Annotated in this window: 44 protein-coding genes, 1 tRNA gene and 2 pseudogenes; 28 read left to right on the top strand and 19 right to left on the bottom strand. The window is 66.9% G+C overall.

Annotation, left to right across the window (positions count from 1 at the left end):
• The 4 genes from BN4346_RS48260 to BN4346_RS42790 form a co-directional block, all read left to right on the top strand.
• Window positions 1–577 (top strand): alpha/beta hydrolase (locus BN4346_RS48260; protein WP_167666259.1); only part of this gene is annotated, 577 nt, incomplete at its 5' end.
• Window positions 568–1365: an SDR family NAD(P)-dependent oxidoreductase gene (locus BN4346_RS42800; protein ID WP_067976133.1), complete on the top strand. Its 798-nt coding sequence runs from the start codon at window positions 568–570 to the stop codon at window positions 1363–1365. The genes BN4346_RS48260 and BN4346_RS42800, both read left to right, overlap by 10 nt.
• Window positions 1365–2123, top strand: a complete 759-nt coding sequence (locus BN4346_RS42795) for a glucose 1-dehydrogenase (protein ID WP_067976131.1) — start codon at window positions 1365–1367, stop codon at window positions 2121–2123. Before BN4346_RS42800 ends, BN4346_RS42795 begins: the two co-directional genes overlap by 1 nt.
• Before the next feature lie 56 nt (window positions 2124–2179).
• Window positions 2180–3040, top strand: coding sequence for an alpha/beta fold hydrolase (locus tag BN4346_RS42790; RefSeq protein WP_067976128.1), 861 nt, complete (start codon window positions 2180–2182; stop codon window positions 3038–3040).
• A 63-nt stretch (window positions 3041–3103) separates the two neighbouring features.
• Here BN4346_RS42790 and BN4346_RS42785 read toward each other — a convergent pair whose 3' ends face one another.
• Window positions 3104–4360, bottom strand: a complete 1257-nt coding sequence (locus BN4346_RS42785; RefSeq protein ID WP_067976125.1) for a hypothetical protein — start codon at window positions 4358–4360, stop codon at window positions 3104–3106.
• Window positions 4361–4741: 381 nt separating this feature from the next.
• Here BN4346_RS42785 and BN4346_RS42780 point away from each other — a divergent pair.
• Both BN4346_RS42780 and BN4346_RS42775 read left to right on the top strand, forming a co-directional pair.
• A tRNA-Thr gene (locus BN4346_RS42780) sits at window positions 4742–4817 on the top strand.
• Window positions 4818–4857: 40 nt separating this feature from the next.
• Window positions 4858–4977, top strand: a pseudogene (locus BN4346_RS42775) (HNH endonuclease); the annotation flags it as partial.
• A 15-nt stretch (window positions 4978–4992) separates the two neighbouring features.
• Here the strand turns inward: BN4346_RS42775 and BN4346_RS42770 are convergent.
• Entirely contained in the window at window positions 4993–5736 is a 744-nt protein-coding gene (locus tag BN4346_RS42770; protein ID WP_067976122.1) for a hypothetical protein, read from the bottom strand.
• A gap of 108 nt (window positions 5737–5844) precedes the next feature.
• On the opposite strand from BN4346_RS42770, the gene BN4346_RS42765 reads away from it, so the two are divergent.
• Together BN4346_RS42765 and BN4346_RS42760 are read left to right on the top strand one after the other, a co-directional pair.
• Window positions 5845–6564, top strand: a complete 720-nt coding sequence (locus BN4346_RS42765; protein ID WP_067976118.1) for a response regulator transcription factor — start codon at window positions 5845–5847, stop codon at window positions 6562–6564.
• 63 nt (window positions 6565–6627) lie between these two features.
• Window positions 6628–8091: a sensor histidine kinase gene (locus BN4346_RS42760; protein ID WP_067976116.1), complete on the top strand. Its 1464-nt coding sequence runs from the start codon at window positions 6628–6630 to the stop codon at window positions 8089–8091.
• 3 nt (window positions 8092–8094) lie between these two features.
• Here the strand turns inward: BN4346_RS42760 and BN4346_RS42755 are convergent, their stop codons facing one another.
• On the bottom strand, window positions 8095–8499 hold the full coding sequence (locus BN4346_RS42755) for an HIT family protein (protein WP_067976113.1): 405 nt from the start codon (window positions 8497–8499) through the stop codon (window positions 8095–8097).
• A 111-nt stretch (window positions 8500–8610) separates the two neighbouring features.
• Between BN4346_RS42755 and BN4346_RS42750 the strand changes: the two genes are divergently transcribed.
• Entirely contained in the window at window positions 8611–9141 is a 531-nt protein-coding gene (locus BN4346_RS42750; RefSeq protein WP_067976105.1) for a YceI family protein, read from the top strand.
• A gap of 126 nt (window positions 9142–9267) precedes the next feature.
• Here BN4346_RS42750 and BN4346_RS42745 read toward each other — a convergent pair whose 3' ends face one another.
• The 10 genes from BN4346_RS42745 to BN4346_RS42700 all read right to left on the bottom strand — a co-directional run bounded on the left by BN4346_RS42745 (window position 9268) and on the right by BN4346_RS42700 (window position 18590).
• Entirely contained in the window at window positions 9268–10395 is a 1128-nt protein-coding gene (locus tag BN4346_RS42745) for an NDMA-dependent alcohol dehydrogenase (RefSeq protein ID WP_067976100.1), read from the bottom strand.
• 143 nt (window positions 10396–10538) lie between these two features.
• Window positions 10539–11780, bottom strand: a complete 1242-nt coding sequence (locus tag BN4346_RS42740; RefSeq protein WP_067976144.1) for a cytochrome P450 — start codon at window positions 11778–11780, stop codon at window positions 10539–10541.
• Between the two features lie 77 nt (window positions 11781–11857).
• A complete protein-coding gene (locus tag BN4346_RS42735) occupies window positions 11858–12598 on the bottom strand; it encodes a glucose 1-dehydrogenase (RefSeq protein ID WP_067976142.1) in 741 nt (246 codons plus the stop codon).
• 46 nt (window positions 12599–12644) lie between these two features.
• A complete protein-coding gene (locus BN4346_RS42730; RefSeq protein ID WP_067976097.1) occupies window positions 12645–13727 on the bottom strand; it encodes an NAD(P)H-dependent amine dehydrogenase family protein in 1083 nt (360 codons plus the stop codon).
• 26 nt (window positions 13728–13753) lie between these two features.
• The gene (locus tag BN4346_RS42725) at window positions 13754–14308 is read right to left on the bottom strand and encodes a Cif family virulence factor (protein ID WP_067976095.1); all 555 of its coding nucleotides are present in this window, start codon (window positions 14306–14308) and stop codon (window positions 13754–13756) included.
• Between the two features lie 2 nt (window positions 14309–14310).
• The gene (locus BN4346_RS42720) at window positions 14311–14520 is read right to left on the bottom strand and encodes a ferredoxin (RefSeq protein WP_067976092.1); all 210 of its coding nucleotides are present in this window, start codon (window positions 14518–14520) and stop codon (window positions 14311–14313) included.
• A gap of 19 nt (window positions 14521–14539) precedes the next feature.
• Entirely contained in the window at window positions 14540–15895 is a 1356-nt protein-coding gene (locus tag BN4346_RS42715; protein ID WP_067976089.1) for a cytochrome P450, read from the bottom strand.
• Window positions 15892–16719: an SDR family oxidoreductase gene (locus BN4346_RS42710; RefSeq protein ID WP_067976085.1), complete on the bottom strand. Its 828-nt coding sequence runs from the start codon at window positions 16717–16719 to the stop codon at window positions 15892–15894. The genes BN4346_RS42715 and BN4346_RS42710 overlap by 4 nt, the downstream gene beginning before the upstream one ends.
• On the bottom strand, window positions 16720–17955 hold the full coding sequence (locus tag BN4346_RS42705; RefSeq protein WP_067976082.1) for a cytochrome P450: 1236 nt from the start codon (window positions 17953–17955) through the stop codon (window positions 16720–16722). It abuts the gene before it with no gap.
• Complete coding sequence (locus tag BN4346_RS42700) at window positions 17952–18590, bottom strand: TetR family transcriptional regulator (protein ID WP_096867728.1); 639 nt, start codon at window positions 18588–18590, stop codon at window positions 17952–17954. Before BN4346_RS42700 ends, BN4346_RS42705 begins: the two co-directional genes overlap by 4 nt.
• A 183-nt stretch (window positions 18591–18773) precedes the next feature.
• Between BN4346_RS42700 and BN4346_RS42695 the strand changes: the two genes are divergently transcribed.
• The 7 genes from BN4346_RS42695 to BN4346_RS42665 all read left to right on the top strand — a co-directional run bounded on the left by BN4346_RS42695 (window position 18774) and on the right by BN4346_RS42665 (window position 25170).
• Window positions 18774–20243: an aldehyde dehydrogenase gene (locus BN4346_RS42695; protein ID WP_067976077.1), complete on the top strand. Its 1470-nt coding sequence runs from the start codon at window positions 18774–18776 to the stop codon at window positions 20241–20243.
• A 31-nt stretch (window positions 20244–20274) separates the two neighbouring features.
• Window positions 20275–21027, top strand: coding sequence for an SDR family oxidoreductase (locus tag BN4346_RS42690; RefSeq protein WP_067976140.1), 753 nt, complete (start codon window positions 20275–20277; stop codon window positions 21025–21027).
• Entirely contained in the window at window positions 21024–21887 is an 864-nt protein-coding gene (locus BN4346_RS42685) for an NAD(P)-dependent oxidoreductase (protein WP_067976075.1), read from the top strand. The genes BN4346_RS42690 and BN4346_RS42685 overlap by 4 nt, the downstream gene beginning before the upstream one ends.
• A 10-nt stretch (window positions 21888–21897) precedes the next feature.
• On the top strand, window positions 21898–22323 hold the full coding sequence (locus tag BN4346_RS42680) for a carboxymuconolactone decarboxylase family protein (protein ID WP_067976072.1): 426 nt from the start codon (window positions 21898–21900) through the stop codon (window positions 22321–22323).
• Window positions 22320–23195, top strand: a complete 876-nt coding sequence (locus BN4346_RS42675; RefSeq protein WP_067976069.1) for an SDR family NAD(P)-dependent oxidoreductase — start codon at window positions 22320–22322, stop codon at window positions 23193–23195. Before BN4346_RS42680 ends, BN4346_RS42675 begins: the two co-directional genes overlap by 4 nt.
• 76 nt (window positions 23196–23271) lie before the next feature.
• Window positions 23272–24540 carry a phosphoribosylamine--glycine ligase gene (gene purD / locus BN4346_RS42670; RefSeq protein ID WP_067976066.1) on the top strand — a complete coding sequence of 423 codons (1269 nt, stop codon included), beginning with the start codon at window positions 23272–23274 and terminating at the stop codon, window positions 24538–24540.
• A gap of 30 nt (window positions 24541–24570) precedes the next feature.
• Window positions 24571–25170: a hypothetical protein gene (locus BN4346_RS42665; protein WP_067976063.1), complete on the top strand. Its 600-nt coding sequence runs from the start codon at window positions 24571–24573 to the stop codon at window positions 25168–25170.
• Window positions 25171–25228: 58 nt separating this feature from the next.
• On the opposite strand, the gene BN4346_RS42660 is transcribed toward BN4346_RS42665, so the two are convergent.
• Entirely contained in the window at window positions 25229–26080 is an 852-nt protein-coding gene (locus tag BN4346_RS42660; protein ID WP_067976060.1) for an alpha/beta hydrolase-fold protein, read from the bottom strand.
• A gap of 80 nt (window positions 26081–26160) precedes the next feature.
• Here BN4346_RS42660 and BN4346_RS42655 point away from each other — a divergent pair, with 80 nt between their 5' ends.
• From BN4346_RS42655 to pntB, 3 genes are all read left to right on the top strand, one after another.
• On the top strand, window positions 26161–26790 hold the full coding sequence (locus BN4346_RS42655) for a TetR/AcrR family transcriptional regulator (protein WP_067976058.1): 630 nt from the start codon (window positions 26161–26163) through the stop codon (window positions 26788–26790).
• 128 nt (window positions 26791–26918) lie between these two features.
• Entirely contained in the window at window positions 26919–28442 is a 1524-nt protein-coding gene (locus BN4346_RS42650; protein ID WP_067976138.1) for a Re/Si-specific NAD(P)(+) transhydrogenase subunit alpha, read from the top strand.
• Between the two features lie 35 nt (window positions 28443–28477).
• Window positions 28478–29899, top strand: coding sequence for a Re/Si-specific NAD(P)(+) transhydrogenase subunit beta (gene pntB, locus BN4346_RS42645; protein WP_067976056.1), 1422 nt, complete (start codon window positions 28478–28480; stop codon window positions 29897–29899).
• A gap of 10 nt (window positions 29900–29909) precedes the next feature.
• On the opposite strand, the gene BN4346_RS42640 is transcribed toward pntB, so the two are convergent.
• Window positions 29910–30551, bottom strand: a complete 642-nt coding sequence (locus tag BN4346_RS42640; RefSeq protein WP_067976052.1) for a TetR/AcrR family transcriptional regulator — start codon at window positions 30549–30551, stop codon at window positions 29910–29912.
• Window positions 30552–30659: 108 nt separating this feature from the next.
• On the opposite strand from BN4346_RS42640, the gene BN4346_RS42635 reads away from it, so the two are divergent.
• Genes BN4346_RS42635 through BN4346_RS42625 form a run of 3 tightly spaced genes read left to right on the top strand, consistent with a single transcriptional unit; the run spans window position 30660 to window position 33862 of the window.
• A complete protein-coding gene (locus BN4346_RS42635; RefSeq protein ID WP_067976050.1) occupies window positions 30660–31241 on the top strand; it encodes a hypothetical protein in 582 nt (193 codons plus the stop codon).
• Window positions 31242–31247: 6 nt separating this feature from the next.
• A complete protein-coding gene (gene purB, locus BN4346_RS42630; protein ID WP_067976047.1) occupies window positions 31248–32633 on the top strand; it encodes an adenylosuccinate lyase in 1386 nt (461 codons plus the stop codon).
• A gap of 5 nt (window positions 32634–32638) precedes the next feature.
• Window positions 32639–33862 carry a cytochrome P450 gene (locus tag BN4346_RS42625; RefSeq protein ID WP_067976046.1) on the top strand — a complete coding sequence of 408 codons (1224 nt, stop codon included), beginning with the start codon at window positions 32639–32641 and terminating at the stop codon, window positions 33860–33862.
• 41 nt (window positions 33863–33903) lie between these two features.
• Here BN4346_RS42625 and BN4346_RS42620 read toward each other — a convergent pair whose 3' ends face one another.
• Window positions 33904–34761, bottom strand: a complete 858-nt coding sequence (locus tag BN4346_RS42620) for a type IV toxin-antitoxin system AbiEi family antitoxin domain-containing protein (RefSeq protein WP_067976042.1) — start codon at window positions 34759–34761, stop codon at window positions 33904–33906.
• A 62-nt stretch (window positions 34762–34823) separates the two neighbouring features.
• Entirely contained in the window at window positions 34824–35459 is a 636-nt protein-coding gene (locus BN4346_RS42615) for a hypothetical protein (protein WP_067976136.1), read from the bottom strand.
• A gap of 130 nt (window positions 35460–35589) precedes the next feature.
• Here BN4346_RS42615 and BN4346_RS42610 point away from each other — a divergent pair, with 130 nt between their 5' ends.
• Complete coding sequence (locus BN4346_RS42610) at window positions 35590–36486, top strand: phosphoribosylaminoimidazolesuccinocarboxamide synthase (RefSeq protein ID WP_067976037.1); 897 nt, start codon at window positions 35590–35592, stop codon at window positions 36484–36486.
• Window positions 36483–38612, top strand: coding sequence for a S9 family peptidase (locus BN4346_RS42605; RefSeq protein WP_067976034.1), 2130 nt, complete (start codon window positions 36483–36485; stop codon window positions 38610–38612). The genes BN4346_RS42610 and BN4346_RS42605 overlap by 4 nt, the downstream gene beginning before the upstream one ends.
• Here the strand turns inward: BN4346_RS42605 and BN4346_RS42600 are convergent.
• On the bottom strand, window positions 38609–39799 hold the full coding sequence (locus tag BN4346_RS42600) for a hypothetical protein (protein WP_067976031.1): 1191 nt from the start codon (window positions 39797–39799) through the stop codon (window positions 38609–38611). The genes BN4346_RS42605 and BN4346_RS42600 overlap by 4 nt on opposite strands.
• A 120-nt stretch (window positions 39800–39919) precedes the next feature.
• Between BN4346_RS42600 and BN4346_RS42595 the strand changes: the two genes are divergently transcribed.
• The 4 genes from BN4346_RS42595 to BN4346_RS42580 all read left to right on the top strand — a co-directional run bounded on the left by BN4346_RS42595 (window position 39920) and on the right by BN4346_RS42580 (window position 44181).
• Window positions 39920–40408 carry a glutathione peroxidase gene (locus BN4346_RS42595; protein ID WP_067976029.1) on the top strand — a complete coding sequence of 163 codons (489 nt, stop codon included), beginning with the start codon at window positions 39920–39922 and terminating at the stop codon, window positions 40406–40408.
• On the top strand, window positions 40408–41751 hold the full coding sequence (locus tag BN4346_RS42590) for a DUF2254 domain-containing protein (protein ID WP_067976026.1): 1344 nt from the start codon (window positions 40408–40410) through the stop codon (window positions 41749–41751). The genes BN4346_RS42595 and BN4346_RS42590 overlap by 1 nt, the downstream gene beginning before the upstream one ends.
• Before the next feature lie 62 nt (window positions 41752–41813).
• Window positions 41814–42527: a DUF2334 domain-containing protein gene (locus BN4346_RS42585; RefSeq protein ID WP_067976135.1), complete on the top strand. Its 714-nt coding sequence runs from the start codon at window positions 41814–41816 to the stop codon at window positions 42525–42527.
• Between the two features lie 19 nt (window positions 42528–42546).
• Window positions 42547–44181 (top strand): FAD-binding dehydrogenase, encoded by a 1635-nt coding sequence (locus BN4346_RS42580; protein WP_067976023.1) that lies wholly within the window; start codon window positions 42547–42549, stop codon window positions 44179–44181.
• 1 nt (window position 44182) lies between these two features.
• On the opposite strand, the pseudogene BN4346_RS42575 reads toward BN4346_RS42580, so the two are convergent.
• Window positions 44183–44330, bottom strand: a pseudogene (locus tag BN4346_RS42575) (MBL fold metallo-hydrolase); the annotation flags it as partial.

Genomic DNA, 44330 nt, shown 5'->3' with positions numbered 1-44330 from the left:
GAGTTCGGCCAGGTGGGCGGCCACCCAGTGGGTGGCCGCCCACCTGGCCGAACTCGGCGGCGATCCGGCGCGGTTGGTGATCGCCGGTGACAGTGCCGGCGGAAACCTCGCCGCGGTGGTGGCCATGCTCGCCCGCGACCGTGGCGGGCCGCCGATCGCGTTCCAGGTGCTCATCTATCCCGTCGTCGACCAGCGCCGCAAGCCGGCGCCGGCGTCCGGTGCCCGGCCCGCCCGCAGCGGGACCCTCACCGCGGCCCACATGCAATGGTTCACCGAGCAGTACCTGGGCCCCGACGGTGACCGGACCGATGTGTTGGCCTCACCGATCCTCGGCGACTTCACCGGCCTGCCGCCGGCCCACGTCGTCACCGGCGCGCTGGACCCGCTGTGCCCCGAGGGCGAGGAGTACGCCCAGCGGCTTCAGGACGCCGGTGTGGCGGCCAGCGTCACGCGGTACGAGCAGGGCTTCCACGGTTTCTTCAATTTGGCGGACCATCTGCCTTTCGCCGCCCAAGCCAGCGACGACGTCTGCGCGGTGCTCCGCGCGGCCCTATCGGAAGGATCGCCATGCAACTGAGGAACGCTCGGGTCTTGATCACCGGCGCCAGTCGTGGTCTGGGCCGCAGTATCGCCGCGGTGGTGGCCGAGCGCGGCGCCGACGTCGCGCTGGTGGCCCGCGATGGTGCGGCCCTGGAGATCCTGGCCAAGGAGCTCGACGGCAAGGCCTACCCGGCCGACCTGGGCGACCCGGCGGCCGTGGCGAGCTTGATCGAGCGGGTGGAAGCCGATGGCCCGGTGGACATCCTGGTCAACAACGCGGGTGTCGACCACGTCGGCAGGTTTCACGAGGTCGGCCCCGAGCAGATACGACACCTGCTGCAGGTCAACCTGGCGGCGCCGATGGAACTGTGCCGCCAGGTGATACCGGGCATGGTGCGGCGCGGGCGCGGCCACATCGTCAACGTGTCGTCGATGGGCGCTATCTCCCAGGGCCCCGGGCTGACCCTGTACGGGACGTCGAAGGCCGGGCTGAGCCACTTCACCGCGGGCATCCGCGGGGAGTTGCGGGGTAAGCCGGTGGGCACCACGCTGGTGCAGATCGGCGAGGTCAAGACGGACATGATCGACCACATCCGGGCATTCGGGCCGGCCCGGCGCACCATCGAGCGGTCCATTCGCTGGCGGATGATTCCCCGCGAATCGCTTGACCCGGTGGCGGTCTCGGCGGCCATCGCGGGGGCAATCGAACGCAACCGCCGGCACGTGATCATGCCGCGAAGCATCGTTCCGATGGCGAAGTTCACCGAGTTCCCGCGGCGCGTCTCCGAACTGATGCTGGCCGGTATCGATCAGGACCGCGACTGATGGCGGGCGTGGATCTGAAGGGCAAGGTCGCCATCATTACCGGAGCCGCACGCGGCCAGGGCGCCGCCGAGGCCCGGTTGTTCACCGAGCTCGGCGCGCAGGTGGTGCTGACCGATGTGCTGGCCGATGAGGGGGAGCGGGTCGCCACTGAACTCGGAGCGCGATTCGTGCGCCACGACGTCGGCGACGAGGCGGGGTGGGCGGCCGTGGTCGAGACTGCGGTCAGCGAATTCGGGCGGCTGGACGTACTGGTCAACAATGCCGCGATCTGCCAGTCGGTGCCGCTCGTCGAGCAGTCGGCCGCGGGTTTTGAGGCGATGCTGCGGGTCAACCTCATCGGGGCGTTTCTGGGCATCAAGGCGGTGGTGGAGCCGATGCGGGCCAGCGGCGGAGGGTCGGTGATCAATGTGTCATCCCAAGCCGGGTTGCAGGGCCTGGCCGGCTACAGCGCCTACGGGGCGTCCAAGTGGGGGCTGCGTGGGATGACCAAGGTTGCCGCAATTGAGCTGGGGCGGTTGGGAATTCGGGTGAATTCGGTGCATCCCGGCATGATCGACACCCCGATGGTGGCGCACCTGGGTGTCCAGCCCGGCCCGGGCCGGCATCCGGCGGCGCCGCTGACCCGGATCGGGCTGCCGAGCGAAGTCGCCGACGTCGTCGCCTTCCTGGCCTCGGATGCTTCGGCGTACATGACCGGCGCGGAACTGGCCGTCGACGGTGGGGCCAGCGCGGGCAAGATCCCGACCCCGACACCGTGACCGGCAGCGTTCGGCGTTAGCGTGTCTAAAGAGTTTCGGGACTTCTGAGGAGACACATGCCGGCCGACTTGAGCCACGACGAGACCCTGCGCGAGGTAACCACCGAGCAGGGGGTGCTGCGCTACCACGAAGCCGGTGACGGGCCCACGCTGCTGCTGCTGCACGGCTCTGGGCCGGGCGTGACCGGCTGGCGCAACTACCGTGGCGTGCTGCCCGCCTTCGCCGAGCACTTCCGCTGCCTGGCGCTGGAATTCCCCGGGTTCGGCGTCAGCGACGACTTCGGCGGGCATCCCATGGTGACCGCGTTTGGTGCGGTGCCGGCCTTCGTCGAAGCGCTGGGCCTGGACCAGTTCAGCATCGTGGGCAACTCGATGGGTGGTGGCGTCGGGATCGGCTACGCGATCGGCAACCCCGACAAGGTGAGCAAGCTGGTCACCATCGGTGGCATCGGCACCAACCTGCTCAGCCCGGGACCGGCCGAGGGCATCCGGCTGCTGCAGGACTTCGTCGACAACCCCAGCCGCGACGCGCTGGTGCGCTGGCTGCACTCGATGGTCTATGACCCGTCGGTGATCACCGACGAACTGATCGAGGAGCGGTGGGCCCTGGCCACCGACCCCGACACCCTGGCCAGCGCCCGGCGGATGTACGGCAAGGAAGCCTTCACCAACATGGTGAAGATGATGCAGGCATCCAAGGGGCCGCTGCCGTGGGCGATGATGCACCGGCTCAAGACGCCGACGCTGGTCACCTGGGGCCGCGACGACCGGGTCAGCCCGCTGGACATGGCGCTGATCCCGATGCGGACCATCCCCGACGCCGAGGTGCACGTGTTCCCCAACTGCGGGCACTGGACCATGATCGAGGCCAAGGACGCCTTTACCCGTGTGGTGCTGGAGTACCTGACCCGCGACTAGCGGTGGCACCAAGCACCGCGACGACGGCTGTCCGTCGCCGCGGTGCTCGGCATCACGGCGTCGTCAGAAGTTGAAGCTGAACAGGGCGTGGTCGTAGAGGCCCATGCCGTTCAGCAGGTCATCGATGGTGGCATCGCCGACACCGAGGTTGCCCAGCAGTTGGTCCAGGCTGTCGTTGAGCAGGCTCAGCCCGGAGTTGTTCAGGCCGGCGATCAGACTGTCCAAGCTGGTGCCGCTCAGGCCGATGGCATCGAGCAGGCCGCCCAGCGTCGCGCCGGAGGGGATCAGTCCCGAACCGAGCAGATCGCCCAGGGTGGTGTTGTTCAGGCCCAGCCCGCCGAGCAGGCTGTCGACGGACATGTTCAGCGGCAGGACGCCGAGCAGCTGGTTCAAGGTGGCGTCGTCCAGGCCCATGACATCGAGGGCGCTGCTGAGACTGATGTTGGCCAGCCCGGCGGCCGGGTCGCTGAGCAGCGTTGCCAAACCCGGGAAGACTGCGGCATCGCTGAGGCCGGCCAGAGTGACCAAACCGCCGACGGTGGTCGCTGCGTTGAGGCCGGGAACCAGGGCGATCAGGTCGAGCAATCCGGTGATGCTGGCGGGGTTGGCGCCAAGATCGGTGAGCAGGGTGCTGACCTGGACGTTGCTGAGACCGAGGCCGTTCACGACGTCGCCGAACGTGACGCTGTTCAGGCCTGGCACGGCGTTGCCCAGCTCGGTGAGGATCGGCGCCAGTGCGCCGAGCTTCATGGTGCCGAAGCCCAACCCGGTGAGCAGTTCGTTCAAGGTGGTGTCGCCCAGCCCCAGGCCGTTGACCAGGTTGCCCGCCAGGGTGCCGACGTTCTCGCCGCCCAGTCCGATGCCGTCGACCAGGCTGCCCAGCGTGACGTCGTCCAGGCCGAGACCGGTGACGAGACCGCCAAGCAGGACGGCGAGGTCCACGTCGGACAATCCCAGACCGTCAACGAGGGTGCCAAGCGTGGTGTTACCCAACCCGAGGCCGTCGACCAGTCCGGGTAGCAGGGTGCTCAGCTTGTCGTCGCCCAGCCCGAGGAAGTCGACGATCTGCTTGAGATCCACGCCGCCCAGGCCGAGTAGGTCAGCCATCGGACCCAGGGGGAACAGTCCGATGGTGCTGCCGTCGATGACGAGGAAGCCGAGGTTGATGACGTCGTCGCCAACTGCTGATGAGGCTGCCGTCAGCGCCACAGCCTGGTGCTGTACCTGGGGAAGTTGCGGGGCTACCGGCGCCACGCAGATCAACGCCGCGGTGGCTGCCGCGAAGGTGCCGGTCAGAACTGGCCGAAAGGTGTGCTGCATGAATCTCCCCCATCTAGATCGCTGACTGCGAATTAAGATTTACTTCGTTAGTGAATGAGCGTAAGCATATAAATGCGCATCAGTCAACGAATCGTCGAATGAAAACGATGATCGGAAGGGGGCTCGGCGGGGGCGCCCGCGCGACCGCCGGGGAAACCGGCAGGGCTTCGGGGGGCGTGTGCCATCAGCCGGCGGTGGAGCCCCCAGTCCGGATTGGATTGACGACGGCTCGCTTACCACGGCGCTTGTTCCGTGAGTTTCTGCCAACTAGGCGGCATCGACAGCGCCGGCTCGCGCCTCCGTCGGCTCGAGTCGGCGGGAGCGGGAGATTGGAGGGCATCGTCCCGTCGTACAATCGCCACGGCTCCTTGAGCCGGCCCGGCCGCGTTAGCTCAGTTGGTAGAGCGTCGCTCTTGTAAAGCGGATGTCGAGAGTTCGAGTCTCTCACGCGGCTCCATTTCTGTCGGCCCATAGGGATAGCGTCGCCTTGTGTCGGTGAGAATCTGCGGCTCGTTTGTCCCAACTGTGACAGTCAGCTGCCGACGTACAAAGCGAGGAATCGCGGCAACGGTCGCAACTACCGGCGACAGCGGTACGCCGATGGCCGGTCCTATTGAGGCACCGGTCTGCGTTCAGGGGCCGTCGGCACTTGGGACATCGGTGTCGATCACCCGTTGGGAGCGCACCGTCCGGGCCGACGTGCGCCGACTGGATCGCCGCGGCAGCAGCGGGATGCGCTCGGCGATATTGCTCAGTGGGTTCACCACCATCGTCAGCGCGATCACCGCTTCCTGCAGGGTCTCGATCGCCGGCTCCAGAGCTTCCATGCCGGGGGCCAGCCGGCTCAGGGTGTCGGCGACGCCCGCGAGCTGCTCCAGGGGCCCGTTGCGGGCGGTCAGCTTGTCGATCAGCCCGCCTTCGGACAGCAGCCGGTCGGCCAGGCCGTCTTCGGCCAGCAATCGTTCGATTAACCCGTCTTCGTCGGTCAGCTGATCCACCAGGCCACCGGGCTGCAGCGCCCGCTGTAGCCCGCCGCCCTCGGCGGTGAGCCGGTCGATCACCCCGCCCGGCCCGGTCAGCTGGTCCACCAGGCCGCCCGGTGCCAGCAGTCGGTCGGCCGGACCGCCCGGCGCCAGCGCACGTCCCAGCGGTGCGTCGTCGTCCATCAGCTTGGCCAGCCGATTGGCCCGGGCGATGGTGTCGTCCAGGCCCAGCATGTGCGCCATCGAGCTGTTCGTGCCCTGCTTTCCGGCGTCGCCGAGCGCCTGACGGGCCAGTCCGAGCGCCGTCGTGGCGACGCCGAGACTGGCGTCGGCGATCGACAGACCGATGCGCGCCGGGGCGGTGGACACGGCAATCAGCTGCTTGACCAACATTTGGCCAGTCTAGGGGCGACGGTGAGCCGCCATCAGCTAGTTTGATTGACAACGAACGTACAGCCAGCATCCAGGCTATTTTGATCGTGTTGCGAGGGAATTGACGTTATGGGAGCAATAGCTGCGCAAGACGCCGCACCGGAAGCCCGAGTTCTCGTCGTCGACGACGAAACCAACATCGTCGAGCTGCTCTCGGTCAGCCTCAAATTCCAGGGATTCGAGGTCTACACCGCCTCCAGCGGACCAGCCGCGCTCGATCGCGCGCGCGAGGTCCGGCCGGACGCGGTGATCCTCGACGTGATGATGCCGGGCATGGACGGATTCGGGGTGCTGCGCCGGCTTCGCGCCGACGGCATCGACGCCCCGGCGCTGTTCTTGACCGCGCGTGACTCGCTGCAGGACAAGATCACCGGGCTGACCCTCGGCGGCGACGACTACGTGACCAAGCCGTTCAGCCTGGAGGAGGTGGTGGCGCGGCTGCGGGTCATCCTGCGCCGGGCGGGTAAGGGCGCCCAGGAGCCGCGCAACTCCCGGCTGACGTTCGCCGACATCGAGCTTGACGAGGACACCCACGAAGTGTGGAAGGCCGGCCAGCCGGTGTCGTTGTCGCCCACCGAGTTCACGCTGTTGCGGTACTTCGTGATCAATGCCGGCACGGTGCTGAGCAAGCCGAAGATCCTCGACCACGTCTGGCGCTATGACTTCGGTGGCGACGTCAACGTGGTGGAGTCTTATGTCTCCTACCTACGACGCAAGATCGACACCGGCGACAAGCGCTTGTTGCACACGCTGCGCGGGGTCGGTTATGTGTTGCGCGAGCCGCGATGAATGCGAGCCGCGACGAACCACTGCGGCCGGTGAAGGCCGGAAACGGGTTATAGGTCGAAACATATGGGGACGGTCAAACCCCTTCGGGACATCTTGCCGCTGAAAGTCAGCCTGGTCGCTGCCACCCTGGCCATGGTGGCTATCGGGTTGCTCGCGCAGGGGTATGCCGTGACCACGATTTTGCGGCACCGTCTGATCGGCAGGATCGACGCCACGCTCATCGACGCCGCCCACGGCTGGGCCCTGGAACAGCGCGGCCGACTGCCGTCGCGGGAGGGGGAGGACCCCAATCCCGGCCGGCCGCCGACGAGCTTCTACGTCCGCGACGTCGACCCCGACGGCAGCATCTGGACCGTCGTCAATGACCAGAACGCCGAGCCGTTGCTGCCGCCGGACAACGACGTGGGATCGGAGCCGATCACGATCGGCTCCGTGGACGGGTCGGGCGTGCAGTGGCGGGCGTTGTCGGTGCACGGCGAGAACGGCAGGCTGATCACCGTGGCCAGGGACCTGTCCGATCCCCGGGCCACCCTGCGCTACCTGGCCTGGTGGCGGGTGACGATCGGCGTCGGGGTGCTGCTGGTGTTGGGCGCCGCCGGCTATGTGGTGGTCAACCGCAGCCTGCGACCGTTGGCCGAGGTCGAACGGACCGCGGCGGCAATCGCTGCCGGGCAGCTGGACAGTCGGGTTCCCGAACGTGATCCGCGTACCGAAGTCGGACGGCTCACGTTGGCGCTCAACGGCATGCTGGCGCAGATCCAGGAGGCGGTGGCCTCCTCGGCGGCGTCGGCGGACAGCGCGCGGATCTCCGAGGAGCGGATGCGGCGGTTCATCACCGATGCCAGCCACGAACTGCGCACCCCACTGACCACGATTCGCGGCTTCGCTGAGCTGTACCGGCAGGGTGCAGCCCGCGACGTGGAGTTGCTGATGTCGCGCATCGAAAGCGAAGCCCGCCGGATGGGCCTGCTCGTCGAGGACCTGCTGCTGCTGGCCAGAACCGATGCCCAGCGTCCGCTGGAGCGGCACTGGGTCGACCTGTTGGTGTTGGCCACCGACGCTGTGCACGACGCCCGGGCTATCGCACCGAATCGCACCGTCCAACTTGAAGTCTTCGACGGCCCCGGGACCCCGGAGGTGCTCGGCGACGAAGCGCGGCTGCGGCAGGTGCTGAGCAATCTGGTCTCCAATGCGCTGCAGCACACCCCGGAGGAGACTGCGGTCACCGTGCGGGTCGGCACCGAGGGTGACGACGCCATCCTTGAGGTCATCGACCAGGGGCCAGGAATGAGCGAGCAGGATGTGGAGCGGGTCTTCGAACGATTCTTCCGGACCGACTCATCGCGGGCGCGGGCCAGCGGCGGCACCGGATTGGGGTTGTCGATCGTCGACTCGCTGACCCGGGCGCACCACGGCTCGGTCACCGTCAGCTCTCCGCCGGGCCAGGGCTGCACGTTCCGGGTCTCGCTGCCGCGTCTTGCCGATACCTCGGCCCGCTCGGCCGAGTTGCCCGCTGAGATCGTTTGAGTCTCAGCCCAGTTCGGCCAGTGCGGCCTTGATCTTGGCCTGCGCCTCGTCCAGCGATTCCGCCGAGGGATTGCGGTCTACGCCGGCGAAGCCGAAATCGGACAGGCTGCGGGTCGGAAAGACGTGGACGTGCAGGTGGGGGACTTCTAGGCCGGCGATGATCATGCCGGCCCGCTCGGTGTCGAACGCTCGGCACACCGCTTTGCCGATCTTCTGCGCCACCGCCGTCACCCGGGCGAAGGCGGCGCCGTCGATGTCTTGCCACTGGTCGATCTCGGCGCGGGGTACCACCAGTGTGTGGCCCTGGGTCATCGGCTCGATGGTCAAGAAGGCGACGACATCGTCGTCCTCGTAAACGAACCGACCCGGCAGCTCCCGGTTGATGATTTTGGTGAACACGGTGGTCATGGGATCAGCATATGCGCCGAGTGCCAGATTAAACGGCTGCTGCTGCGTATTATCGAGGACGAGCTGATACCCATCGTGCGGGCTTGCCACGCCAGAGGCGGAGGAGATGAGATGTCATCTGTCGCAACATTTCTCAGCAGTCCTAAGGCAGTGGGAACTTGGAATCTGGATCCTGGGCAGTCAAGTATCCGATTCGAGAACGGAACCATGTGGGGCGCGCTGAAAGTCCGGGGCGCGTTCACCGAATTCAGCGGCAGTGGCGAGATCAAGGACGACAAGACGGTGTCGGGCAGGGTCGATATCAAGGCCGCCTCGATCAACACCGGACTGGGCACTCGTGACCACGACCTGCGCCGATCGAACTTCTTCAATACCGACCATTACCCCGACATCACCGTGGTGGTCACCGGTGGGGAGCCGGCCGGCGGCGATGTCGCCCGGTTGGACGCCGAACTGACCGTCAAGGGCATTACCGGACCGTTGCCGTTGAAGGTCGAGGTGTCCCCGCTCGAAGACGGCGGTGTCCGACTGACCACCGAAGCGACTGTGACCCGTAAGCAGTTCGCGGTGGAGGGGAACTTTCTGGGCATGGTCGGCAACCGGACCAAGCTCAAGGCCAGTCTGGTCTTTCGGCCTGCCTAGTTCGTCGTTGATTCTGCGCTGAGGGCGGGTGCTTCTCGCACTTCTTCGGCCTCAGCGCAGTGTCAACGGGTGGTCTAGCGATCGGCGGTGCCTTAACGCCGACCCGCTGCGCCCGGCTCCGCCGCGCTAGCGATCGGCGTCGGTGTAGCGGATGATGCCGCGAATGTTCTTGCCGTCCAGCATGTCCTGGTAGCCCTCGTTGATCTGCTCCAGCTTGTACTGGCGGGTCACCATGTCGTCCAGGTTCAGCTTGCCGACCTGGTACATCGACAGCAGCTGCGGGATGTCGTATTGCGGGTTTCCGCCGCCGAAGATGGTGCCCTGCAGGTTCTTCTGCAGCAGCGTCAGCATCGACAGGTTGAGCGTGACCTGGTTGTCGAGCATGGACCCCATTGCGGTCAGCACGCAGGTTCCGCCCTTGGCGGTCAAGATCATGTAGTTGTCGACGTCGGCGCCGTGCACCTCGCCGACGGTGACGATCACCTTGCGGGCCATCAGGCCGTGGGTGACCTCCATCATGCCGCCCATCGCGGCGAAGATGTCCGGGTAGACGTGGGTGGCGCCGAACTTCAGTGCCTGGTCGCGCTTCCAGTCCACCGGGTCGATGACGAAGATATTGCGGGCGCCGGCATTGACCGCGCCCTGCAGTGCCGACATTCCGACACCGCCGACACCGACGATCGCGACATCCTCACCCGGGCGGATGTCGGCGCTGCGGACGGCCGACCCGTAGCCGGTGGTGACGCCGCAGCCGACCAGGCAGGCCACCTCGAACGGAATCGACGGGTCGATCTTCACCACCGAGGACTTGTGCACCACCATCCACGGTGAGAACGTGCCGAGCAGTGTCATCGGGTAGACGCCTTCGCCGCGCGCGGTGACGCGGAAGGTGCCGTCGCTGACCGCCACGCCGTTGAGCAGCCCGGCGCCCAGGTCGCACAGGTTGCGCAGTCCGGACTGACAGGTCGGACAGCTGCCACAGGACGGGATGAAGGACAGCACCACGTGGTCGCCGGGGGCGATGTCTTCCACCCCGGGGCCGACCTCGGTGACGATGCCGGCGCCCTCGTGTCCGCCGAGGACCGGGAAGCCGGCCATGGGGATGCTGCCGGTCATCAGGTGGTGGTCGGAGTGGCACATGCCGGCCGCCTCCATCTGAATCTTGACCTCGTCTTTCTGGGGGTCACCGATCTCGATCTCCTCGACCGACCACGGCTTGTTGAACTCCCAGAGCAACGCACCCTTTGTCTTCACCGCGAACCTGCTTTCCTTTTGAATTTCCGGACGTCCGGCAGTCCCCTACTCGGAGCCTATAACCGACTACCGGGCGGCGGGAGGGTTCGTTCGAAGCCCGTCGAACCCCTATCGCCGCACCGCCGATTCGCGCTGCCGACGGCCTAACCGTGGTAGGCGACCTGCAGATCTTTGACGCCGTTGATCCAGCCGGAACGCAGTCGGCGGGGCTCGGCCAGCTTCGTGATATCGGGGAGCTGGTTGGCGATTTCGTCGAAGATCAGCCGGATCTCCATCCGGGCCAAGTTGGCGCCGATGCAGTAATGGGTGCCCTGCCCGCCGAACGCCAGGTGCGGGTTGGGATCGCGCAGGATGTCGAAACTGAACGGCCGGTCGAAGACCTCTTCGTCGTAGTTGGCCGAGCTGTAGAACAACCCGACCCGCTGCCCTTGGCCGATGGCCACCCCGCCGATCTCGGTGTCGACCTTGGCGGTGCGCTGGAAGCAGTGCACCGGGGTCGCCCAGCGGACGATCTCGTCGACGGCGGTCTCGGGCCGCTGCCGCTTGTAGAGCTCCCACTGGTCCGGGTGTTCGGCGAACGCGTTGATGCCGTGCGTCATGGCGTTGCGGGTGGTCTCGTTGCCCGCGACCGCCAGCAGGATGACGAAGAATGCGAATTCGGTCTCGCCGAGCGATTCGCCGTCGATGTCGGCCTGGACCAGTCGGGTGACGATGTCGTCGGCCGGACAGCGCCGCCGCTCCTCGGCCATGGTGTAGGCGTAGCCCATCAACTCGGCGTTGGCCATGGCCGGATCGGAGTCGAAGTCCGGGTCATCGGTGTTCATGATCGAGTTGGTCCAGTGAAACAGCTTCTCCCGATCGGCCTCGGGAACCCCGAGCAGATCGGCGATCGCCAACAGCGGCAGTCGCATCGCGATGTCGTCGACGAAATTGCCGCTGTCCTTCTCGGCCGCCGCGGCGACGATTTCGCGGGCCGACTGGGCCAGCGTCTCCTCCAGCGCAGCGACGGACCGCGGCGTGAACAGTCGTGACACCAGCTTGCGCAGCCGGGTGTGCTCGGGCGGATCGTGGTTGATCAACAACGCCTTGGTCAGGTCCAGCTGGTCGGCGGTGATGCCGTCGGGCAGTCGCATGACCGCGCCCTTGGCGTTGGTCGACCACACGTCGTTGTCGCGCGAGATCTCTTTGATGTGTTGGTGTTTGCTGATGACCCAGTAGCCGCCGTCATCGAAGATATTGCTGTGCGACGGCTGCTCGTTCCACCACACCGGCGCTGTCTTGCGCAGCTCGGCGAACTCGGTGATCGGCATGCCGTGAAGCAGAACATCCGGGTCGGTGAAGTCGAAACCCGAACCGAACGGACAAGCTGATTGCGTTGATGTCAAGACGAGCACCTTTGGTTGTCACGGGAGCATGAACCTTGCTCGGGCATACACATGATGGCTAGGTGTATGACCGGGTGTCAACCATTTTTGTGCGGAACATCGGTGACCAGACCGCCGTCCATGACGAACTCCGAACCCGTGGCATAGGAGGACTCGTCGCTGGCCAAGAACAGCACGAAGGTGGCGACTTCGTCGGAGGTGCCGGGCCGACCCAGTGGGATCGTCACCATGTCCTCGGGCAGATGCTCGGTCATCGGGGTGCGGATGAAACCGGGGTGCAGCGAGTTGACCCGAATGTTGTGGCGGGCCAATTCGAGAGCCGCGGATTTGGTCAGGCCGCGCACCGCCCATTTCGAGGCCACATAGGGATGCACCATCGGTGCCCCGCGCAGACCCTCGATCGAGGACACATTGATGATCGACCCGCCGCCGGCGGCGATCATCGAATCGATGGACGCGCGCATGCCCAGGAACGTGCCGTTGAGGTTGACGTCAATGACGTTGTGCCACTGGTCCAGATCGAACTTGCGCAGCGGCCCCAGCGCGACGGTCCCGGCGTTATTGACCAGCACGTTCAGCTTCCCGAACGTCTCGACCGCGACCGTCACCGCGGCAGTCCACTGCTCGGGGGCGCGGACATCGAGATGCACATACCGCGCCGAGTCACCCAGTTCTGCCGCGAGCGCTGCGCCTTCGTCATCCAGCAGGTCGCCGATGACCACTTTGGCGCCCTCGTCGACCAGCATCCGGGCATCGGCCGCGCCCATGCCGCGTGCGCCTCCGCTGATCAGCGCTACCTTGCCGTCTACCCGTCCCATGTGCATTCCGCCTTTCAGTCCAGTGGTGGTGGTTGTCTTCGGTGTCTCAGTTGCTGCTTGTCGCGATGACGGCAGGTGCGCCGACCAACGGCAGGTCGAGGGTGGTGACGATCCCGGCCGGTGCCGCGACCACTGCGGGAATCGCGTTGACCACCCGGCCGACACCGACGGCGATCGCGGAGTAGTTGTGGTCGCCGTGCCGGCTGGTCGGGCAGATATCGACGGCATAGGACGGTTCGCCGGTGATCTCCACCCGATAGGAGCCGCCCGGCTGTGCCGGCTGCGCCCAGTCCGGCCGCAGGTCGCTGCGCAGCCGGGTGACGTGCTCGACCACGATCAGCGGCTTGCCGTCGACGATGCCACTGATCTCGAACTTGAGTGCGGCGACACCGCCTTGGGGAATATGCCCGGCGGCGATATCGAAGGCCTCCGGCGCGGGTTCGCGTTCGCTGGCGTCGGTGATGGCGTCCAAGGTCACCCCCAATCCGGCGGCCAGCTCGCGGATTGTCGCGCCCCACGCGATGCTCAAAATGCCGGGCTGCAGCAGCATTGGCACGTTGTCGAGCGAATTGCCGAAGCCCATCACATCGAACATGACCTCGGCGCCATCGTAGGTCGCGTAGTCGGCGATCTCCAGGCAACGGATCTGCTCAATGTTCTGGCACGTGCTGGCGAAAGCCAGCGGCACCAGATCGGTGATGAATCCGGGATCGACGCCGTTGACGTAGACACTCGAATTGCCTTGTCGGGCCGCGTCTTCGATGGGAGCGATGAACTTGTCCGGGATGACGCCCCAGGGGTATTGCAGCACCCCCGGGGCGGTTCCGATGACGTTGATGCCGGCGGCCAGCAGCCGGCAGACGTCCTTGAGCGCGTCGGGTAGCCGGGTGTCGCCCATCGCGCAGTAGACCGCTGCCTCGGGCTTGGCGCCGACGATCGCCTCGAAGTCGTCGGTGGCGGGAATGCCGGTGTGGACGTCCAGACCGGCGAGCTCGCCGGCATCGGTGCCCACCTTGGCTGCTGTCGAGACCCACACTCCGGTGAGCTCGTAGGCGGGATTGGTGATCAGCCCGCGCAGGGCGATGCGCCCGGCATTGCCGGTGCCGATCAGGGCGACGCGTATGGCCACGAGTTCTCCTGGAGGTGAGTTGTGTTCTACCAGAGTGGAACCGGAGATGTGCCCAGCGGGTAGTAGCCGGGGAGCTTCTCGCCCGCCAGGCTGCGCTCGATGCGCTTCTGCATTCCGGGCGAGAGCTTGCCGGCGGTCATCAGATCCAGGTAGAGCTTCTGGACGTGACCGAAGTCGAAGAAGTCGCGCTGCCATTCGATGAGCGGCCGCCCGTCTTTTTCGGTGAGCCGAAACCAGCTGCCTCCGATTCCGTAGATCTCCGACTCGGCGCCGTCGGCGTCGGTGGCAACCTGCTTCCAGAATCCGACGATCTCGCCCTGCTTGTCGTCGATGAGCACCCGCTGATAGGGGTACTGCCAGTTGTCCAGCCCCTCCATCTCCAGACCCAGTGCGATGTAGCGGATCTCGTCGATCCCGACGCACATGACGTCCTCTTTCGGGCCGATATTCCAGCCGTAGGTGGCGTCATCGGCGTAGAAGTCGGCCAGGGGCCGCCAGTCGCCGGCCGCCTCGGCGTCGCGATTGGCCTGCAGCCAGCGCTCGACCCAGTCATCGAGCTGTTCGCGGGAAAAAGAGGGCATGTTCAATCCTGTTTCTCTTCAATGGACAACGCTCGGGTGGGGCAGGACCGTACGGCTGCCTGGATCTGGCGGCGGTCGGAGTCGGGTGGTTCGGAATCGAGTATCTCGACCTTGCCGTGCTTGGGCACCTGGAAGTAGTCGGGCGCCTCCAGCTCGCACATGGCGTGGCCCTGGCACAAGTCCGGGTCCACCTTCACTGTGTAGCTACCCATTTCAGCGCTCCTTTGACCTCTACTTGTTGCGCCGGCGGTAGCGCACCTTGGCGGGGCGAGCCAGTTGCACCACCATCTTGGAATGGTCGTTGCGGTAGCTCTCCGGAGGCTGCGACATCTCGAACTCATACTCGCGCAGCAGAACCGAGAAGATCGCCTTGATCTGCATGGTGGCGAACGCCGCCCCGACGCAGCGGTGCCGGCCGGCCCCGAACGGGATCCACGTCCAGCGGTGGATGACGTCCTCCTCGCGCGGTTCGTTGTAGCGTTCCGGTACGAAGTCGTTGGGGTCGGGGAAGTTCTCCGGAATTCGGTTGGAGACCGCTGGGGAAGCCGCCACCATGTCGCCTTCATGGATCGGGTAGCCGCAGACCTCGAATTCACCCTTGGCCACTCGCATCAAGATGATCAGCGGCGGATGCATGCGCAGGGTCTCCTTGAGCACGTTCTCCAGGTTTGGGATCTGGCGTAGCGCATGGAAACTCACCTCGCCACCATCTGCGTACAGCTCGTCGAGCTCGGCGATCACCGCCGCGTGGGCCTCCGGGTGGCGCAGCATCTCGATCAGCGTCCACGCGCTGGTTCCCGAACTGGTGTGATGCCCGGCGAACATCATCGAGATGATGATTCCGGTGATCTCGTCGGCGGAAAACCGCGGGTTGCCGCTCTCGTCCGGGATCGACACCATGACGTCGATCATGTCCCGGCGCTTCTTGTCCGACTCCGGGTTGGCCAGCCGGCCGTTCATGATGCCCTGTACCAGTTCGACCAACTTGACGCGGGCCTCGTCACGGCGTCGGAAGCTCTCGATCGGCAGGTACGGGTCGACGTAGCACAGCGGGTCGGTGCCGTTCTCCAGTTCGTAGTACAGCTGGGCGAACCGGCCGTCGAGTTCTTCGCGAAACTTCCGCCCGATCAGGCACGCCGTCGAGGTGTAGATGGTCAGCTCGGCGAAGAACTCCAGTAGATCAATTTCTCCGCTTTCACCCCAATTTTCGATCATCTGGCGCACTTCATGCTCGATGGTGCTGGCGTGCCGCTTCATGTGCTCGCCGCGAAGTGCGGTGTTATGCAACATCTCCGCGCGCCGCTCCGGCGGAGCGTCGAACACCACGCCGTTGCCGAAGATCGGAGTCATGAACGGATAGGCGGCGGCTTGGTCGAGTTCGTCGTCGGTGGAACGGAAGAAGAATTCGTTGGCTTCGGCGCCAGTCAGCAGCACCACCTTGCGGCCGGCCAGGTCGAACCAGCCGACGTCACCGCATTCGTCGCGCACACGCTGCATCAACGCGATCGGATCGGTGCGGAATTCTTCGAGGTGGCCGTGCTCGTCCTGGCCCCCGGAGACGCGGGGAACCCCAGTACTGACGGTCATGACGGCATTCCTTCCTCACCCAGTTGCAGGTGCTGGCGATCGGAGGCGGTGTCGCGCAGCGGGGCCTCGGGCTGCACCTCCATGTCGACGATGTGTGCGCCGCGCGGCGTCTCCGCGACGAACGCGATGGCTCGGGCCAGGTCTTGCGGGCGAAGGAAGTAGCTGTGTCGAGCCTGGCCCCATTTGGCCCAGTCCTCCAGCATCGGCCCCACCTGCTCCGCCGACAGCTTCCAGCCCATCTCGGTCAGGGTCGGGCCGGGGTGGACGATCGAGGCACGTACTCCGGTGCCCTCCAACTCCATTCGCAGGTTGTGCACCATCGCGACCAGCGCGGCTTTGGCCGCGCCGTAGGCACCCATGTGCGGACGTTGTTGCAACGCCACATCGGAGCCGACGAAGATCACGTCACCGCGCTGGCGGGCGACCATGTCCGGCAGCACCGCGGTGGCCAACCGGTTGGCGCCGATCAGGTGCACCTGGATCTGGTCGTTGAACGCCTCGGTGGGCAGCTCGTGAATGCGGCCGGGGAACATGTCGCCCGCCCCGGAGACCAGCAACTCGATCTCGCCCAGCGCGTCGATACTTTGCGCCACAAAGGACTTGACGGAGTCGGCGTCGGTAACGTCGAGGCTGAACGCGACTGCCTCGCCGCCATTGCCCCGGATCTTGTCGACCAGCTCGGTGAGTCTGTCGGTGCGTCGAGCGCCGAGTGCGACCGGGAATCCGCGGCGCGCCAACTCTTCTGCGGTGGCGGCGCCGATACCCGAGGATGCGCCCGTCACGATGGCAGGCCGTCGGGCCGGGGGTGGGTCGAAACGTGGCATTTATGCCTCCTTGACGGTGATCGGGAGGTCGGCGAAGCCGCGCACGTTGGATGAATGCACCCGCACGGCCCTGGCCTCGTCGACCTGGTAGTCGCTGATTCGGCTGAAAAGTTCGTCGAGCGCCACCCGTGCCTCCATCCGGGCCAGGTGTGCGCCGAGGCAGAAGTGGGCGCCGCTGCCGAAACTGAGCAGCTTGGAGCCGATATCGCGTCCGATCCGGAAGGCGTCGGGATCGTCGAAGACCCGTTCGTCACGGTTTCCCGAACCCGGCAGTAGCAGTACCACCGAGTCGGCCGGAATGGTGGTGCCGTGCAGCGTGTAGTCCTGTGCGACGGTGCGCGCCAGGATCTGGCTGGGTGTGTCGTAGCGCAGCGTCTCCTCGACCCACAACGGAATCCGGGAGCGGTCGGCGAATACCGACGTCAGCTGGTCGCGGTTGCGGTGGCCCCAGTAGACGGAGCTGCCGAGCAGCTTGGTGGTGGTCTCATTGCCGGCGATCACCATCAAGAACAAGAACGCCAGGATCTCTTGGTCGCCGAGCCGGTCGCCGTCGACCTCGGTCTCCAGCAGCGCTGAGGTCAAGTTGTCGGCGGGATTCTTTTTGAAGTCGGCGATCATCGCGTTGTAGTAGGTCATCAGGTCCATCGAGGCCTGGATCGCCGACTGCGGGACATCGGTCACCCCGTCTTCGCGGTGCAGCACCCCGTCGGCGAGCTCTCGGATCCGGGCCCGGTCGGCTTCCGGCACGCCCATCAGCTCGGAGATGACGTCCATCGGCAGCTTGCCGGCGAAGTCATTGATGAAGTCGAACGAGCAGGTGCCGTCGGAGCCGGGCTGGATCGCGCTGTCGAGGTGTTGGCGCGCCAGCCGAATCACCTGCGGTTCGAGCTCGCGGATCCGGCGCGGGGTGAAGCCCTTGGACACCAGGGTGCGAAGCCGCAGATGCTGCGGATCGTCCATCGCCAAAAACGACATCACCAGTTGGGCATGGGGGCCGCGGGAGACCGGGTCCAGAGAAACCCCGTCCCGGTTGGACAGCGCTTCACTGTTGCGGAACCCGTGCAGCACATCCTGATGGCGCGAGATCGCCCAGAAATTGAGCTCCTCGTTGCGATAGACCGGTGCCTCGTCGCGGAGCCGCCGGAAGTACGGGAACGGGTCCTCGTGGAAGTCGTAGTCGTACGGGTTGAGGACGGGTGGGTTGGAAGTCTCGGAAGTTACGGTCTGCAGGCTCATCGTGGTGCTCCTGATTCGAGGATCAGGCTGACGACGTAGGCCAGCCGATCAGTGATCTGGTGGTAGGTGAAGGCGCCGCTGCCGGCGTTGACCAGCGCGCCGAAAAAGGTCATCTCCAGCGCAGAGACCTTCTGGGCGTCCGCGTCCGGGCCGAACGCCGAGACGATACGGCGGTGGATCTCCGCGCCGATCCGATCGCGCACCGTGCGCACCGCTGGGTCGCTGTTGCCGCTGAGCAGCGCCGCCGTGCAGGCCGCCGCGACCTCGGGTTCGTCGGCCACCACCAGTGCCAGGTGCCGCAGCGCCTGGTTGACCCGACTCGGCATCGGTTCGTTGACGTCGGTGAAGTACGGGACCTGGCGAACCAAGTCCAGATACACCTCGGCGATCAGATGGTTCTTGGAGGAGAAGTAGGTGTAGGCGGTGGCCGGGGCGACCTTGGCGCGCGCAGCGACCGCGCGCACGGTCAGGTCCGCGTAGGACTTCTCCCGCAGCATCTCCACGCCGGCGCGTAGCACCTTGCGGAAGGTCTCCTCCTGGCGCCGGTTCCGGGTTGCAGGCGTGGCTGCGGGAGTTGCCGGCTCGACCACGGCAGCGTTCGTTGGTGTGACTGCCGCCACCGATTCGCTGGACACGTGTCCAACGTAGCTGAAGGTGGATTTGTTAGGCAAGTCCCCTGGGAAATAAGGGTTTCAGGCGGCGAGGGTTGCGGGGGCGCCAACTCTGGGTCTAGGGTTCGAGCCGGCGATAACGGACATGTGTCTATTTTCGCAGTGTTTCTTCACGGGGGACTGCGACCAAGCTGCGGGAGTGAGAAGATGGCGCTACTGGCTGACGGCGTGAGCCGGCTGCTTATCGACGGCAAGCTGACCTCGGGCGGAGCCGGCGGCTTCGCCACCGTCAACCCGGCCACCGAAGAGGTGCTCGGTGAGGCGGCCAATGCCGACGCCGCCGACATGGACCGCGCCATCGCTGCGGCGCGGCGGGCATTCGACGAGACCGACTGGTCGACCAACACCGAGCTGCGGGTGCGCTGCGTACGTCAACTGCGTGACGCGATGCGCGAGCATGTCGAGGAGCTTCGCGATCTGACGATCGCCGACGTGGGCGCGCCCCGGATGCTGACCGCCGGTGCCCAATTGGAAGGGCCGATCAACGACCTCAGTTTCGCCGCGGACACCGCCGAAAACTACGAGTGGACCCAGGATCTCGGTCAGGCCTCGCCGATGGGCATCCCCACTCGACGCTCGGTGGTGCGGGAGGCGGTCGGCGTCGTCGGCGCCATCACCCCGTGGAACTTCCCGCACCAGATCAACCTGGCCAAGCTGGGCCCGGCGCTGGCCGCCGGCAACACCGTCGTGCTCAAACCGGCACCCGACACTCCGTGGGTCGCCGCGGTGCTCGGCGAGCTGATCGCCGAAAACACCGACATTCCGCCGGGCGTGGTCAACATCGTCACCTCGACCGACCACGCGCTGGGCGCCATGCTTGCCCAAGATCCTCGGGTGGACTTGGTTTCGTTCACCGGCTCGACCGCCACCGGCCGCAGCGTGATGGCGGACGCCGCCGCCACCATCAAGAAGGTGTTCCTGGAGCTGGGAGGCAAGTCCGCCTTCCTGGTGCTCGACGACGCCGACCTGGCCGCCGCCTGCTCGGTCGCGGGATTCTCGGTCTGCATCCACGCCGGGCAGGGCTGCGCGATCACCACCCGGCTGGTGGTCCCGCGGGCCCGCTACGACGAGGCGGTCGCCATCGCGGCCGGCACCATGGGCTCGATCAAGCCCGGCGACCCCTCCAAGCCCGGCACCATCTGCGGCCCGGTGATCTCGGCTCGCCAGCGCGACCGGGTGCAGAGCTACCTGGATCTCGCGATCGCCGAGGGCGGCAGGTTCGCCTGCGGTGGCGGTCGCCCGGCGGACCAGCCCGCCGGCTTCTTCATCGAACCCACCGTGATCGCCGGGCTGACCAACGAGGCGCGGGTGGCCCGCGAGGAGATCTTCGGACCCGTGCTCACCGTGATCCCGCATGACGGCGACGACGACGCGGTGCGCATCGCCAACGACTCGCCCTACGGGTTGTCCGCCACCGTCTACGGTGCCGACGCCGAGCGGGCCGCGGGGGTGGCGGCCCGACTGCGGGCCGGCACCGTCAACGTCAACGGCGGGGTCTGGTACTCCGCGGATATGCCGTTCGGCGGATACAAGCAGTCCGGCAACGGTCGCGAGATGGGCATCGCCGGATTCGAGGAGTACCTCGAAATCAAAGCTATTGCGACAGCAGCGAACTAACGACAATCACCGGATCAAGGAGAACAAGCAGATGGGTCAATTCGACGACAAGGTGGCCATCGTCACCGGCTCCGGTGGCGGGATCGGGCAGGCCTACGCCCAGGCCCTCGCCGCCGAGGGCGCCGCGGTGGTGGTCGCTGACATCAACATCGACGGCGCCAAGACCGTGGCCGACCAGATCGTCGCCGACGGCGGCAAGGCGATCGCGGTGCGCGTCGACGTCTCCGACCTGGAGTCGGCGCAGGCCATGGCGGATGCGGCCGTGGCGGAGTTCGGCGGAATCGACTACCTGGTCAACAACGCCGCGATCTTCGGCGGGATGAAGCTCGACGGCCTGCTGACCGTGCCGTGGGACTACTACCAGAACTTCATGCGAGTGAACCTGGACGGTGCGCTGATCTGCACTCGGGCGGTCTACGAGCACATGGCTGCGCGCGGCGGCGGCGCCATCGTCAACCAGTCCTCCACCGCGGCATGGGTGTACTCGAACTTCTACGGTCTGGCCAAGGTCGGAGTTAACGGCCTGACCCAACAGCTCTCCCGCGAGCTGGGCTGGCGCAATATCCGGATCAACGCGATCGCGCCCGGCCCCATCGACACCGAGGCCAACCGGGTCACCACCCCGCAGGCCATCGTGAAGCAGATGGTGCAGCAACTGCCACTGGCCCGAATGGGCACGCCGGAGGACCTGGTCCCGATGTGCCTGTTCCTGCTGTCGGAAGCCGCGTCGTGGATCACCGGCCAGATCTTCAACGTCGACGGCGGACAGATCATCCGCTCATGAGCAGCCCGGAACAGCAACCCCGCCTCGGTTATATCGGCCTGGGCAATATGGGTGCGCCGATGGCCAAGCGTTTGGTCGAGTGGCCCGGTGGCGTAACGATTTTCGACCTGCGGACCGAGGCGATGACGCCACTGGCCGAGGCCGGGGCCGGTGTCGCCGGCAGCGTTGCCGAGGTCGGCGCGAACGCCGACATCATCAGCATCACGGTGCTCGACGACGCCCAGGTCCGCCAGGTGGTCGCCGAACTGGTGCCCACGGCCAAGCCGGGCACCGTCATCGCGATCCACTCGACGATCGCCGACACCACGGCCGCCGAGCTGGCCGAGGAACTCAAACGCCACGGCATTCACGTCGTCGACGCACCGGTCAGCGGTGGTGCCGGGGCGGCCGAGAAGGGCCAACTGGCCACCATGGTCGGTGCCGATCGTGCGGTCTACGAGCAGATCAAGCCGGCGTTCAAGCAGTGGGCATCGTTGGTGATCCACGCCGGGGATCCCGGCGCGGGAACCCGAATGAAGCTGGCGCGCAACATGTTGACGTTCACCGCCTACGCGGCGGCCGGCGAAGCCATGAAACTGGCCGAGGCGGCCGGACTTGATCTGCAGGCGCTGGGCCGGGTGGTGCGTCACACCGATGCACTGACCGGCGGTCCCGGCGCCATCATGCTGCTGGACTCGACCGCACCACTGCCGGCGGACCACTTCCTGTACAACGCCTTCACCCACACCCGCGAACTCGGGGAGAAAGACCTGCGCCTCGCGCTGGGATTGGGACAGGCCACCGGCGTCGACCTTCCACTCGCCCAGGTGGCGCTCGCCGAACTCGCCGCCGGTCTGGGCGTGCCGCATTCGAAGGACTAGGAGAGATCTGATGGACGAACTGCGCCGTACCGGGCTGGCCAAGATGAACGAGGTCTACGCCTGGGATATGCCCGACATGCCGGGCGAGTACTTCGCGCTGACCGCCGATCACCTGTTCGGCCGGATCTGGAGCCGGCCCGGGCTTTCCATGCGCGACAAGCGCCTGATGACGCTGACCGTAGTCACCGCGGTGGGGGAGAAGGACCTGGCCGAGATCCAGGTCAACGCCGCCCTGCACAACGGCGAGCTGACCGAGGACGAGCTGCGCGAGATGGCCATCTTCATCACCCACTACGTCGGCTTCCCACGCGGATCCGGGCTGAACGCCGTGGTGGAGAAGGTTATTGCCAAGCGCAACAAGGCCGCCGCCGAGGGCAAGTCGGAGGACAAGAAGGCCAACGTCGCCGCCGTGCTGGATAAACAGAAGGGCAAGTGAGCGACACCCTGCTCGCCGGACGGGCAGCCGTCGTGGTCGGCGGCAGCCGCGGCATCGGGCGAGCGGTTGCCGAACTGCTGGCGGCGTGCGGCGCCGGCGTGGTGGTCAACGGCCGGGACCCCGGCGCGGTGGACGACACCACCGACGCGATCACCGCATCGGGTGGGCGGGCCGTCGGCCTGGCCGGTGCGGCCCATGTCGAGACGACCGCCGTGGCGCTGGTCCAGGCCTGTCGGGAGGAATACGGCAGCCTCGACGTGCTGATCAACTGCGCCGGCGTCGCCGAACCCCCCGGCTCCTCAATCCTGTCGGTGTCCACCGAGCAATTCCACGACTTGCTCGACGCACATTTGGGTACGGCGTTTCAGACCTGCCGAGCGGCCGCGCCGATCATGGTTGAGCAGCGCCGTGGCTCGATCGTCAACAGCGGGTCGGTGGCATTTCTCGGCGATTACGGCGGCACCGGCTATCCCGCCGGCAAGGGCGCGATCAACGGCCTGACCGTGGCACTGGCCGCGGAGCTCGCGCCCTACGGGGTGCGGGCGAACGTCGTCTGTCCCGGTGCCAAGACCCGGTTGTCCACCGGAGACGACTATGAGAAACACATCCGAGACCTGAACGCGAGGGGCCTGTTGGACGAGATCAGCATGCGGGCCTCGCTGGACCCAGCCCCGGCCGACTACGTCGCTCCGCTGTACGCCTACCTGGCCAGTGACCTGTCGGGCGAGGTGAGCGGATCGGTGTTCCTGGCCTCGGGAGGCTTCCTCGGCCGCTTCGAGCGGCCCGTTCCCTCGGTGCTCGGATACCGCGATCACCAGCGCTTTTCGCCCTGGACCGTCGACGAACTGCACGCCATGGTGGCGAGCCGCTGACCTTCTATATCCTTTGTCTCGCATCTCGCGTCTCGCCGATGACGAAGCGAGGCGAACTCAGAGAGGAGTAGCGCCCATGCGCGTCCTGGTGATCGGTTCCGGTGCCCGGGAACATGCGTTACTCCTAGCCCTTCGCAACGATCCCAAGGTCGATCACCTGGTGATCGCCCCTGGCAACGCCGGCACTGCGGCGGTGGCCGAGCAACGAGACATCGACATCACCTCGGCGTCGGCGGTCACCGCCTTGGCGCGCGAGGTCGAGGCCGACCTGGTGGTGATCGGGCCGGAGGTACCGCTGGTCTTGGGTGTGGCCGATGCGGTGCGTGCCGCCGGGATCGCCTGCTTCGGACCTTCACAGGACGCCGCTCGCATCGAGGGCTCCAAGGCATTCGCCAAGGATGTGATGGCCGCCGCCGGCGTGCGCACCGCCCGCTCGGAGATCGTCGACAGCCCCGCTGACCTGGACGCCGCCCTGACCCGGTTCGGTCCTGATGCCGGGGAGGCGGCCTGGGTGGTCAAGGACGACGGGCTGGCCGCCGGCAAGGGCGTCGTCGTGACGGCAGATCGGGCGGCGGCCCGAGCCCACGCCGCCGGGCTGCTCGACAGCGGGCATCCGGTGCTATTGGAATCCTTCCTGGACGGCCCCGAGCTGTCCCTGTTCTGCGTCGTCGACGGCGCCACCGTGGTGCCGCTGCTGCCGGCGCAAGACTTCAAGCGGGTCGGCGACGGTGACAGCGGACCCAACACCGGCGGTATGGGCGCGTACGCCCCGCTGCCGTGGTTGTCCCGCGAGGCTGTGGCCGGCATCGTCACCGACGTCGTCGAACCCGTCGCGTCCGAACTGCTCCGGCGAGGCAGCCGGTTCACCGGCTTGCTGTATGCCGGTCTGGCCATGACCTCGACCGGGCCGGCAGTGGTCGAATTCAATTGCCGTTTCGGCGATCCGGAGACCCAGGCGGTGCTGGCACTGTTGGAGTCGCCGCTCGGGCAGTTGCTGCATGCCACTGCCACCGGCGGACTGAGCGAGTTCGGCAAGTTGCGCTGGCGGGACGCGGCGGCGGTGACCGTGGTGCTGGCCGCGGAGAACTACCCCGGCCGGCCACGTGTCGGTGACGTGATCGTGGGCGCCGAGGCGGATGGGGTGTTGCACGCCGGTACCGAGCGCCGTGACGATGGAGCGGTGGTGTCCTCCGGCGGGCGCGTGCTGTCGGTGGTGGGAGTCGGAGACGACCTAACTGCCGCGCGTGCCGACGCATATCGAATCCTCAATTCAATTCGGTTGCCGGGAAGCCACTTCCGCAGCGACATCGGCGCGGCGGCTGCCGAGGGGAAGATCCAGATCTGACTGCAGGGGCCTACCGCTATCCTTGGTGGCATGGCTGACCAAACTGAACCGGAATCCACTGAATCCGAAAAGCAGGATCCCCCGGCGAAAAAAGCCGGCACGGCCAAACGGCGGTCAGCTCCCACTCCGGCCCCGACCCCGGCGCAGTCGAGCCGCGGCCCGCTGCTGATCTCCGCGGCGGCCGGACTGGTTGCCGGGCTCATCGGTGGTGCGGTGGTGGCCGGCTTGTGGCACCCGTCGGGTGGCTCTTCCTCGGGTGGTTCGGCCAAGTTCAGCGGTGAGCAGGTCAACGAGGCGAAGAAAGATGTCTGCGGCGCGGTCGTCCTTGCTCGTCAGGCGGTGGCCAACAACATGCACATGAAGAACCCGGACCCGGAGAACCCCGTGGCCCAGCTCGCGGTAGCGGCCAACGCGCGGTTGTCGCTGACTGCGGGTGCGGCATATCTGCGTGGCCGGCTGGAGGCGGACCCCGCGACGCCGCACGACATCGTGGAATCCACCCAGAAGATGGCCGCTGCGTTAGAGCGTCTGAACCTCAGCTACCTTGTCGGGCAACCGAATACGGAGCGTGAGCAGCTTGGACATGACCTCGATTCGGACATCACCGCGCTGGGCAAGCTCTGCCAGTAGCCTGCCTGGAGTTACCTCTCCGAGGCCGGACTGCGCTGCCGGCGCGACTGACGAACGTTTAGGCCGTCAGCAATGGGGCGATCCAGGTCAACTCAGCCGGCAGCTGAGAACTCCAATACGACCCGTCGTGCCCGCCGGGGGAGAAACCGCCCGCCGGGGGGTTGGGCAGCTGGGCGATAAAGGCTTGGGTCGCTGAATAGAACGGGTCACCGTTTCCGCAGTCCACTCGAATCGGGATCGAGCCCAGCGCCGGCATCCCGAACACGGAATTGGCCGAGAAGTCCGATGCGCCATCGAACGCGCCCGGCGCCGTCGCTCCGGGCGACAGCCACAATGCGGGGCTGACCGCGCAGATCGCCGCGGTCCGGCGCGGGCCGAGCCGGCCCCCCAGCAGCAGCGCGCCGTAGCCGCCCATCGACCAGCCGATGAATCCCACCCGGGAGGTGTCCAGACCCTGCTCGGCCAGCAGCGGCAACAATTCGTCGGTCACCATCGCCCCCGAGTCCTCCCCGGAGGTGCGGCGATGCCAGTAGCTTCCGCCGCCGTCGACGGAGACCACCGCGAACGGGGGCAGTCCCGCGTCGACAGCTTCGGCCAGGCCCTGCTCCACGCCGCCGGCCATCACTGTCGCGGCATCGCTGCCCTTGCCGTGCAGCGCGATCAGCGGACGCAACGCCCCAGTCTGGCCGGGGGGCCGGGCGATCGCCCAGTTGGTGGCGATGCCCCCGCGCGCCGCCGAGGTGAACGAGCCCGTCGTCATCGTGGGTGCGCTCTGCAGCGGCGCGGCCTGCGTGGGTCGCGCACCAAGTAGCGAACCCGCCCCCCAGGAAGCGACAGCGCTCGCAGTGCCCATCATGGCCCCGGCGCGCAGCACCGCTCGTCGGCTCAACTCCGCCATGGCGGCCATCATGCCAGCGGCGTGCCGTTTGTTTCGAAAAGACGGAAATGCATGATGCAGCGCTACCCGGGCTGGCAGCATCTCTAAGCGTGATGACAGCAGTGACGCCCAAAGGCGAACGGCGGCGGTATGCGCTGATCAGCGCCGCCGCCGAGCTGTTGCGTGAGGGTGGGTTCGACGCGGTGCGGCACCGCGCTGTCGCGCAGCGAGCCGGGCTGCCGCTGGCCTCGACCACCTACTACTTCTCGTCACTGGAAGACCTCATCGCCCATGCGGTGGAGCACATCGGGATGTTGGAGGTCGCTCAATTGCGCGCCCGCATCAGCGAGCTGTCTCGCCGGCGGCGCAGCGCCGAGACCACGGCGGACATCCTGGTGGAGCTGTTGGTGGGGTCGCAAGAGAATCCGGAGAACGGTGAGCAGCTCACCGAGCAGCTCATCTCCCGCTACGAGCGCTACATCGTGTGCTCCCGCCACCCGGCGCTGCGTGACGTTCAGCGCCGTATCCTGCATCAACGGTCCGATGCGGTCACCGAGGCCGTCGAACGATCCGGACGGATCGCGCGGGTCGAGATGGCCTATTCCCTGGTCTGCATGGTCGACGGTGCGGTGATGGCAGCACTCCTCGATGACCTCCAGGGGCCACGGGCGGCCGCCAGGGCCGCAGTCATCGACGTCATCGACATGCTCGCTCCACTGGATCAACGCGCCGTGTCGGCCTGAGAAGCACGCACGGTATGCTGCCTCGATCCCTTTGTCGCTCTTTAGCTACTGACGGGTAACACGGGGAAGTAGACGCCTGAAAAGTCGCCCGCACAGGGCGAAGCGATGCGAATGTGGAGAGCTACGTCATGAATATCGGTGTCCTATCCGAGGCGCAGCCCGGTGAGACGCGTGTGTCGGCTACGCCGACGACGGTCGCTGCACTGACCAAGCTCGGTTACGACGTCGTAGTGGATTCCGGTGCCGGCGACGCATCGTCGTTTTCCGACGCGGCGTACACCGAGGCCGGCGCCACCATCGGCGATGCACGCACCGCCGACATCGTCTTCGGCGTCAACGCCCCGTCCACCGAGCAGCTGGACGGGATGAAGCCGGGCGCGACGCTGGTGAGCCTGTTGGCGCCGGCCCTGAACCCGGAACGGGTGGAGGATCTGGCCCGCCGGCCCATCACGGCGCTGTCGATGGACGCGGTTCCCCGGATCTCGCGCGCGCAGTCGCTGGACGTGCTGAGCTCGATGGCCAACATCGCCGGCTACCGCGCCGTGATCGAGGCTGCCCACGTCTTTGGCCGGTTCTTCACCGGTCAGGTGACCGCCGCGGGCAAGGTGCCGCCGGCCAAGGTGCTGGTGGTCGGCGCCGGGGTTGCGGGCTTGGCCGCGATCGGCGCCGCCGGCAGCCTGGGGGCGATCGTGCGGGCCACCGACCCGCGGCCCGAAGTCGCCGACCAGGTCCGCTCGCTCGGCGGGGAGTACCTGTCGATCGAATCGGCCGAAACAGAGGTGTCGGCCACCGGCTACGCCAAGGAGATGAGCGACGACTACAAGGCCCGGGAGGCGCAGCTCTACGCCGACCAGTGCGCCGACGTCGACATCATCGTCACCACCGCGCTCATCCCGGGTAAGCCCGCGCCGCGGATCATCACCGCGGAGATGGTGGCGGCGATGAAGCCCGGCAGCGTGATCGTCGACATGGCCGCGTCCAACGGCGGCAACGTCGAGGGCACCGTCAAGGACCAGGCCGTCGTCACCGACAACGGAGTGACGATCATCGGGTACACCGACCTGGCCGGCCGGTTGCCCGCGCAGGCGTCGCAGCTCTACGGCACCAACCTGGTCAACCTGATGAAGTTGATGACACCCGGCAAGGACGGCCAGCTAGTGCTGGACTTCGACGATGTGGTGCAGCGGTCGATGACCGTGGTGCGCGACGGTGAGTCGACGTGGCCGCCGCCCCCGGTGCAGGTCTCGGCAGCCCCGGCGAAGGTTGTCGAAGCCCCGGTGGTCGTCAAGGCGAGCAAAGAACCGATGTCGGCCGGGCGCCGGCTGGGCGTAGTGGTCTCGGCCGCGGCCGTGCTGTTTGCACTGGTCGCGATGGCGCCGGCGGCGCTGCAGGTGCACCTGACCGTCTTTGCGTTGGCGATCGTGATCGGTTACTACGTGATCGGCCATGTGCACCACGCGCTGCACACGCCGCTGATGTCGGTGACCAACGCGATCTCGGGAATCATCGTGGTGGGCGCGCTGCTGCAGATCGGCCACGGTGACCCGGCCATCACGAGTTTGGCCGCCGCGGCGATCCTGCTGGCCAGCATCAACATCTTCGGTGGTTTTGCGGTGACCCGCCGCATGCTGGCCATGTTCTCCCGCAGCTAGGCGCTGCATACCCCGACTTGGAGTAGACCCCGCTTATGTTTTCAGTTGAGACCGCCGCCTCGGCGGCATACATCGTCGCGGCGTTGCTGTTCATCCTGGCCCTGGCCGGGCTGAGCAAGCACGAGACGTCCAAGGCCGGCAACAGCTTCGGCATCTTCGGGATGGCGGTGGCGCTGGCCGCGACGATCACCTTGGCGGTGCATCACGACATCAATCCGGTCGGCTTGGCGTTGCTGATCGGGGCCACCGTGGTGGGTGCGGCGATCGGGTTGTGGCGCGCCAGGGTCGTCGAGATGACCGGCATGCCCGAGCTGATCGCGCTGCTGCACTCGTTCGTCGGCTTGGCTGCCGTGTTGGTCGGCTGGAACGGCTACCTGCACGTCGAGCATTGCCCGTGCGGCCCGGCCGCCCGCGAACTGGCCGCCCAGGGGCTGTTCGGCATCCATTCGGCTGAGGTGTTCATCGGGGTGTTCATCGGTGCGGTGACCTTCACCGGCTCGATCGTGGCCAACCTCAAGCTCTCGGGGCGGATGAAGTCCAACCCGTTGATGCTGCCCGGCAAGAACTTTCTCAATATCGGCGCCCTGGTCGCGTTCGTCGCGTTGACGGTGTGGTTCGTCAACGAGCCCAAGCTGTGGCTGCTGATCGTGGTGACCCTGCTGGCGCTGGCGCTGGGCTGGCACCTGGTGGCTTCCATCGGCGGCGGTGACATGCCGGTGGTCGTCTCGATGCTCAACAGCTACTCCGGTTGGGCGGCGGCCGCCTCGGGCTTCCTGCTCTCCAACGACCTGCTGATCATCACCGGCGCGCTGGTCGGCTCCTCGGGTGCCTACCTGTCCTACATCATGTGCAAGGCGATGAACCGCTCGTTCATCTCGGTGATCGCCGGTGGCTTCGGGATCGAAGCCGGCCCGGCCGAGGACAAGGACTACGGCGAACACCGCGAGATCACCGCCGAAGGGGTGGCCGAGCTGCTGGGCGGCGCCGACTCGGTGATCATCACCCCCGGCTACGGGATGGCCGTGGCCCAGGCCCAGTACGGGGTCGCCGAACTGACCCGCAAGCTGCGCGACCGTGGCGTCAACGTGCGCTTCGGCATCCACCCGGTCGCCGGCCGACTGCCTGGCCACATGAACGTGCTGCTGGCCGAGGCTAAGGTGCCCTACGACATCGTGCTGGAGATGGACGAGATCAACGACGATTTCGGTGACACGTCGGTGGTCCTGGTGATCGGCGCCAACGACACCGTCAACCCGGCCGCCGCCGAAGACCCGTCCAGCCCGATCGCGGGGATGCCGGTGCTGACCGTGTGGGACGCCGACAACGTGATTGTCTTCAAGCGCTCCATGGCGTCCGGCTACGCGGGCGTGCAGAACCCGCTGTTCTTCCGGCAGAACTCCGCCATGCTCTTCGGTGACGCCAAGGACCGGGTCGAAGACATCCTGCACGCGCTGTAAGCGCCCTTGCTTAGGGCGATTGCGGTCGGGCGAAACCCAAGCGTTTGGTATGGCCCGCCGATTGCGGCGGCTCGCGATGCAGGCCGTTCAGTAGCGCGAACAGGACCGGCTCGATCTCGTTGACCGCCTGGGCGGGATCGTCGGCGGCGGCGATGATGGGACCGGTCTTGCTGAGCAGGGCATAGAGCAGTTCGGCGGTGACGCCAATTGGTACCGCGACGATCTCGCCGGCCTCGATCAGCTCGCCGAGCACGCCGCGCAGCAGCGGGAGCGCCAATTCCTCATCGACGGTCTGCTTGCGGTCCCAGCCCAAGGCGCTGGCCGATTCCCGCAGCAATACCCGTGCGTCGTGATTGTGCACGTAGCAGCGCAGCACCGCGCTGATTGCCAACAGCGCCTGTTCCCACGGGCTGGCATCGCCGGGCATCGACTCCAGGGCGCCTGGCAGTACGGCCTGCATGACGTCGGACTGGCTGACCCGGAAGACCTCGGCGAAGATTGCCTGCTTGTCCCGAAAGTGGTGGTAGACGGCACCCTTGCTGGAGTGCGATGCCTGCGCGATCTCGTCGACCGAGGTCGCTTCGAAGCCCTTGGCGACGAAAAGGGTCCGGGCGGCGTCGAGCACCGCGGTCCGCGTGAGCTCAGCGTGCATGTCCCGCCGGGTTGGCCTCCCGTTCCCCATTGGCCAAAGCGTACTCACCGACTCGCAGTCTGTGTCAGACTACGAGCCTGTCCGTTTTTCTCGACATGTGGAGTCGCCGTGTTGACCGTTGGCCACGCCAACGAGGGTAATGCCCCGTTGGTGCCTCCCGAGTGGCCGCCGGCAGCTCGGATAGCGGTCGAGCTATTCCTTGAGTTCATGCACAACAAGCGGGTGCGCCCCTACGACATTGCCACCCGGTGCCGGACCCGATCCCTCACCCGACATGTCCCCGTCGGGCCGCGGCGAGAGATCGTGCGGTCCTTCGAGCTCGCGCCGCCGTTCTGGCCGGTCACCATCGACACCTATGACGGCCTGCTGGCCGGGTACGGCATCGACCGCTACGGCGCCTGCATTCGCTACACCCAGAATCCCTACCCGCTAACCAGCCGGGCTGACGACGTGACGGTTCAGCGCGTGCAGTTCTCGCAGGGATGTCAGAACGTGCTGCGCCGTGCCACCCGAACCAACCCGGCTTTCATCTGCGAACCGTTGCCCCCGTGGCGCGCTGTCCAGGTCGTCAGGGAATACCTCATCGATGCCGCGATATCGCTGTCCGAAGGTCGCGGCCCCATCATCGAGGGAGCCATGCGGGCTGCCCAGGCCAGTCCGACTCCACCGGACAGGGCGACCGTAAGCTAGCTGCTCGTGAGCATCCCCAACGTGCTGGCCACCCGTTACGCCAGCACCGCCATGACAGACATCTGGTCGCCGCAGGCCAAGATCGTTGCCGAACGGCGGCTGTGGCTGGCGGTGCTGCGCGCCCAGTCCGAGCTGGGCGTGCCGGTCCCCGCACAGGCGATCGCCGACTACGAGGCCGTCCTCGGCGACGTCGACCTGGCATCGATCGCAGCCCGCGAGCGGGTGACCCGCCACGATGTCAAAGCCCGTATCGAGGAGTTCAACGCCCTCGCCGGTCACGAGCACATCCACAAGGGCATGACCAGCCGCGACCTGACCGAAAACGTCGAGCAGCTGCAGATCCGCCAGTCCTTGCAACTCGTCCACGACCACGGGGTCGCGGTCGCAGCGCGCCTGGTCAACCACGCGGTGGCCTACCGCGACCTGGTGATGGCCGGGCGCAGCCACAACGTCGTCGCGCAGGCCACCACGCTGGGCAAGCGGTTCGCTTCGGCTGCCGAGGAAACCCTGCTCGCGCTGGGGCGAGTACGCGAGCTGATCGACCGCTACCCGCTGCGCGGCATCAAAGGGCCGATGGGCACCGCGCAGGACATGCTGGATCTGTTCGACGGCGATACCACCAAACTGGCGCATTTGGAGCGCCTCATCGCAGATTTTCTGGGGTTCTCCGCCGTGCTGACCAGCGTCGGGCAGGTCTACCCCCGGTCGCTGGACCACGACGTCGTCTCCGCGCTGGTGCAACTGGGCGCCGGCCCATCCTCGCTGGCCCAGACCATCCGGCTGATGGCCGGCCACGAACTGGTCACCGAAGGTTTCGCGCCCGGCCAAGTGGGCTCATCGGCCATGCCGCACAAGATGAACACCCGCAGCTGCGAACGGGTCAACGGCCTACAGGTGGTGCTGCGCGGCTACGCCTCAATGGCAGCGGAACTCGCCGGCGCGCAATGGAACGAAGGCGACGTCTTCTGCTCGGTGGTGCGCCGCGTCGCACTGCCCGACGCCTTCTTCGCCGTCGACGGGCAGACCGAAACCTTCTTGACCGTGCTCGACGAGTTCGGGGCCTACCCGGCGGTGATCACCCGCGAGCTGGACCGCTACCTGCCGTTCCTGGCCACTACCAAGGTGTTGATCGCCGCGGTGCGCGCCGGGGTGGGCCGCGAAGCCGCCCACGAGGTGATCAAGGAGCACGCGGTGGCCGTCGCGCTGGCGATGCGCGAGCGGGGCGCCGAACCCGACCTGCTGGATCGGCTGGCCGCCGACGAGCGGCTGCCGCTGGACCGGACCGCGCTGGATGCGGCCGTCGCCGACCGGCAGGCCTTCACCGGCGCGGGGGGCGAACGGGTCGAGCGGTACCCGGCCGGAGCCGCCTACAGCCCGGGCGCGATCCTGTAGCCGTCATGGCGGTCCAGGAGCTCGCGGGCAGCGACTTCACCGATCTGGACAACTTTGCCGACGGCTTCCCGCACGAATTGTTCGCGCTGCACCGCCGCGTTGCCCCGGTGTTCTGGCACGAACCCACCGCTCACACCCCGGACGGCGAAGGCTTCTGGTCGGTGGCCACGCACGCCGAAACGCTGGAAGTGCTGCGCGATGCGCAGACCTATTCCTCGGTCACCGGCGGGCAGCGGCCGTTCGGCGGCACCGTGCTGCAGGACCTGCCGATCGCAGGCCAGCTGCTGAACATGATGGACGACCCGCGGCACGCCCAGGTCCGCAGGCTGGTCAGCTCCGGACTGACTCCGCGGATGATCCGCCGCGTCGAGACCGATCTGCGGCATCGGGCACGGGCGTTGCTCGACGCCGTCGAGCCCGGGGTGCCCTTTGATTTCCTGGTCGACATCGCCGCCGAGGTGCCGATGCAGATGATCTGCATCCTGCTGGGTGTTCCCGAGCCTGACCGGCATTGGCTGTTCGAGGCGATCGAGCCCAGCTTCGACTTCCGCGGCTCGCGTAAGGCGGTGGTATCGCGGTTGTCCATCGAGGACGCCGGCAACCGGGTCTACACCTTCGGGCGCGAGTTGATCGCGACCAAACGCGCTGAGCCCGCCGACGACATGCTCTCGGTGGTGGCCAACTCGACCGATCCCGCGCTCACTGATCTTGAGGTGTATCTGTTCTTCCAGCTGCTGTTCAGTGCCGGCGCCGAGACCACTCGCAACGCGATCGCCGGCGGGCTGCTGGCGCTGTCCGCGTACCCCGACCAGTATCGTTTGCTCCGTGGCGATTTCGGCCTGCTGCCCACCGCGATCGAGGAGATCCTGCGCTGGACCTCACCGGCCCCGTCGAAACGGCGCACCGCTACCCGGCGCACGGTGCTGGGCGGTCAGACCATCGAGGCCGGCCAGAAGGTGCTGGTTTGGGAGGGTTCGGCCAACCGCGATCCGGCGGTGTTCGACCGGGCCGGGCAGTTCGACATCACTCGCAAACCCAATCCGCACATCGGGTTCGGTCACGGCGCGCATTTCTGCCTGGGTGCGCATCTGGCCCGTCTGGAACTGCGGGTGCTCTACGAGGAGTTGCTGGGCCGGTTCGGCGACGTGGCGGTGGTGGCGCCGGTGGAGTGGACGCGCAGCAATCGGCACACCGGGATGCGGCACATGATGGTGGAACTGCGGCCGTAGTCCCGTGCGATTTCGGCGCGTTTCCGCCCGCTGGGCGGGCACTATCGCGCCGAAATCGCCCGCCGCACCTGGGCAATGACGCGATCCGGGGCTGTGGTCAGGTCCAGCCAGGTAAACCGGAGCACCGTCCAACCCAGCAGCACGATCTGGTTCTGCCGCACCCGGTCACCTTCGAACTTGTTTGGGCTGCTGTGGAATGCCCACCCGTCGACCTCGATCGCGACGTTGACGTCGGGAAAAGCGATATCGAGTTGGTAGCCTCCTAGTCGATAGTTCGCCTGCCATCCCGTGATGCCCGCGTCGTGCAACAGTCGCACCAGAATTCGTTCGGCTTGGGAACGCGCGCCGCCTTCGGCTGCGTGCAGCATCCGACGGGCCGTCGGGGATCCGTGGCGGCCGCTGTTGCGCAGATGGGCATGCCACAGGTGTGGCAGTTCGGTGTGGCGTTGCAGCGCGGTATCCATCAGCGTTGGGCCGCCACCACGACGGGCCGCGGCCTCAAGAGTGGTCAGCGCCAGCCCGGTGACCAGCAGCCCCCTGCGTTCGACCACATCCTTCGGGGACAGGTCGCGACGCCTGACATGGGTGCCGCGATGGGGCCTGCCGTGCGAATTGCGAGGCACGGTGACCTCGATGAGATTCGGTGTGGCTGTGGTCAGCTGGTGCCACCACGCCGCCGCCAATCCGCTGGCGACGGCCTCAGTCCCGTAGCTCCACACCGCTGCCCGGATGCGCGCGGCGGTAGTGAATGGGCGATCGTCGGCGAAGTACACACCAGGACCGCAGCGCCGCCAGCGCCCGGATTGGATTCGCCGGCCGATGGCTGAGCTGGACAGGCCGCATTCCAAGGCCTGCGAGCGGGTGATCACACCGTCATGGCGCCGCAGATAGTTGTCCATACAGATCGGACGCACCCAGGTCCGCGCCCGGTTCCTTGCGATTTCGGCGTGCTAGTGACCGCTCAGCGGGCAAGGGCGCGCCGAGGTCGTCGAGCCAGGCCCGCGGAGTGCAGTTCCAGGGCGGCCAGGCCCCCGATCACCGCCGGGTCGGCATGGCGCCAGGCCCCCGCGGGGTCGGGACTGACCGCGGTCAGCTTGCCCAAAGGCCGATTGGTCAGCGCACGCAGCGCCAGCAGTTGCTGCCCGGCCATGGTGGCGTACAGCCCTAGCACCGCTCGTTTGCGCAGGAAGAACCGCAGCCGCAAGGCCAGCCACGGCATCGCCACCGCCAGAATCGGCGGGGCCGCCACCGCGAACGCAAGCACGTAAGCCAGCCAGCCCGCGGTGGTGTTCAGGTTGTGGCCGGCCCCGGCGATGTCGATCGCGGCGTGTCCGGCCGCGGTGAGCGGTTTGCTCACGGCGTCGCCCACCAGCGGGATACGATCCGCGCTCTTGCCGGCCGAGGCCAAGCTGTCGGCCACACCGTTGGCGCCACGCTCGAACTGCTGCCCGACTCCCGCGATGGTGGTCACCGCGCCGTGCACCGCCAGCGCGACCATGACCCACAGGAAGGTCCATGCCGCGACGACGAGGTCGCTGAACAGTTGGGCCAGCAAGCGGCCGGGGGAGGTGGCGTAGGGCAGCAACCGGGACGTCATGATCCGATCCCAACACACGGCGCCGTCCGCCGCGCCCGACTTCGTCGCGCTTGCGACCACCGCTGTGTTGATGGCGGTGGCCCGCCGCGCCCGACTTCGTCGCGCTTGCGACCACCGATAGGCTGACGCAATGTCGCGACCCGCGCTCTCCGATTACCAGCACCTGGCCAGCGGCAAAGTCCGCGAACTCTACCGGATCGATGATCAACATCTGCTGTTCGTCGCGACCGACCGGATCTCGGCGTTCGACTACATCCTCGACAGCGAGATCCCGGACAAGGGACGCATCCTGACCGCGATGAGCGTCTTCTTCTTCGACCTCGTCGAGGCCCCCAATCACCTGGCCGGGCCGCCGGATGACCCGCGCATCCCCGACGAGGTACTGGGCCGCGCGCTGGTCGTTCGCCAACTCAAGATGATGCCGGTGGAGTGCGTGGCCCGCGGCTACCTGACCGGCTCGGGCCTGCTGGACTACCAGCGCAGCGGCGCCGTGTGCGGCATCCCCTTGCCGCCCGGGCTTGTCGAAGCCAGCAAGTTCCTCAACCCGCTGTTCACTCCGGCGACCAAGGCCGAGATCGGCGAGCACGACGAGAACATCTCGTTCGCGCAGGTGATCGATATGGTGGGCCCGGTACGCGCCGGCCAGCTGCGCGACCGCACCCTGGCGACCTATGTGCAGGCGGCCGACCACGCGCTGACCAAGGGAATCATCATCGCCGACACCAAGTTCGAGTTTGGCATCGACGAACACGACAATCTGGTACTCGCCGACGAAGTGTTCACCCCCGACTCGTCGCGGTACTGGCCGGCTGACCACTACCGGGCCGGGGTGGTGCAGCAGAGCTTCGACAAGCAGTTCGTCCGCAACTGGCTGACCGGTCCGGAATCGGGTTGGGACCGGGCCGGAGATCAACCGCCCCCGGCACTGCCGGACGACATCATCGCCGCGACTCGCGCCCGTTATATCGAGGCCTACGAACGTATTTCAGGTCTGTCCTTTGACGAATGGGTCGGCCCCGGAGCATGACCGACGTGTCACAAGACCTTCCGGCCCCACCGTCGGCTAAGCGAGTAGACAGCATCCGCACGCACCACGGGGACACCTTCGTCGACTCTTACGAGTGGCTGCGCGACAAGGCTGATCCCGCGGTGATCGCCCACTTGGAAGCCGAGAACGCGTACACCGACGCCGCCACGGCACATCTGGAACCTTTGCGCCAGAACATTTTCGACGAGATCAAGGCCCGCACCAAGGAGACCGACCTGTCGGTACCCGCTCGTCGCGGCGATTGGTGGTACTACGCGCGCACCTTCGAAGGAAAGCAGTACGGCGTGCAATGCCGCTGCCCGGTGAGCAGCCCGGACGACTGGGATCCGCCGCAGCTCGACGAGGCCACCGAGATCCCCGGCGAGCAGGTGTTGCTCGACCAGAACGCCGAGGCGCAAGGGCACGACTTCTTCGCGCTCGGTGCTGCCAGCGTCAGCCCGGACAGCAACATCTTGGCCTACTCAGTCGACGTCGTCGGCGACGAGCGGTACACCCTGCGGTTCAAGGATTTATCCACCGGTGAACTGCTTGCCGACGAGATCGCCGGGATCGGCGCCGGGGTGACTTGGGCGACCGACAACCAGACTGTCTACTACACGACTGTCGACGAAGCCTGGCGTCCGGATACCGTGTGGCGCTACCGAATCGGTGCTTCCGCAGCGTCCGCCGAGCAGGTCTACCACGAGGCCGACGAGCGATTCTGGTTGGCGGTAGGCCGTACCCGCAGCGACGCCTACGTGATGATCGCGGCCGGTTCGTCGATCACCACCGAGGTGCGCTACGCCGACGCAGCCGATTCGCACGCCGATTTCACGGTGGTGCTGCCTCGCCGCGAAGGTGTCGAATACTCCGTAGAGCACGCCATCATCGGCGGCCGGGACCAATTCCTGATGCTGCACAACGACGGTGCGGTCAACTTCACCTTGGTCCAGGCGCCGGTGAACGAACCGAACGCGCAGCAGACCCTCATCGCCGGACGCGACGACGTGCGACTCGACTCGGTGGATGCCTTCGCGCACCACCTGGTGGTCGGCTACCGCGCCGAGGGCCTGCCCCGCATCCAACTGTGGCCGATCGGCGTCGACGGTGACCTCCAGCCGCCGCAGGAGATCACCTTCGACACCGAGCTGACGTCGTCGGGCCTGGCCACCAATCCGAACTGGGACGCCCCGAAACTGCGGGTAGGCGCCACGTCGTTCATCACCCCGGTGCGGGTCTACGACATCGACCTTGCGACCGGTGAACGCACCCTGCTGCGCGAACAACCGGTGCTGGGCGACTACCGCAGCACCGACTACGTCGAATACCGCGACTGGGCCTACGCCGAGGACGGCACCCGGGTCCCTGTGTCGATCGTGCACCGGGCCGGTATCGAACTACCAGCCCCCACACTGCTTTACGGCTACGGCGCCTACGAGGCGTGCGAGGACCCGCAGTTCTCGATCGCTCGGCTGTCGCTGCTGGACCGGGGCATGGTGTTCGCCGTCGCTCACGTTCGCGGCGGCGGTGAGATGGGTCGGCTGTGGTACGAGCGCGGCAAGCTGCTGGACAAGAAGAACAGCTTCACCGACTTCGTCGCCGTGGGACGGCACCTGATCGACGCTGGGGTCTGCCAGCCCGGGCATCTGGTGGCGATGGGCGGCAGCGCCGGCGGCCTGCTGATGGGCGCGGTGACCAACCTGGCGCCGGACCTGTTCGCCGGGGTGGTGGCGCAGGTCCCGTTCGTCGACCCGCTGACCACCATCTTGGACCCGTCGCTGCCACTGACCGTCATCGAGTGGGACGAGTGGGGAAACCCGTTGGACGACAAGGACGTCTACTTCTACATGAAGTCCTACTCGCCGTACGAAAACATCGCCCGCCGGGAATATCCGCCGATCCTGGCGATGACCTCGCTGCACGACACCCGGGTGTACTACGTCGAGCCGGCGAAGTGGGTCGCGGCGCTGCGGCACACCAAGACCGACGTCAACCCGGTGTTGCTGAAAACTGAGATGAACGCCGGCCACGGCGGTATCTCCGGGCGCTACGAACGCTGGAAAGAGATCGCGTTCTCCTACGCCTGGCTGCTGGCGGTGGTCGGCGTCTCGGTCGAGTCGGGCTAACCGGTGAGCCCGAGGCCAAAGCCGAATAGATCGGCCGTGGCCTGGGCCGATTCGGCGGTCGCCGACAGGGTGATCGCATCCGCGAACTGGTGGGGGAGCCAGTTCAGCCAGGCCGGGAGGATGCCGCCGATCGGCGTGCCCGTCAGCTCCCGGGCGATGTCGAAGGTGTCCGGGTCGGACTTGATGTCGATGGGTGGGGTTGTCGAGCAACCGATTATCGGAAAGCAGCGCTCGTCGAAGACAACCTGGCCGCCGGAGTACTGCAGGGTGCCGTTGATCTCGGGGTGCGTGAGTTGGGCCAGCAGGCCGCCCAGCGGGATGGTGCCGTCTATCGCCTTGACGGTGATGTAGCCCAGGTGAGCGGTGCCCGTCCCCAGGACCGGGACATCCACCGGCTCCGATCCGAGATCAAACTTCTCGCCCACCAGATCGTCGGGGGAGAATCCGAAGGCGCTGAGGAAGTCCAGCGGAACTCCGGAGCCATTGAGCACGGCATCGATGAAGTGCGCTGGTGCGGTGAAGGTGCCGGCGAACGCTCCCCACCAGTCGCCGCCGCGCAGGTCGCCGAAGATGGCGTTGGCGCTGTCCGCCAATGCATTCCAGCCCAGGATGGGCGCCCCCAGGGCATCGATAAGTAACGCGACTGGTACCCCCAGCTCCAGCTCGGGGCTGCCGACGCTGTTGATGACGCCCTGGATCAGGTCGTGGAAGTTGCCGCTGAGGACCGCGGCGACCAGTTCGCCGGCGGACGGCTCCTCGACGTCGTCGAACATCGTCGATGTGTCCACGCCCACCGAGAAGTCGAACGCCGTGTCAACGACGTTGCCGAAGTTGTGCCACATGCCCGTTCCGGCGTCCAGCAGCGCCTGGCCGAAGCCCGGGAGATCGCCGTGTACGAGCGCCGCGAAGATGTCCTGCGCGTAGCCGGCCTGATTGAGGAGTATCTGGTGCAGAAACGGGAACGGGTCGGAGAACCAGTCCGTGGCTATGGTCGAGACGTTGGCCCAGGTATTGGTGAACAGATCCGCGTAGGGGGTGATCAGGTCGCCGATGCCGGAAGTGAGCTGCACGACCGGGACCGGGTTGGCTGACGCTGGGGGAGCCACCACCGGAGTGGCCGCGATCAGACCCGTACCGGTGATGACGATTCCCGCGGTGACGAACCTGCAAACGGCGGGGTGATACATGACTGCCCCCTCAACGACGTTAACTGAGAATGAGCTTAGTTGTTCTGCAGAAAATTGGTCAAAAATTCGAATCGCGGCCGGTTATTCGCGGTGGGCATCGACACGGGTAACGTCGCGCCCATGAGCCTCGCCGATATTCCCCTGACCACTCTTGACGGCCGGTCCACCTCGCTGGCCGATTACGCCGACCGTGCGGTGCTGGTCGTCAACGTCGCGTCCAAATGCGGACTCACCCCGCAGTACGGTGCGCTGGAGAAGCTCGCGCAGGACTACGGAGACCGCGGCCTGACCGTGCTGGGCGTGCCCTGCAATCAGTTCATGGGTCAGGAGCCCGGAACGGCCGAAGAGATCGCGACCTTCTGCTCCACCAGCTATGGGGTGACGTTTCCGTTGCTGGCCAAGACCGATGTCAACGGCGCGGACCGCCACCCGCTGTATGCCGAGCTGACCAAGACCGCCGATGCCGAGGGCGCCGCCGGTGACGTGCAGTGGAATTTCGAGAAATTCCTGCTCGCCCCGGGTGCCACCGTAGTCAACCGCTTCCGGCCCACCACGGTGCCGGACGCGCCCGAGGTTCTTGCCGCCATCGAAGCCGTCCTGCCTGGCTGATGCATACCCGGTCGGAACGCTTCCCCAGTGTGCGGGCGGCGGCACTGGCCTACCGGTTCCGGGAGAGCCTGTTCGCGTTGCCGCTGGTGATCGTGTTCGGCGGGATGGCACTCGCCGTCATCACCCGGGTGGCGGACCGCAACATCGGCCCATCGCCGCGCTACCTGCTGAAGATGGATAGCAGCGTGGCGACCACATTGCTGTCCACCATCGCCGGCGCGACGATCACCACAGCGGGAGTCATCTTCTCGCTGACCATCGTGAGCCTGCAGCTGGCGAGTTCGCAGCTTTCGCCCCGCGTAATGCGGTGGTTTATCCGGGACCGGCTAAGCCAGGTTGTCATCGGCCTGCTGGTCGCGACGTTCGTGTATTGCGTGCTGAGTCTGCCCGATCTCAATGGGTCGTCGCCGGTCCCTGCGCCGCCGTTGACGGTGACAGTCGCGGTAGTGCTGACGATCGCCACCGTCATCACGATCATCGGGCACGTCGACCACCTGGCTCATCGGCTGGAGGTCGGACAGGTGGTGCGCGAGATCGCGGCCGAGGGCTCCATGGTGATCGACGCCGTCGCGGCCGCCGCCGCCCACGAACAACCCGCGCACGAGGCCGACATGGATGTTCCCCCGGACGCATTGCGGTTGGCCTCGCCAGGCAACGGCTGGGTCAGTCAGGTCCACGCTGAACGGCTGTTGGCTGCCATCCCGGCCGGAACCACAATCCGGTTGGACACCCGCGTCGGTGCCTACATCCACCTCGGCCAGCCACTTGTCACCATCTGGCCGGTGCCGGCCAATCCGGATCGGGTGCGGCACAAGCTGTCCCGGGCCGTCGTCGTCAGTGACAGCCGCACCATGCAGGAAGACGTCGACTTCGCGTTCCGTCAGCTGGTCGATATCGGGCTGCGTGCGCTCAGTTCGGCGATCAATGACCCGACCACCGCGGTGGAGGCCACGCTGCGGGTGGGCAGCCTGCTGCGGCGGGTGCTGACGGTACAGCCGCGACCGCGGGCGGTCGCCGGACCGGACGGACGAATACTGTTACGGCCCTGGGACCTGGACCCCAAGGAATACATTGGGCACGGTTTCGACCAACTTCGCCAGGTTGCGCCCAGTCAGCCCTTGGTGGCAGCGGCGATCCTGCGGGTGTTGCGGATGCTGGTCGCCCACGTCAAGGAATCCGGCCGGCCCGAGCACCTGCCTGCCCTGCGGGAGCATACCGACCTGCTTCTGGAATCGCTGGAGATGGCGCCGGGTCTGCATCCCCGTGACCTGGCCCGACTCAAGGCGATCGCCGCCGACACCACCGATCCGGCTGACCACAGCCGCCGGCGGGCGGCTCCGTAGCGCTATCTGACGTCTTCCTCGACGTCACCGGCTAGACACCTGTGCTGGTCACACTGAATGTTGTGACCGGACAACTGATCGTCTCCGTCTCGGGGATCGGGGCCCACACCCAGGCCGATGCCGAGGCCTTCTGTGCGCAACTGGATGCCCGCGGCGTACCGGTATCGCTGCTGGTGGCGCCGCGACTGGGTGCCGACTACCGGCTCGACCGAGATCCTGGCACCGTCGAGTGGCTGACGCGGCGGCGCGCCGACGGTGCGGCGATCGTGCTGCACGGCTTCGACGAGGCCGCCACCAAGAAGCGCCGCGGCGAGTTCGCCACGCTGCCCGCCCATGAGGCCAATCTGCGACTACTTGGCGCCGACCGCGTACTCGAGCATCTGGGACTGCGCACCCGGTTGTTCGCCGCACCCGGCTGGACCGTGTCGCCGGGAACCGTCAGGGCATTGCCGCGCAATGGTTTCCGGCTACTGGCCGGTCTGCACGGCGTCACCGACCTGGTACTGGACCAAACCGTGCGGGCTCGGGTGATCGGCGTCGGGGCCGGCTTTCTCACCACGCCCTGGTGGTGCCGGATGGTGGTGGCGACCAGCGAACGTATCGCGCGCCGCGACGGCATGGTGCGACTGTCGGTAGGTGCACGGCAACTGAAGAAGCTGGGCGTGACCGAGGCCATGCTGGACGCGGTGGACACGGCATTGGGCCACGGTTGCCGGCCGGAGCGCTACCGCTGGCCGCTCCAGCCGGTCGGTGTGGCCTCGGAGCTGAGCGCCTGAGTCGTTACCCTGGGACGCCATGAGCGGTAGGGCGGACGCCGACGCCATCGTGGTCGGGGCGGGTCTGGCCGGCCTGGTGGCGGCCTGCGAACTGGTGGAGCGCGGCCAGCGGGTGCTCATCGTCGACCAGGAGAACAGCGCGAACCTGGGCGGACAGGCGTTCTGGTCCTTCGGCGGCCTGTTCTTCGTCGACAGCCCCGAGCAGCGCCGGCTGGGGGTCCGCGACAGCCACGAACTGGCGCTACAGGATTGGCTGGGCACCGCGGGCTTCGACCGGCCCGAGGACCACTGGCCGCGCCAATGGGCGCACGCCTACGTGGACTTTGCCTCGGGTGAGAAACGCAGCTGGCTGCGGGCCCGCGGGCTGAAAGTCTTTCCGTTGGTGGGCTGGGCCGAGCGTGGCGGTTACGGCGCCATCGGGCCCGGCAACTCGGTGCCCCGGTTCCACATCACCTGGGGCACCGGACCGGCTTTGGTGGAGATCTTCGCGGGCCGGCTGCGGGGGCGTTCGAGGGTCCGGTACGCCTTCCGGCACCGGGTCGACGAGCTGATCGTCGAGAGCGGCCGGGTGACCGGGGTTCGGGGCAGTGTGCTGGAGGTGGCGACGTCGCGGAACACAGTGGGAGAGTTCGAGTTCCGTGCCCCTGCGGTGCTGGTTGCCAGCGGTGGCATCGGCGGAAATCTCGATCTGGTGCGACAGAACTGGCCCGAGCGGATGGGCCGGGTGCCCGCGCAACTGTTGGCCGGGGTGCCCGCCCACGTCGACGGCCGGATGATCGGGATCACCGAGACGGCCGGCGGCCGGGTGATCAATCGGGACCGGATGTGGCACTACACCGAGGGCATCACCAACTACGACCCGATCTGGCCGGGCCATGGCATCCGGATCATCCCCGGCCCGTCGCCGCTGTGGCTCGACGCTGCCGGCGTGCGGCTGCCGGGTCCGCTGTATCCCGGGTTCGACACCTTGGGCACGCTCGAGCACATTGCCCGCTCCGGTCAGGACTACACCTGGTTCGTGCTGAACCGGCGGATCATCGAGAAGGAATTCGCGCTGTCGGGCCAGGAGCAGAATCCCGACCTGACCAGCCGCAGTCTGCGCCAGCTGGCCGCATCACGTGCCCGGTCCGGGCCGCCTCCGCCGGTGCAGGCGTTCATCGACCGCGGGGTGGATTTCGTGCACGCCTCGTCGCTGCGTGACCTGGTCGCCGCGATGAACGACCTGCCCGACGTGGTGCCGTTGGACTACGCGACGGTGGAGGCCCAGGTCACCGCGCGCGACCGAGAGGTGGCGAACCGATTCAGCAAGGACGGCCAGATCACCGCGATCCGCGGCGCCCGGTCCTACCTGGGTGACCGGATCGGTCGGGTGGTGGCTCCGCACCGGCTGACCGATCCGTCCGCCGGTCCGCTGATCGCGGTCAAACTGCACATTCTGACCCGGAAGACGTTGGGCGGCTTGGAGACCGACTTGGACTCCCGGGTGCTGGGTTCTGACGGCAAGCCGATCGACGGGCTGTACGCGGCCGGCGAGGTGGCCGGTTTCGGGGGCGGTGGCGTGCACGGCTACCGGGCGCTGGAGGGCACGTTCCTGGGCGGGTGCATCTTCTCCGGTCGGGCTGCCGGTCGGGGCGCCGCCAGCGACATCGCCTAGATCAGAAGGTGACAGAACTTTCCTCGGGCAGCACCTGAAAGTCGGCGCGTCCCATCTCGGCCAGACGGCCGTGATAAATCCCGCGAGCCTCGGTGGCGATGATGCCCTGGTGGATCGGCACCGCGGCCCGCGGCGCCACCGCGCGCAGG

The organism is Mycolicibacter icosiumassiliensis, assembly GCF_900078685.2.
In the GTDB taxonomy this organism is placed as follows: Bacteria; Actinomycetota; Actinomycetes; order Mycobacteriales; family Mycobacteriaceae; genus Mycobacterium; species Mycobacterium icosiumassiliensis.
The sequence above is the reverse complement of the archived record's forward strand: the minus strand, read 5'-3'. Positions and strand labels throughout refer to the sequence as shown.

Excerpts from the sequence above, each read along its gene's own strand:
- BN4346_RS42685 (WP_067976075.1), top strand. The coding sequence starts at position 21,024 with ATGAGCAGCCCGGAACAGCAACCCCGCCTCGGTTATATCGGCCTGGGC.
- BN4346_RS42600 (WP_067976031.1), bottom strand. The coding sequence starts at position 39,799 with ATGTATCACCCCGCCGTTTGCAGGTTCGTCACCGCGGGAATCGTCATC.
- BN4346_RS42680 (WP_067976072.1), top strand. The coding sequence starts at position 21,898 with ATGGACGAACTGCGCCGTACCGGGCTGGCCAAGATGAACGAGGTCTAC.
- BN4346_RS42725 (WP_067976095.1), bottom strand. The coding sequence starts at position 14,308 with ATGCCCTCTTTTTCCCGCGAACAGCTCGATGACTGGGTCGAGCGCTGG.
- BN4346_RS42750 (WP_067976105.1), top strand. The coding sequence starts at position 8,611 with ATGTCATCTGTCGCAACATTTCTCAGCAGTCCTAAGGCAGTGGGAACT.
- BN4346_RS42795 (WP_067976131.1), top strand. The coding sequence starts at position 1,365 with ATGGCGGGCGTGGATCTGAAGGGCAAGGTCGCCATCATTACCGGAGCC.
- BN4346_RS42715 (WP_067976089.1), bottom strand. The coding sequence starts at position 15,895 with ATGACCGTCAGTACTGGGGTTCCCCGCGTCTCCGGGGGCCAGGACGAG.
- pntB (WP_067976056.1), top strand. The coding sequence starts at position 28,478 with ATGTTTTCAGTTGAGACCGCCGCCTCGGCGGCATACATCGTCGCGGCG.
- BN4346_RS42785 (WP_067976125.1), bottom strand. The coding sequence starts at position 4,360 with ATGCAGCACACCTTTCGGCCAGTTCTGACCGGCACCTTCGCGGCAGCC.
- BN4346_RS42760 (WP_067976116.1), top strand. The coding sequence starts at position 6,628 with ATGGGGACGGTCAAACCCCTTCGGGACATCTTGCCGCTGAAAGTCAGC.
- BN4346_RS42650 (WP_067976138.1), top strand. The coding sequence starts at position 26,919 with ATGAATATCGGTGTCCTATCCGAGGCGCAGCCCGGTGAGACGCGTGTG.
- BN4346_RS42620 (WP_067976042.1), bottom strand. The coding sequence starts at position 34,761 with ATGGACAACTATCTGCGGCGCCATGACGGTGTGATCACCCGCTCGCAG.
- BN4346_RS42605 (WP_067976034.1), top strand. The coding sequence starts at position 36,483 with ATGACCGACGTGTCACAAGACCTTCCGGCCCCACCGTCGGCTAAGCGA.
- BN4346_RS42720 (WP_067976092.1), bottom strand. The coding sequence starts at position 14,520 with ATGGGTAGCTACACAGTGAAGGTGGACCCGGACTTGTGCCAGGGCCAC.
- BN4346_RS42690 (WP_067976140.1), top strand. The coding sequence starts at position 20,275 with ATGGGTCAATTCGACGACAAGGTGGCCATCGTCACCGGCTCCGGTGGC.
- BN4346_RS42770 (WP_067976122.1), bottom strand. The coding sequence starts at position 5,736 with ATGTTGGTCAAGCAGCTGATTGCCGTGTCCACCGCCCCGGCGCGCATC.
- BN4346_RS42580 (WP_067976023.1), top strand. The coding sequence starts at position 42,547 with ATGAGCGGTAGGGCGGACGCCGACGCCATCGTGGTCGGGGCGGGTCTG.
- BN4346_RS42800 (WP_067976133.1), top strand. The coding sequence starts at position 568 with ATGCAACTGAGGAACGCTCGGGTCTTGATCACCGGCGCCAGTCGTGGT.
- BN4346_RS42660 (WP_067976060.1), bottom strand. The coding sequence starts at position 26,080 with ATGATGGCCGCCATGGCGGAGTTGAGCCGACGAGCGGTGCTGCGCGCC.
- BN4346_RS42615 (WP_067976136.1), bottom strand. The coding sequence starts at position 35,459 with ATGACGTCCCGGTTGCTGCCCTACGCCACCTCCCCCGGCCGCTTGCTG.
- BN4346_RS42595 (WP_067976029.1), top strand. The coding sequence starts at position 39,920 with ATGAGCCTCGCCGATATTCCCCTGACCACTCTTGACGGCCGGTCCACC.
- BN4346_RS42625 (WP_067976046.1), top strand. The coding sequence starts at position 32,639 with ATGGCGGTCCAGGAGCTCGCGGGCAGCGACTTCACCGATCTGGACAAC.
- BN4346_RS42695 (WP_067976077.1), top strand. The coding sequence starts at position 18,774 with ATGGCGCTACTGGCTGACGGCGTGAGCCGGCTGCTTATCGACGGCAAG.
- BN4346_RS42755 (WP_067976113.1), bottom strand. The coding sequence starts at position 8,499 with ATGACCACCGTGTTCACCAAAATCATCAACCGGGAGCTGCCGGGTCGG.
- BN4346_RS42590 (WP_067976026.1), top strand. The coding sequence starts at position 40,408 with ATGCATACCCGGTCGGAACGCTTCCCCAGTGTGCGGGCGGCGGCACTG.
- BN4346_RS42765 (WP_067976118.1), top strand. The coding sequence starts at position 5,845 with ATGGGAGCAATAGCTGCGCAAGACGCCGCACCGGAAGCCCGAGTTCTC.
- purD (WP_067976066.1), top strand. The coding sequence starts at position 23,272 with ATGCGCGTCCTGGTGATCGGTTCCGGTGCCCGGGAACATGCGTTACTC.
- BN4346_RS42655 (WP_067976058.1), top strand. The coding sequence starts at position 26,161 with ATGACAGCAGTGACGCCCAAAGGCGAACGGCGGCGGTATGCGCTGATC.
- BN4346_RS42665 (WP_067976063.1), top strand. The coding sequence starts at position 24,571 with ATGGCTGACCAAACTGAACCGGAATCCACTGAATCCGAAAAGCAGGAT.
- BN4346_RS42790 (WP_067976128.1), top strand. The coding sequence starts at position 2,180 with ATGCCGGCCGACTTGAGCCACGACGAGACCCTGCGCGAGGTAACCACC.
- BN4346_RS42710 (WP_067976085.1), bottom strand. The coding sequence starts at position 16,719 with ATGCCACGTTTCGACCCACCCCCGGCCCGACGGCCTGCCATCGTGACG.
- BN4346_RS42640 (WP_067976052.1), bottom strand. The coding sequence starts at position 30,551 with ATGCACGCTGAGCTCACGCGGACCGCGGTGCTCGACGCCGCCCGGACC.
- BN4346_RS42610 (WP_067976037.1), top strand. The coding sequence starts at position 35,590 with ATGTCGCGACCCGCGCTCTCCGATTACCAGCACCTGGCCAGCGGCAAA.
- BN4346_RS42735 (WP_067976142.1), bottom strand. The coding sequence starts at position 12,598 with ATGGGACGGGTAGACGGCAAGGTAGCGCTGATCAGCGGAGGCGCACGC.
- BN4346_RS42705 (WP_067976082.1), bottom strand. The coding sequence starts at position 17,955 with ATGAGCCTGCAGACCGTAACTTCCGAGACTTCCAACCCACCCGTCCTC.